This window comes from Nonlabens sp., from assembly GCF_051251825.1.
In the GTDB taxonomy this organism is placed as follows: domain Bacteria; phylum Bacteroidota; class Bacteroidia; order Flavobacteriales; family Flavobacteriaceae; genus Nonlabens.
Map to the genome: position 1 here is coordinate 1 of NZ_JBPOGG010000012.1, position 57,671 is coordinate 57,671.

Annotated in this window: 54 protein-coding genes and 1 other RNA gene (1 of these 55 running past the window's edge); 25 read left to right on the forward strand and 30 right to left on the reverse strand. The window is 36.2% G+C overall.

All coding sequences use genetic code 11. From position 1 onward, the window contains the following. Positions 1 to 79: 79 nt before the first annotated feature. The 4 genes from ACSHWW_RS12125 to ACSHWW_RS12140 all read right to left on the reverse strand — a co-directional run bounded on the left by ACSHWW_RS12125 (position 80) and on the right by ACSHWW_RS12140 (position 5,626). A complete protein-coding gene (locus tag ACSHWW_RS12125; protein ID WP_435682725.1) occupies positions 80 to 2,644 on the reverse strand; it encodes a M14 family metallopeptidase in 2,565 nt (854 codons plus the stop codon). Between the two features lie 75 nt (positions 2,645 to 2,719). Beyond that, complete coding sequence (locus ACSHWW_RS12130; protein ID WP_435682726.1) at positions 2,720 to 3,109, reverse strand: PUR family DNA/RNA-binding protein; 390 nt, start codon at positions 3,107 to 3,109, stop codon at positions 2,720 to 2,722. 98 nt (positions 3,110 to 3,207) lie between these two features. Beyond that, positions 3,208 to 3,846: a Uma2 family endonuclease gene (locus ACSHWW_RS12135; RefSeq protein ID WP_435682727.1), complete on the reverse strand. Its 639-nt coding sequence runs from the start codon at positions 3,844 to 3,846 to the stop codon at positions 3,208 to 3,210. Between the two features lie 22 nt (positions 3,847 to 3,868). Beyond that, on the reverse strand, positions 3,869 to 5,626 hold the full coding sequence (locus tag ACSHWW_RS12140; RefSeq protein WP_435682728.1) for an ABC transporter ATP-binding protein: 1,758 nt from the start codon (positions 5,624 to 5,626) through the stop codon (positions 3,869 to 3,871). 142 nt (positions 5,627 to 5,768) lie between these two features. On the opposite strand from ACSHWW_RS12140, the gene ACSHWW_RS12145 reads away from it, so the two are divergent. The 4 genes from ACSHWW_RS12145 to yajC all read left to right on the forward strand — a co-directional run bounded on the left by ACSHWW_RS12145 (position 5,769) and on the right by yajC (position 8,845). After that, positions 5,769 to 6,869 (forward strand): Glu/Leu/Phe/Val family dehydrogenase, encoded by a 1,101-nt coding sequence (locus tag ACSHWW_RS12145; RefSeq protein WP_435682729.1) that lies wholly within the window; start codon positions 5,769 to 5,771, stop codon positions 6,867 to 6,869. Between the two features lie 104 nt (positions 6,870 to 6,973). Then, positions 6,974 to 7,912, forward strand: a complete 939-nt coding sequence (locus ACSHWW_RS12150; RefSeq protein WP_435682730.1) for a transcription antitermination protein NusB — start codon at positions 6,974 to 6,976, stop codon at positions 7,910 to 7,912. A 162-nt stretch (positions 7,913 to 8,074) separates the two neighbouring features. Then, a complete protein-coding gene (locus tag ACSHWW_RS12155; RefSeq protein WP_435682731.1) occupies positions 8,075 to 8,545 on the forward strand; it encodes a DUF1573 domain-containing protein in 471 nt (156 codons plus the stop codon). Positions 8,546 to 8,548: 3 nt separating this feature from the next. Next, positions 8,549 to 8,845, forward strand: a complete 297-nt coding sequence (gene yajC, locus ACSHWW_RS12160; RefSeq protein ID WP_435682732.1) for a preprotein translocase subunit YajC — start codon at positions 8,549 to 8,551, stop codon at positions 8,843 to 8,845. 61 nt (positions 8,846 to 8,906) lie between these two features. Here the strand turns inward: yajC and ACSHWW_RS12165 are convergent, their stop codons facing one another. Then, entirely contained in the window at positions 8,907 to 9,398 is a 492-nt protein-coding gene (locus tag ACSHWW_RS12165) for an SRPBCC family protein (protein ID WP_435682733.1), read from the reverse strand. Positions 9,399 to 9,585: 187 nt separating this feature from the next. Between ACSHWW_RS12165 and ACSHWW_RS12170 the strand changes: the two genes are divergently transcribed. The 5 genes from ACSHWW_RS12170 to ACSHWW_RS12190 all read left to right on the forward strand — a co-directional run bounded on the left by ACSHWW_RS12170 (position 9,586) and on the right by ACSHWW_RS12190 (position 18,122). Continuing rightward, positions 9,586 to 10,995 (forward strand): glycogen synthase, encoded by a 1,410-nt coding sequence (locus ACSHWW_RS12170; RefSeq protein ID WP_435682734.1) that lies wholly within the window; start codon positions 9,586 to 9,588, stop codon positions 10,993 to 10,995. 2 nt (positions 10,996 to 10,997) lie between these two features. Continuing rightward, positions 10,998 to 12,263, forward strand: coding sequence for a glucose-1-phosphate adenylyltransferase (locus tag ACSHWW_RS12175; RefSeq protein ID WP_435682735.1), 1,266 nt, complete (start codon positions 10,998 to 11,000; stop codon positions 12,261 to 12,263). Continuing rightward, a complete protein-coding gene (gene glgB, locus ACSHWW_RS12180; RefSeq protein WP_435682736.1) occupies positions 12,264 to 14,168 on the forward strand; it encodes a 1,4-alpha-glucan branching protein GlgB in 1,905 nt (634 codons plus the stop codon). A 172-nt stretch (positions 14,169 to 14,340) separates the two neighbouring features. Continuing rightward, positions 14,341 to 16,743 carry a glycoside hydrolase family 31 protein gene (locus ACSHWW_RS12185; RefSeq protein ID WP_435682737.1) on the forward strand — a complete coding sequence of 801 codons (2,403 nt, stop codon included), beginning with the start codon at positions 14,341 to 14,343 and terminating at the stop codon, positions 16,741 to 16,743. A 203-nt stretch (positions 16,744 to 16,946) separates the two neighbouring features. Beyond that, a complete protein-coding gene (locus ACSHWW_RS12190; protein WP_435682738.1) occupies positions 16,947 to 18,122 on the forward strand; it encodes a BamA/TamA family outer membrane protein in 1,176 nt (391 codons plus the stop codon). 13 nt (positions 18,123 to 18,135) lie between these two features. Here ACSHWW_RS12190 and ACSHWW_RS12195 read toward each other — a convergent pair whose 3' ends face one another. Continuing rightward, positions 18,136 to 18,495, reverse strand: a complete 360-nt coding sequence (locus ACSHWW_RS12195) for a DUF1801 domain-containing protein (protein ID WP_435682739.1) — start codon at positions 18,493 to 18,495, stop codon at positions 18,136 to 18,138. 86 nt (positions 18,496 to 18,581) lie between these two features. Between ACSHWW_RS12195 and ACSHWW_RS12200 the strand changes: the two genes are divergently transcribed. Continuing rightward, complete coding sequence (locus ACSHWW_RS12200) at positions 18,582 to 19,646, forward strand: mechanosensitive ion channel family protein (RefSeq protein ID WP_435682740.1); 1,065 nt, start codon at positions 18,582 to 18,584, stop codon at positions 19,644 to 19,646. Positions 19,647 to 19,718: 72 nt separating this feature from the next. Here ACSHWW_RS12200 and ACSHWW_RS12205 read toward each other — a convergent pair whose 3' ends face one another. From ACSHWW_RS12205 to ACSHWW_RS12220, 4 genes are all read right to left on the reverse strand, one after another. Continuing rightward, positions 19,719 to 20,318 (reverse strand): hypothetical protein, encoded by a 600-nt coding sequence (locus ACSHWW_RS12205; RefSeq protein ID WP_435682741.1) that lies wholly within the window; start codon positions 20,316 to 20,318, stop codon positions 19,719 to 19,721. Between the two features lie 160 nt (positions 20,319 to 20,478). After that, positions 20,479 to 21,714 (reverse strand): peptidase T, encoded by a 1,236-nt coding sequence (gene pepT, locus ACSHWW_RS12210; protein ID WP_435682742.1) that lies wholly within the window; start codon positions 21,712 to 21,714, stop codon positions 20,479 to 20,481. After that, a complete protein-coding gene (locus ACSHWW_RS12215; RefSeq protein ID WP_435682743.1) occupies positions 21,715 to 22,155 on the reverse strand; it encodes a hypothetical protein in 441 nt (146 codons plus the stop codon). A 186-nt stretch (positions 22,156 to 22,341) separates the two neighbouring features. Beyond that, positions 22,342 to 25,020 (reverse strand): T9SS type A sorting domain-containing protein, encoded by a 2,679-nt coding sequence (locus ACSHWW_RS12220; RefSeq protein ID WP_435682744.1) that lies wholly within the window; start codon positions 25,018 to 25,020, stop codon positions 22,342 to 22,344. A gap of 261 nt (positions 25,021 to 25,281) precedes the next feature. Here ACSHWW_RS12220 and ACSHWW_RS12225 point away from each other — a divergent pair, with 261 nt between their 5' ends. Then, the gene (locus ACSHWW_RS12225; RefSeq protein ID WP_435682745.1) at positions 25,282 to 25,650 is read left to right on the forward strand and encodes a four helix bundle protein; all 369 of its coding nucleotides are present in this window, start codon (positions 25,282 to 25,284) and stop codon (positions 25,648 to 25,650) included. A 110-nt stretch (positions 25,651 to 25,760) separates the two neighbouring features. Here ACSHWW_RS12225 and ACSHWW_RS12230 read toward each other — a convergent pair whose 3' ends face one another. From ACSHWW_RS12230 to ACSHWW_RS12255, 6 genes are all read right to left on the reverse strand, one after another. Beyond that, positions 25,761 to 26,513, reverse strand: a complete 753-nt coding sequence (locus ACSHWW_RS12230; protein ID WP_435682746.1) for a LytR/AlgR family response regulator transcription factor — start codon at positions 26,511 to 26,513, stop codon at positions 25,761 to 25,763. A 5-nt stretch (positions 26,514 to 26,518) separates the two neighbouring features. After that, positions 26,519 to 29,440 carry a histidine kinase gene (locus ACSHWW_RS12235; RefSeq protein ID WP_435682747.1) on the reverse strand — a complete coding sequence of 974 codons (2,922 nt, stop codon included), beginning with the start codon at positions 29,438 to 29,440 and terminating at the stop codon, positions 26,519 to 26,521. Between the two features lie 137 nt (positions 29,441 to 29,577). Further along, positions 29,578 to 30,003, reverse strand: coding sequence for a hypothetical protein (locus tag ACSHWW_RS12240; protein ID WP_435682748.1), 426 nt, complete (start codon positions 30,001 to 30,003; stop codon positions 29,578 to 29,580). Between the two features lie 61 nt (positions 30,004 to 30,064). After that, a complete protein-coding gene (locus tag ACSHWW_RS12245; protein WP_435682749.1) occupies positions 30,065 to 31,495 on the reverse strand; it encodes a CCA tRNA nucleotidyltransferase in 1,431 nt (476 codons plus the stop codon). 4 nt (positions 31,496 to 31,499) lie between these two features. Then, on the reverse strand, positions 31,500 to 32,138 hold the full coding sequence (locus ACSHWW_RS12250) for an L-threonylcarbamoyladenylate synthase (RefSeq protein ID WP_435682750.1): 639 nt from the start codon (positions 32,136 to 32,138) through the stop codon (positions 31,500 to 31,502). A gap of 11 nt (positions 32,139 to 32,149) precedes the next feature. After that, the gene (locus ACSHWW_RS12255; RefSeq protein WP_435682751.1) at positions 32,150 to 33,040 is read right to left on the reverse strand and encodes a hypothetical protein; all 891 of its coding nucleotides are present in this window, start codon (positions 33,038 to 33,040) and stop codon (positions 32,150 to 32,152) included. Between the two features lie 88 nt (positions 33,041 to 33,128). Between ACSHWW_RS12255 and ACSHWW_RS12260 the strand changes: the two genes are divergently transcribed. Both ACSHWW_RS12260 and ACSHWW_RS12265 read left to right on the forward strand, forming a co-directional pair. Then, positions 33,129 to 33,890: a lipopolysaccharide kinase InaA family protein gene (locus ACSHWW_RS12260; protein ID WP_435682752.1), complete on the forward strand. Its 762-nt coding sequence runs from the start codon at positions 33,129 to 33,131 to the stop codon at positions 33,888 to 33,890. 5 nt (positions 33,891 to 33,895) lie between these two features. Beyond that, positions 33,896 to 34,735 (forward strand): glycosyl transferase, encoded by an 840-nt coding sequence (locus tag ACSHWW_RS12265; RefSeq protein ID WP_435682753.1) that lies wholly within the window; start codon positions 33,896 to 33,898, stop codon positions 34,733 to 34,735. Between the two features lies 1 nt (position 34,736). Here the strand turns inward: ACSHWW_RS12265 and ACSHWW_RS12270 are convergent, their stop codons facing one another. Further along, entirely contained in the window at positions 34,737 to 35,573 is an 837-nt protein-coding gene (locus ACSHWW_RS12270) for a glycosyltransferase family 2 protein (RefSeq protein WP_435682754.1), read from the reverse strand. 37 nt (positions 35,574 to 35,610) lie between these two features. Here ACSHWW_RS12270 and ACSHWW_RS12275 point away from each other — a divergent pair, with 37 nt between their 5' ends. After that, the gene (locus ACSHWW_RS12275; RefSeq protein ID WP_435682755.1) at positions 35,611 to 36,438 is read left to right on the forward strand and encodes a glycosyltransferase family 2 protein; all 828 of its coding nucleotides are present in this window, start codon (positions 35,611 to 35,613) and stop codon (positions 36,436 to 36,438) included. 14 nt (positions 36,439 to 36,452) lie between these two features. Here ACSHWW_RS12275 and ACSHWW_RS12280 read toward each other — a convergent pair whose 3' ends face one another. Both ACSHWW_RS12280 and ACSHWW_RS12285 read right to left on the reverse strand, forming a co-directional pair. After that, complete coding sequence (locus ACSHWW_RS12280) at positions 36,453 to 37,517, reverse strand: glycosyltransferase family 9 protein (protein ID WP_435682756.1); 1,065 nt, start codon at positions 37,515 to 37,517, stop codon at positions 36,453 to 36,455. Beyond that, positions 37,517 to 38,332, reverse strand: coding sequence for a 2,3,4,5-tetrahydropyridine-2,6-dicarboxylate N-succinyltransferase (locus tag ACSHWW_RS12285; RefSeq protein WP_435682757.1), 816 nt, complete (start codon positions 38,330 to 38,332; stop codon positions 37,517 to 37,519). Before ACSHWW_RS12285 ends, ACSHWW_RS12280 begins: the two co-directional genes overlap by 1 nt. 103 nt (positions 38,333 to 38,435) lie before the next feature. Here ACSHWW_RS12285 and ruvX point away from each other — a divergent pair, with 103 nt between their 5' ends. The 3 genes from ruvX to ACSHWW_RS12300 are packed head-to-tail and all read left to right on the forward strand — an operon-like array spanning position 38,436 to position 39,946. Continuing rightward, positions 38,436 to 38,855, forward strand: a complete 420-nt coding sequence (gene ruvX / locus ACSHWW_RS12290; RefSeq protein ID WP_435682758.1) for a Holliday junction resolvase RuvX — start codon at positions 38,436 to 38,438, stop codon at positions 38,853 to 38,855. Positions 38,856 to 38,898: 43 nt separating this feature from the next. Next, entirely contained in the window at positions 38,899 to 39,489 is a 591-nt protein-coding gene (gene def / locus ACSHWW_RS12295) for a peptide deformylase (RefSeq protein WP_435682759.1), read from the forward strand. Positions 39,490 to 39,544: 55 nt separating this feature from the next. Further along, positions 39,545 to 39,946, forward strand: coding sequence for a DUF5606 family protein (locus tag ACSHWW_RS12300; protein WP_435682760.1), 402 nt, complete (start codon positions 39,545 to 39,547; stop codon positions 39,944 to 39,946). A 72-nt stretch (positions 39,947 to 40,018) separates the two neighbouring features. On the opposite strand, the gene ACSHWW_RS12305 is transcribed toward ACSHWW_RS12300, so the two are convergent. Genes ACSHWW_RS12305 through rlmD form a run of 4 tightly spaced genes read right to left on the reverse strand, consistent with a single transcriptional unit; the run spans position 40,019 to position 44,059 of the window. Beyond that, positions 40,019 to 40,711: a DUF6048 family protein gene (locus tag ACSHWW_RS12305; protein WP_435682761.1), complete on the reverse strand. Its 693-nt coding sequence runs from the start codon at positions 40,709 to 40,711 to the stop codon at positions 40,019 to 40,021. Then, entirely contained in the window at positions 40,695 to 41,213 is a 519-nt protein-coding gene (locus ACSHWW_RS12310; RefSeq protein WP_435682762.1) for a DUF6452 family protein, read from the reverse strand. The genes ACSHWW_RS12305 and ACSHWW_RS12310 overlap by 17 nt, the downstream gene beginning before the upstream one ends. Continuing rightward, a complete protein-coding gene (locus ACSHWW_RS12315; protein ID WP_435682763.1) occupies positions 41,200 to 42,633 on the reverse strand; it encodes a TlpA family protein disulfide reductase in 1,434 nt (477 codons plus the stop codon). Before ACSHWW_RS12315 ends, ACSHWW_RS12310 begins: the two co-directional genes overlap by 14 nt. Positions 42,634 to 42,640: 7 nt before the next feature. Continuing rightward, a complete protein-coding gene (rlmD, locus tag ACSHWW_RS12320) occupies positions 42,641 to 44,059 on the reverse strand; it encodes a 23S rRNA (uracil(1939)-C(5))-methyltransferase RlmD (RefSeq protein ID WP_435682764.1) in 1,419 nt (472 codons plus the stop codon). Between the two features lie 154 nt (positions 44,060 to 44,213). Between rlmD and rocD the strand changes: the two genes are divergently transcribed. Continuing rightward, entirely contained in the window at positions 44,214 to 45,491 is a 1,278-nt protein-coding gene (rocD, locus tag ACSHWW_RS12325; RefSeq protein ID WP_435682765.1) for an ornithine--oxo-acid transaminase, read from the forward strand. Between the two features lie 95 nt (positions 45,492 to 45,586). Here rocD and ACSHWW_RS12330 read toward each other — a convergent pair whose 3' ends face one another. From ACSHWW_RS12330 to ACSHWW_RS12345, 4 genes are all read right to left on the reverse strand, one after another. Beyond that, positions 45,587 to 45,949: a CCC motif membrane protein gene (locus ACSHWW_RS12330; RefSeq protein ID WP_435682766.1), complete on the reverse strand. Its 363-nt coding sequence runs from the start codon at positions 45,947 to 45,949 to the stop codon at positions 45,587 to 45,589. An 88-nt stretch (positions 45,950 to 46,037) separates the two neighbouring features. Next, positions 46,038 to 46,370 (reverse strand): CCC motif membrane protein, encoded by a 333-nt coding sequence (locus ACSHWW_RS12335; RefSeq protein WP_435682767.1) that lies wholly within the window; start codon positions 46,368 to 46,370, stop codon positions 46,038 to 46,040. Between the two features lie 17 nt (positions 46,371 to 46,387). Continuing rightward, positions 46,388 to 46,678, reverse strand: coding sequence for a DUF2752 domain-containing protein (locus ACSHWW_RS12340; RefSeq protein ID WP_435682768.1), 291 nt, complete (start codon positions 46,676 to 46,678; stop codon positions 46,388 to 46,390). A gap of 1 nt (position 46,679) precedes the next feature. Continuing rightward, positions 46,680 to 48,665, reverse strand: coding sequence for a T9SS type A sorting domain-containing protein (locus ACSHWW_RS12345; protein ID WP_435682769.1), 1,986 nt, complete (start codon positions 48,663 to 48,665; stop codon positions 46,680 to 46,682). Between the two features lie 117 nt (positions 48,666 to 48,782). Between ACSHWW_RS12345 and ACSHWW_RS12350 the strand changes: the two genes are divergently transcribed. Both ACSHWW_RS12350 and ACSHWW_RS12355 read left to right on the forward strand, forming a co-directional pair. Next, entirely contained in the window at positions 48,783 to 48,974 is a 192-nt protein-coding gene (locus ACSHWW_RS12350) for a hypothetical protein (protein ID WP_435682770.1), read from the forward strand. Continuing rightward, positions 48,961 to 49,497, forward strand: coding sequence for a DNA mismatch repair protein MutS (locus tag ACSHWW_RS12355; RefSeq protein WP_435682771.1), 537 nt, complete (start codon positions 48,961 to 48,963; stop codon positions 49,495 to 49,497). Before ACSHWW_RS12350 ends, ACSHWW_RS12355 begins: the two co-directional genes overlap by 14 nt. On the opposite strand, the gene ACSHWW_RS12360 is transcribed toward ACSHWW_RS12355, so the two are convergent. Continuing rightward, positions 49,487 to 50,434 (reverse strand): hypothetical protein, encoded by a 948-nt coding sequence (locus ACSHWW_RS12360; protein ID WP_435682772.1) that lies wholly within the window; start codon positions 50,432 to 50,434, stop codon positions 49,487 to 49,489. The genes ACSHWW_RS12355 and ACSHWW_RS12360 overlap by 11 nt on opposite strands. Before the next feature lie 19 nt (positions 50,435 to 50,453). Between ACSHWW_RS12360 and ACSHWW_RS12365 the strand changes: the two genes are divergently transcribed. Then, positions 50,454 to 51,617, forward strand: a complete 1,164-nt coding sequence (locus ACSHWW_RS12365) for a cysteine desulfurase family protein (protein ID WP_435682773.1) — start codon at positions 50,454 to 50,456, stop codon at positions 51,615 to 51,617. Positions 51,618 to 51,619: 2 nt separating this feature from the next. Here ACSHWW_RS12365 and ACSHWW_RS12370 read toward each other — a convergent pair whose 3' ends face one another. Further along, positions 51,620 to 54,109: a carboxypeptidase-like regulatory domain-containing protein gene (locus ACSHWW_RS12370; RefSeq protein ID WP_435682774.1), complete on the reverse strand. Its 2,490-nt coding sequence runs from the start codon at positions 54,107 to 54,109 to the stop codon at positions 51,620 to 51,622. Positions 54,110 to 54,118: 9 nt separating this feature from the next. Then, positions 54,119 to 55,828, reverse strand: coding sequence for a M23 family metallopeptidase (locus tag ACSHWW_RS12375; RefSeq protein WP_435682775.1), 1,710 nt, complete (start codon positions 55,826 to 55,828; stop codon positions 54,119 to 54,121). A gap of 131 nt (positions 55,829 to 55,959) precedes the next feature. On the opposite strand from ACSHWW_RS12375, the gene ACSHWW_RS12380 reads away from it, so the two are divergent. The 4 genes from ACSHWW_RS12380 to rny all read left to right on the forward strand — a co-directional run. After that, positions 55,960 to 56,250 (forward strand): hypothetical protein, encoded by a 291-nt coding sequence (locus ACSHWW_RS12380; RefSeq protein WP_435682776.1) that lies wholly within the window; start codon positions 55,960 to 55,962, stop codon positions 56,248 to 56,250. Beyond that, positions 56,250 to 56,540 carry a cell division protein ZapA gene (locus ACSHWW_RS12385; RefSeq protein WP_435682777.1) on the forward strand — a complete coding sequence of 97 codons (291 nt, stop codon included), beginning with the start codon at positions 56,250 to 56,252 and terminating at the stop codon, positions 56,538 to 56,540. The genes ACSHWW_RS12380 and ACSHWW_RS12385 overlap by 1 nt, the downstream gene beginning before the upstream one ends. Before the next feature lie 53 nt (positions 56,541 to 56,593). Further along, a non-coding RNA gene (ssrS, locus tag ACSHWW_RS12390) (6S RNA) lies at positions 56,594 to 56,705 on the forward strand. A gap of 46 nt (positions 56,706 to 56,751) precedes the next feature. Beyond that, positions 56,752 to 57,671, forward strand: partial view of a ribonuclease Y gene (gene rny, locus ACSHWW_RS12395; protein WP_435682778.1) — the 5' portion only. It continues 655 nt past the right edge of the window; only the first 920 of its 1,575 coding nucleotides appear in the window; the start codon lies at positions 56,752 to 56,754; the stop codon falls past the right edge of the window.

Genomic DNA, 57,671 nt, shown 5'->3' on the forward strand with positions numbered 1-57,671 from the left:
TTAAACCTTAAACCTTAAACCTTAAACCTTAAACCTTAAACCTTAAACCTTAAACCTTAAACCTTAAACCTTAAACTATTTACATCTCCTCAGCAAAGAAAATAGCGTTCATTAACAGCTTATTTGTTCCATACCAGAATGCTCTAAACTGAGTATTATCTGTAAAACCTATCACGTCTCCACGACCATAATTATTATGCTGGAATGGCACCGTGTTTTTCAACGCCTCAAGATTCTTGTCAGAAATATAACCGCTCATTAACGGACTATCCGTATATCTAATCGGATTACGGAATGAATCTTTGTGTGGTTCTACAAAGAGTCTAGTATTTCTAAACAGAGGCAACTGATCGTCCTTGAGACCGAATGCGATAGGATGCGATAAATCGAGCCTTGTTTCAAAAATAGCTCCACCTAAGTTTTGTGCTCCATAAAAATCAGAGCGTTGTTCAAACGAGATGTTATTTGCAGGGTTCTCTATGCTCTTAAATTTAAGAGGTAAAAGTTTTGCTGTGCTCATCCATCGTAAGGCACTGCGATAACCTATTAAAGTACCGCCAGCACGCGTCCATTCTTTGAGTTGGTCTATGACTTCATTTTCAGGACTTCCATAAGTGTTAGGAACGATGATTGTATTGTAACGCGATAAATCCTTACGGTTGATGTCGTTAACGTCTATTTTAGTCACCATAATATCATAGCGCTGATCCAATAAATGCCAGATCTCACCAGCATCATAAGGATTAATTCCGTCACCTATCAATAAAGCGATTTTAGGTTGTTTCAATGCTCTGAATTGTCGCGAGCCTAAATCAATTCCTGTGGTGAGTCCTGATTGAACTGACGTGATTTTTATACGATTCTCAGATTGTAGTTTACTTAGAAAAACGCCTAACGCTTGCTGATCAAATTTTTGGTTCTGTACAGGAATAAGGATTGTTCCATATTCATAATCATTTCCATCTATGTTGAATTGCTCCATCGCTACTTTAGCACGTATTCCTTTGGATAGAAGCGTATGGAGTACTTTAGGAGTTAAGTATTCATTCCACGGCATTAAATAAGCGTAGTCAGACACTACAAATACATCGTAAGGATTTACATTATTATTACCTTGGTTTTTGATCAACTTAGTGGATTCAGCATCACTCAAACTCGCATTTTCATCATAATCCATATCAAATGCTAATGGAAACGTCCATGCGCTGATGTCATAAAACAAGCTATCCTGAAACGTGGTACGTTTTTCAAACATCGCTTTGATTAATCGCGAATTCTTTTGGTTTTTTGGTACGATGTAAGCGTAATCTTTTTTGTAAGTCTTACCATTCTTAGTCACATCATTTTTTAAAGAACGTACTTCTATTTTATGTCTCATTAAAATCTCAGCAAGCGCATCTGTTCTTCCAGCATCTGTATGATCACCAAAAATGATAGCTCCAGTTCCAGCTTCTTTACGAGCATCGGTATAGAATTTTTTGTGGTAATCTAGAATTTCTTGTCGCATGCTTACGGCAGCTTTTAAGGTGCTTATTCCAGCTGTAAATTGATTTCTTATCGTAAATGGAAAAGTAAGCACTCCATTATCTGAATTTTGCGCATGACCACGAGAACTCGCTTGTTCAAATAAGATTCCTATAGAACCATTCACATCTGGAAAAGTAGATCCTTTTCCATAGTAGAAATCATCATAGCTTTCCTCAGTATAATAAAGAGATCCTATTTTGTTTAATTCGGCAGCGTGGAAATCTCCTATTTTACGAGTCAGTTGTTGATTCATCGCTGGAGTTAATGGATGCGTGCGTGAAGGAATTCCAGGCTGGAAAAAGAACGTCGCATTGGTTCCCATCTCGTGATGATCTGTTAGGATATTAGGCATCCAGCTGTGGAACGTTTCTATACGTGCTTGAGATTCTGGTAATTGAACAGGCAACCAGTCTCGGTTCATATCAAACCAGTAGTGATTGGTACGTCCGCCAGGCCAAGCTTCATCATATTCACGATCGTAGGAATCTGGATTTATATTTTTACTTTTATGCTGGTTCACCCAACCGGCAAAACGTTGCAATCCATCGGGATTAAAACTTGGGTCAAAAAGTATGACCGTATTATTCAATAATTCATCCATTTCAGCTCCTTGTCCAGCGGCGAGGTGATAGGCGAGCAGTAGAGCGGCATTTGAACCACTAGGCTCATTTCCATGAATAGAAAATCCTTGATAGACGACTATTGGCATGTTTGCTGTTACCGCATTACTGCCGTTAGATAGTGCCACATGATCTGCTTGTATTTTATCTAGATTGCTATGATTTGCAGGAGAAGTAATGGTGAGTAATAATAGCGGTCTGCCTTCATAAGTAGTACCGCGATTTACTAAGGTAATGCGATCAGATTCTCGAGCGAGTACGCGCATATATTCTGTAAGCTTATCATGAGTGACGTGCCATTCTCCTGGCATATATCCTAGCACTTCTTGCGGTGTTGAGATATCACTATTGTAAGTGACGTTATTCGGTAAATAATAACTTAAAGTAGGTGTTTCTCCTGTCTGTGCGTTGTTTGTTTGAATGCTGTATTGTTGCGCTTTCGCGAAAGCGGAACCACAAAAAACATAAACTAAAACCATCAATAATGCTCTATTCATAATATGTGCTTAAAGTCTAAAAATAAAAAAAGCCTTTCAGATAGAAAGGCTTTAAGTAATAATTATGTGTGTTTCCTAGATGTCGTCAAAGCTTACATCTGTAAAACTCTTTTTAGGTTCTTCGATATCAGTCGTTAACGGAGTTTCCTTTGCTGCGTGAACCGCTGGGTCATAATCTGCTTGATGTCTGTCTGAAATGACCTCGCCACCTTTTTCTTTAATGATGAATTGAGTCATCTCTGCAAGTGTACCTTCAAACTCTGCAAAATCTTCTTTATAAAGGTAGATTTTGTGTTTTTTAAAGTGGAAACTTCCATCATCGTTAGTGAACTTTTTGCTCTCTGTGATGGTTAGGTAGTAATCGTCTGCTTTTGTGGATCTCACGTCAAAGAAATAAGTGCGTCTTCCTGCACGAACTACTTTTGAAAAAATATCTTCCTGATCTTTGTAATCTCTATCGGCCATTATTCTGTTTCAAGGTTATGAAGGCACCAAAAATATAAAAAAATGTTAAATAGCAAAGCGATACTTGAAATATTATAGGAAATAAAAGGTAGCAGAGTTTAATTGGACTCTTTCACCTGATATTCTGGTTCTGGTTCACCGAGTCGATCAGGTACTCCTTTAAATATATCATTCACGGCGCAGCTCAACTCTGGAAATAGCACTGAGGTTACTGTGTCACCTTCAGTTAACATGCGGTGTGCTTGATATTTTCCAGTTGAATCTAAATGATGTAAGCTTACCGTGCGTCTCAGATAATCAACAATCCAGTATTCTTGCACTCCAGCTTCTTCATAAAGGTCAAATTTATCCTTGATTTCTTTTTTTGAGTTGCCTTTAGATAATACTTCAACAACTAAATCTGGAGCACCATGACAACCACGTTCATCAAGTTTACTCGCATCACATACTACGCAAACATCTGGTTGTAAGGTCGTGGCTTGCTTAGTTTGAGGAAATAATTCAACATCAAATGGAGCGATGAACGTAGAACAACCGTTATCGTTTTTATGTTTATCTATGATTTTTGCGATTTCAAAAACCACTTTTTGATGCGACATACTAGGTGCAGGACTCATCTTGTAGATTTTGCCTTTGAAAAGTTCTACACGTTCTTTAAATCTCCACAATAGATAGTCGGCATAACTGTAAGTTTTGTCGAGGTCTAAATCGTTGATGTCATAAATATACTGTGGCATACTCAAATTTAAACAAAATGATTTAAACCGATTCCTCTTCTAGCATTTGGTTTGCATACAATTCTGCATAGTAACCGTTACCGTTTACTAAGGATTGATGGTTTCCACGTTCTACCACACGACCTTCATCGAGTACGATGATTTGATCGGCATTTTTTGCACTACTCACACGGTGACTTACGATTACGGTCGTAGTGTTTTTAGTGATTTTCTTAAGATTGTTGAGGATTTTTTCTTCGGTCTCTGTATCAACAGCGCTTAAACAATCGTCAAATAATAGAATTTGTGGTTTCTTGATAATCGCACGAGCAATAGAAACACGTTGCTTTTGTCCACCACTTAATGTGATTCCGCGTTCACCTAGAATGGTATCATAATCTTTTGTAAAGTCTATAATGTTTTTATGAACCACGGCATTTTTTGCAGCGGTGATAATTTCTTCTTTACTAGCATCTTTTTTACCGAAGGCGATATTGTTACCAATCGTGTCTGAGAATAAAAATGCATCTTGAGGAACATAACCTATTGCTTGACGTAAACTGTCTAGGTTTAATTCTCTTATAGGTGTTCCATCCACAGTAATGACACCATTTTCTACATCATAAAGTCGGCCTATTAATTCTAGAACTGTTGATTTTCCACTTCCTGTTTTTCCTAAAATAGCTAGTGTTTTTCCTGCTTCAATGGAGAAACTTACATCTTTTAATGCGTGAATGTTTGTGTCTTCATATATAAAATTCACATTGTCAAATTCGATAGTTCCATTTACAGGAGTTTCTTTTGCAACTAAATTTTGTATCGCTGGATTAATGTCTAGAAACTCGTTGATACGTTTTTGAGATACTGCTGCTTGCTGTACCATATTAGTTACCCAGCCTACTACAGCAACTGGCCAAGTCAACATGTTTACATAAATTAAAAACTCAGGAATAGTTCCTACGTCTATAATTCCTTCGGCAGCTTGTTTTCCTCCTATATAAAGAACTAAAACGTTACTAAGACCTATTAAAAGCACCATCAAAGGGAAAAATAAGGCTTGCACTCTAGCAAGGTCAATGTTTTTATCCTTACTATCATTTGCAACTACCGCAAACTGATCGTTCATTTGCTGTGATAGATTGTATGCTTTAATTACTGAAATACCACTAAACGATTCTTGTGCAATTGTGTTTAAACTAGATAATTGTTCTTGAACTAGTTTAGATCGTTTTTGAATCTCACGACTTACTAAATAAATAGCTACCGATAGAAATGGCAGTGGAATAATCGTGTAAATCGCTAGAGTAGGAGCTGTATAAATCATCGCAGGAATTACGACGACAAATAGTGTAATCATGTTCACACTATACATTAACGCTGGTCCCATATACATGCGTACCTTAGAAACATCTTCACTGATGCGGTTCATTAAATCTCCCGTACGGTTTTGTTTATAGAATCCTAAGGAAAGCCTCTGGTACTGATTGTAAATGATATTCTTTAAATCATATTCAAGATGTCTTGACACGACTATAATTAACTGTCGCATCACAAAGGTCAATCCAGCAGATAATAACGTGGCGCCTAGAATAATGGCGATGTATTCTATTAAACGATCATTAAGTAACGCCTTATCTGTAAGCGTGCCGTTGCCGTAATCATTTAAAAGATTGATGATCTTACCTATATATTTAGGTAAGAATATAGAGAGGTAACGTGCAATTACGGTAACTATAAAGCCACCTATAAGTTGCCACTTATACTTGGCAAAAAGTTTATTGAGTTTAAAAAGTTCTTTCATATCAATTGAAAATTCTTCAATAGAATTTTCTTTTTTATTTCAATGCACGAATTTAGGACAGCGATATTGTTAAGTTGCTAAAATGAAGTTATTTTTGCGCGCTTTTTAATTTGAGTTAGAGAGCGTTCAAAAAATAAATTTCATGTCTCAATTTACCACTTTGGATAAAATTATAAATCAAGATCCAGTATTCGGTCAGTTATCATTTGATGATCACGAGCAAGTCGTTTTCTGTAACGACAAAGATACAGGATTAAAGGCCATCATAGGAATCCATAATACGGTTTTAGGGCCAGCACTAGGTGGAACTCGCATGTGGCAATATGATAATGAATGGGCAGCATTAAATGATGCACTTCGTTTATCTAGAGGTATGACATTTAAAAGTGCGATTACTGGATTAAATCTAGGTGGAGGAAAAGCCGTAATTATAGGTGATGCCAAAACTCAAAAAACCCCAGAAATGATGCGTCGTTTCGGTGAGTTTGTACATTCTCTAAGTGGAAAATATATTACTGCTGAGGACGTAGGTATGAAAACTGAAGATATGGATACGGTACGTGAGGTAACACCATACGTAACAGGAATATCTGAAGATAAAGGTGGTGCTGGAAATCCGTCTCCTATTACAGCTTATGGTGTTTTTATGGGAATGAAAGCCGCTGCAAAATATAAATATGGAAGCGATGTTCTTGAGGATAGAGTCGTTTATGTAGAAGGAATAGGGAACGTAGGAGAAACTCTTGTGGAATATCTTACTCAAGAAGGTGCTCAGGTTCATATCGCAGACATCAACCAGGATCGTCTGGAAGAGGTGAGTTCTAAGTATGGCGCAAAAATCTATACAGGTGGAGATTTACATGCTGAGAAGATGGATATTTATGCTCCATGTGCTCTGGGAGCAACCATTAATGATAATACCATCCAGAAATTACAAGCTTCTATAGTTGCCGGAGCCGCAAACAATCAACTGGCAGACGAAGGAAAACACGGAATGTTATTGCAACAACGCGGAATCGTTTATGCTCCAGATTTCTTGATAAACGCTGGTGGAATCATAAATGTTTATGCAGAACTAGAAGGTTATGACCGCACAGAGATTATGCGCAAAACCGAGAATATATATACCACGACTATTGAAATCTTGAATAAAGCTCAAGAAAGTGGTGTGACTACACATACTGCAGCTATGCAAATTGCACAGGCTCGTATAGATGCACGTCGTCAGGAGAATCGTGGATAAGTTATACTTATTGTATTAACTTTGCCCATTCAAAATAGGTCGTTGAGGCCGCAATAATATTTTAATTACGCTTTCGCGAAAGCGTAAACTTAAAAATCGTTCTTATGCTTACCCGTCGCCAACTACGTATCAAAGTGATGCAAGCTGTTTTTTCTTTTCAGAAACAACAAAATCCTGAAATTAAAGATTTTGAAAAGTTCTTGAATCAAAGCATGACTCAAACTTTTGTACTTTTTTTATACATGGTGCAACTGCTTGTTGAAATCCATAAACTGGCAGAAGATCGCGTGGTAAAAGGACAACAGCGCCATCTAGCGACAGACTCTGACTTGAATCCTACCCGTAATTTTATCGATAATAAAATATTGATGAAGCTGCGTGAAAGTCAAGTTCTCATGGACGCTCTTAAAAAGCGTAATTTAAAACCATGGCATCTAAACGTGCGTTATGTGGAGAATCTCTATAATCAGATTATTGAAAGTAAAACTTATGTGATTTACATGAGTGAACCTAATCAATCCTTAAAGGCTGATTTAAAATTCCTTACTCAAATTTATACAGACATCATCGCGCCTAATGATGAGATTCTAGATTTTCTGGAAGATGAAAACATCACTTGGACAGACGATTATCCTCTAGTGAACTCCTCAGTTATCATGTTTCTACGTAAAGTGAAACCTGGGAAAGATGTAGTTCTTCCAGAGCTCATCAAGGATGAAGATGATGTGAAATTTACTATGGATTTGTTTAGAAAAACGCTGTTTAATCGTGAAGATTTTCTGGAACGTATAGAAGGTAAAACGCCCAACTGGGAACAAGATCGTATTGCTCAAATTGACCTCGTTTTAATTATGATGGCGCAATGTGAGTTTCTTAAATTTAACAGCATTCCTGTAAAAGTAAGTTTGAATGAGTATTTGGAAATTTCCAAAGATTATTCTACTCCTAAGAGTAGTTTCTTTATTAACGGTATTCTTGATAATCTAGCAAAAGAATTTGAAGCCGAAGGAATTCTGAATAAATCAGGACGTGGCTTGATGTAGAACCGTTATTTATCACATTATTCTTTTAATATAAGGCGAATACTTACAAAGTGAGTACTAAGTACATAACAATCTGTTAATATATACAGTAGACACTTGAAGTAAATCTATCTTTTAGTTACATTTGCTTCACTCTTAAAAAATACATTTAATAAGTACACTATGAAAAAATTAGTTTTAATGGTAGCTGCAATAGCTACAATGGCAATTACAGGTTGTAACGAGAAAGCTGCTGCAACTATTGATGAAGCAAACTTAACTGCTGCTGCTGCACGTGAGTCTGTTGCTGGAGATTTTCCTGCGATGACTTTTGAGCAAGTAGAGTATGATTTTGGTACTGTTGATGAAGGTACAGTTGTAGAGCATGAGTACAAGTTTACAAATACAGGTTCTGCACCACTTATCGTAGTGAATGCAAAAGGATCTTGTGGTTGTACAGTTCCTACTTGGTCTAAAGAGCCTATCGCTCCAGGAGAAACAGGTTCTATGCTTGTAAAATTCAACACAAACGGAAAGCCTAATAACCAAACTAAGACAGTTACAATTAAGGCAAACACTGAATCTGGTACTGAGTCTATCCGTATCAAAGGATTTGTTACTCCTAAGGCTAAGCCTGCTGCTCCAAACGCATAATTAATGAATCAAGAATTATTGATGCAATGGGGACCTATTGTATTGATGGCGGCGATATTTTATTTCCTCATCATAAGACCACAGGCCCAACGCAGAAAAGAAGAAAAAGAGTTTGCAGAAACTCTTAAAGTAGGTGATAAAGTGATTATGTCCAGTGGAATTCACGGGAAAGTAACACAAATCAGTGCAGATAAAGGTACCGTTCAAGTTGAAACTGGTGCTGGAAAAATAACTTTTGAGAGATCAGCGATTTCTACTGAGTTATCTAAAAAGCTCACTGCTACACCTAAAGAAAATTAAGAAGCACTGCTTCGCAAATAGAAAAACCCTTGAGAAATCAAGGGTTTTTTGTGCTTTAAAGTTATAGATGCTTTTCCATTCCAGGTAACTTTTTCCACCTGCCATCTTCGGCGACTTGTTTTAAAGTGAGATTACGTTGTTCTAGCAATCGAGTCATATAATTGGCAAGAAATAATGTATCGGCTAGTTTTCCTAGAATACCTAATGGTGAGGTATAACTAAAAATATCTCTCATAAAAGTCTGACCATTTTCTAGTGTTTCAAAATGATGCTCATGGCGGAATGATTTAAAAGCGCCTTTCTCCATCTCGTCTGCAAAAAAATGATGTGGTTCTACATCAGTTATTTTGCTGGTGAGTTGTTGTGTGACACCTAGATGTTTTGCTTCCCAAGTCACAGTTTCACCTTTTTCAACCAGTCCAGTCATTCTTCCAGCAATCGCTTTCTCATTAGTATGTGCCAGTGATAACATGTGTAGATCTATACTGCGTGCAAGGTCATAAACGATTTCAATAGGTGCGTTTATAGAGGTTTCTAGATGTAAATCGGGCATGAGTTGAGTTTACACAAAGATAACATCCACATCGTCATAAATGGTTCAATGATAAACTTCATATTACATTTCCATAGAGACAATTGCTATATTTGAGTGTCGATAATGATGTATAGAAGAAATAAGAGGTGTTGAATTCCGCTTTCGCGAAAGCGTACTTATTATCACTCAACTAATAAAAAGAAGAATGAGAATTTTACATATAAGTGCCGAGTGTTATCCCATTGCCAAAGTAGGCGGACTGGCTGATGTGGTAGGTGCGTTACCTAAATATTTAAACGAATCTGGACAAGAAGCCAGTGTAATCATGCCGTTTTATAATGTGCGTTTTACACAGCAGCATAAATTTGAAACCGTTTATGAAGATGCTTTTTTTGTAGGTCAAGATAATTTTGAGTTTAGAATTTTGAAGCTCAAAGGGAAATCAGTGGATTTTGATTTGTTCTTAGTAGATGTACCTGAACTGTTATTTAAGGAATATGTCTATTCATTTGACGATTCACAGCGTTTTACAGCGTTTCAAATCGCTGCTTTAAAATGGATTCAAACTCATACACATAAACCCGATGTAATCCATTGTCATGACCATCATACAGGACTGGTTCCTTTTATGATGCAGTATTGTTATCGTTTTGAGAATTTGAAAAGCATTCCCACGGTGCTGACTATTCATAATGCCCAATATCAAGGCTGGTTTTCTCACGATCGTGTAGATATGATTCCTGATTTTGACAAGAAACATATCGGTTTACTGGATTGGGGCGATTCTATAAATCCGCTGGCGGCGGCTATAAAGTGCGCCTGGCGTGTGAATACGGTTTCTCCTAGTTATATGGAAGAGCTGAAGCAAAATGCCAATGGACTGGAATCTCTATTAAGTCATGAGGCTGCAAAATGCTCTGGTATTCTCAACGGTATTGATACCAAAGTATGGAATACAGAAACAGATTCATTTATTAAAAAACAATACACGGTAAGCTCTAATGTGAGCGGTAAAAAAGCCAATAAAAAATGGTTGTGTGATAATTACGGATTAGATATTAATAAACCACTTTTTGTGTTTATAGGAAGATTAGTTCATGAGAAAGGATCTGATTTATTTCCAGCTGTCTTTAATGCGGTACTTCAAGAAAATGATATTTCCATACTTCTTTTAGGAAGTGGAAATAAAGAAACAGAACAAGAGCTTATTGCTTTAAAAGATAAGCATAATGGTCATTTCAATGCATTTATAGGTTATGATGAGGAGTTGTCTCACATCATTTATGCTGGTGGAGATTTCCTTTTAATGCCATCGCGAGTAGAACCATGTGGTTTAAATCAAATGTATTCCTTAAATTACGGTACCATTCCTATTGTGCGTAGTATAGGTGGATTAAAAGACACTATAGTGGATGTGGAAGATGGTGGTTTTGGTTTTACACATAAAGACACGAGCATAGAAGACATGAAAAAAGCGATAGAACGTGCAGCAGCTTTTTATGAAAACCCAACCGAGTTTAGAAAAACGAGAAAACGTATCATGAAGATTGATCACTCTTGGGATAACTCAGCACAGCAGTACATTAACTTATACAACTCACTAAAAAACAAGTAAATATGAACGATAAAGTATTAAGTATCATCTTAGGTGGTGGACAAGGTTCCAGATTATATCCATTAACAGAAAGTCGTTCTAAACCTGCGGTTCCCATCGCTGGTAAATATCGTTTAGTAGATATTCCTATTTCTAACTGTATCAATTCTGGTTTGAAGAGAATGTACGTGTTGACACAGTTCAACTCGGCATCGTTAAATAGACATATTAAGAATACGTATCAGTTTAGTTTTTTTAGTTCTGCATTTGTAGATGTACTAGCTGCTGAGCAAACTCCAGATAACAAAGGCTGGTTCCAAGGAACTGCTGATGCGGTACGCCAGAGCATGCACCATGCCCTAACTCACGAATTTGAGTATGTATTGATTTTATCTGGTGACCAGTTATATCAAATGGATTTTAATGAAATGTTGCAAGCTCATATCGAGGCAGATGCTAAAATCTCAATCGCAACCATTCCAGTAACAGTAAAAGATGCAACGAGTTTTGGAATTTTAAAGACCGATAAAAACAATGTCATTACCTCATTTATAGAAAAACCAGACGCTAAGCTATTACCAGACTGGACGAGTCCAACGAGTGACGCAATGAAAAAACAAAATAAAAATCACCTAGCGAGTATGGGGATTTATATTTTTAATAGAGATTTATTAGTAGAGTTGTTGAAAGATGAAAGTGCGATTGATTTTGGGAAAGAGATTATTCCTCAATCCATCGATAACCATAAAACGCTGAGTTATCAGTTTGAAGGTTACTGGACTGACATAGGAAACATAGATTCGTTCTTTGATGCTAACTTAGGACTCACAGATGATATTCCTGAATTCAATCTTTATGATGATAAACAACGCGTGTATACAAATGCTCGTTTACTGCCTACTTCTAAGATTTCAGGAACTTTATTAGAAAAAGCCGTTATTGCCGAAGGCTGTATCATTCACGCTGCAAAAATCGAACGTTCTGTCATAGGGATACGTTCTAGAATAGGAAAGGAAAGTACAGTGATCAATACTTACATGATGGGTAATGATACCTACGAAACGCTTGATGAAATCTCAAAATCCAAAATTGAAATTCTTACAGGAATAGGCGACCGCTGTTTTATTAAAAACACCATTATAGATAAGAATGTACGCATAGGAGATGATGTGAGAATCAATGGAGGAAAACATCTTGAAGATCAAGAAACAGAACACTTTGTAGTAAAAGATGGAATCGTAGTCATCAAGAAAAATGCTGTGATTCCTAAGGGTTTCTCACTTAAATAAATGAGCAGCGTTCAAACACACAGCCTTTTTACTGATTTTGACATCAGTTTATTTAAGAGCGGTAAACATTATCGGCTTTATGAAAAAATGGGTTCGCATGTCATTGAAGTAAATGGTGTAAAAGGAACCTATTTTTCGGTTTGGGCACCTAGTGCACAGTCTGTTGCCGTGATAGGAGATTTTAATTATTGGGATGATTCCACACATTTATTGAATGTAAGATGGGACAGCAGCGGTATTTGGGAAGGATTTATTCCACATGTAGAACATGGGACTACTTATAAATATAAAATCCATTCTTCAAATAATGGTGTTATTACTGAAAAGGCAGATCCTTATGCGAGGCGCTGTGAACATCCACCTAAAACGGCTAGTATCGTTTATGATTATAAACCTAACTGGAGTGATCAAAAATGGATGGAAACCAGAGCAAAACATAATGCTCTCGATGCTCCATATTCTGTTTATGAAGTGCACTTGGGCAGTTGGAAACGTAAGATAGAAGAAGATAGAAGTTTGAGTTACCATGAACTTTCGTTGGACTTGGTAGCTTACGCGAAAAAGATGCAATTCACTCACATTGAGTTCATGCCTATCATGGAATATCCTTATGATCCTTCATGGGGTTATCAGTTAACAGGTTACTTTGCCCCAACGTCTCGATTCGGTTATCCCGAAGAATTCCAAGAACTCGTTAATGCTTGTCACGAGGCAGGAATAGGAGTCATACTCGATTGGGTACCATCACATTTTCCTGAAGATGCACATGGACTCGGTAATTTTGACGGAACACATTTATATGAACATCCAGATCGTAAAAGAGGTTATCATCCCGACTGGAAATCATTGATATTCAATTACGGGCGTAATGAAGTAAAGAGTTTTTTAATTTCCAATTCGTTGTTCTGGCTGGATCAGTATCATATCGATGGATTGAGAGTAGATGCGGTAGCCAGTATGTTATTCTTAGATTATTCACGTGATGAAGGAGAATGGGAACCTAATATCAATGGTGGAAGAGAAAATCTAGAAGCTATTGCATTCATGCGCGAAATGAATGAAGCGGTGTACCTCAATTATCCTGACACACAAACGATTGCTGAAGAAAGCACCAGTTTCCCTATGGTGAGTAAACCTACTTCTATGGGTGGTTTAGGTTTTGGTATGAAATGGATGATGGGATGGATGCACGATACACTGGAATACTTTAAAAAGGAATCGATTTATAGAGGTTATCATCAAAACGATTTGACCTTTTCCATGACTTATGCTTTTACAGAAAACTTCATGTTGCCACTATCACACGATGAGGTCGTTTATGGTAAGAGTTCTATTCTAGGTAGAATGCCAGGAGACGACTGGCAAAAATTTGCTAACCTACGATTGATGTACAGTTATATGTTTACACATCCAGGAGGCAATCTGTTGATGATGGGATCAGAATTTGGACAACATGCAGAATGGAATTTTGAAGGAAGTCTCGATTGGCACTTGACCGAGTTTGCACCACATCAAGGAATTCAACAAACCATTACAGACCTCAATAAATTATACAGATCTCAAAAAGCACTTCACGAGAAACAATTTGATGCCGATGGATTTGAATGGATTTCTCATGATGATGCTGCAAATTGTGTCATTTCTTATGTGCGTAAAGGTCATGATAGCGAACTCATCATCGTTTGCAATCTCACACCAGTACCACGAGAAAACTACCGTATAGGATTACCACAATCAGGAGATTATAAATTGTTGTACAATAGTGATGATGCTAAATATGACGGATCAGGATTTAACGTAAAAGAGTCATTTTCAGCACAAGACAAAGAATGGCAACACCGCGCGCAGAGTGTGGAATTGGATTTGCCTCCTTTGGGAGTTTTGGTTTATGGGTTGGATATATAATTTCTCATGCTGAATTGAGCTCAGAATCACAGGATTGATTAACTACAATTTACCGACAACGTTCTCGTAACAAATCTCATTTTTAAGTCTCATTTTCGCTGTTTTTTCATAATTTCAGCTGTCCGATTAGTGTAGGCTAATCTGTTATTAAAATATTGAATATCATCATTTTATGATTACAAATACAGAATTGCATAGCCAGGGAAATGTCTTCCCTAGCAAGCTCAACAGTTTTAACCAAGTAGTAGATACACTTACTTTTCACACAGAGAATGGTGTAATCTTGCGTTTACAGGTTTTCCGCGACAGCGTGATACGTTTTAAGTATGGAACTGGTGGGAAACTTGAAGAAGATTTCTCTTACGCGATTGATGAAGATGGGAATCGTGGTTATAACAAACTGGAAGTAAAAGAAAAAGATACGCATTATGAGATTACTACTTCTAAGGTAGTTTGTCATATCGCCAAAGCAGATTTGCGTTCTCGTATTTTTGACCTTAATGGTAAAATCATCTGTGAAGACGAGCTAGGATTTCACTACGAGGAAAGCTATGAATACGGTGGTGAGATTGTAAAAATGTCTAAGAAAGCACAACCTGGAGAAAGCTACTACGGCCTAGGTGATAAACCAGCCGATAATAACATGCGTGCTAAGCGTTTTGAATTATGGGGAACAGATCAGTACGCTTTTGGAAAACAAACAGATCCTTTATATAAAAACGTTCCTTTCTATGTAGGCTTACAGAATAAAATCGCCTACGGGATTTTCTTTGATAACACCTTTAGATCTTATTTTGACTTTGCACTAGAGCGTCACCACGTGACTAGCTTCTGGGCACAAGGTGGCGCTATGGATTATTACTTTATTTATGGTCCAGATGTCAATAGCGTAGTAAGTGGCTATACCGAGTTAACTGGTAAACCTGAGTTACCACCATTGTGGGCACTAGGTTATCACCAGTGTAAATGGAGTTATTATCCAGAAAGTAACGTAAGAGAAATTGCGGCAAAATTCCGCGAACTTCAAATTCCATGTGATGCGATATATCTAGATATTGACTACATGGATGGATTCCGTTGTTTTACTTGGGATAACGAGAAGTTTCCAGATCCTACTAAAATGATCAGTGACTTAAAAGAAGATGGATTTAAAACCATCGCTATCATAGATCCAGGAATTAAAGTAGATCCAGAATACAGTGTCTATCAAGAAGCTATGGAAAAAGACTATTTCTGTAAACGAGCAGATGGTCCTTATATGAAAGGTAAAGTATGGCCTGGACAGTGTTATTTCCCAGATTATACAAATCCCAAAGTAAGAACCTGGTGGGCAGATTTATTCAAAGGACTCATTGCAGATAATGGACTTGCCGGAATATGGAACGATATGAACGAGCCTGCTGTTATGGAAGTGCCTAATAAAACCTTCCCAAATGACGTGCGCCACGATTATGATGGTCATCCTTGTTCTCATAGAAAAGCACACAACATTTATGGAGCTCAAATGGCACGTGCAACTTATGAAGGTGTGAAGAAATTCATTTACCCTAAACGACCATTTGTTATTACAAGATCAGCTTATTCTGGAACGCAACGTTACACGAGCAGTTGGTTTGGTGATAATGTAGCTACTTGGGAACATTTAAGTATTGCAAATATTCAGGCGCAACGTATGGCGCTGTCTGGAATGTCATTTGCAGGATCAGACATAGGAGGATTTGCAGATCAGCCTACGGGAGAACTATTTGCTCGATGGATTGCACTTGGTGTTTTTCACCCGTTTTGTAGAGTACACTCGAGTGGTGATCATGGAGATCAAGAACCATGGACATTTGATGAAAACGTAACAAACATCACAAGGAAGTTTGTGGAATTGCGTTATAAATTACTTCCTTATCTATACACCACATTCTGGCAATATGCAGAGGAAGGAACGCCTATGTTAAAGTCGCTCGTGGTTTATGATCAAGAAGACGCGCAAACACATTATCGCAACGATGAGTTTATGTACGGAGATAAATTTTTGGTTTGTCCGGTTCTAGAGCCTAATGCCAAAGGTCGCAGAATGTACATTCCGCGTGGTGAGTGGTACAATTTCTGGACCAGAGAAACCATTAGTGGTGGAAAAGAAGCTTGGGTAGATGCAGACATTGATGAGATACCGCTATTTGTAAAAGCTGGTGCGATTATACCGCGCTATCCTGTGATGCAATATGTAGGTGAGAAGAAGATTGAATTCTTAACGCTGGATGTATTCTATACTCAAGGAAAAGAAAAGTCTGTGGTTTATGAAGATGCAAACGATGGCTACGATTACAAGAAAGGCCGTTTCAGTCTTAGAAACTTAACTTTTAAAGGTTCTGAAAACGAAATGGTGATCTCTCAATATAAAGACGGGAAATTCATTACTGAATATGAAACGCTACGTTTCAACTTTATAGGTTTACCATTTGAAATTGACTTTGTTGAGGTGGATAATAAGAAGTTGACTTTTGAGGAATTGAAGTATGATCTTAAAACTCAAACTATGTACATCGATAAGAATTTTGTGGAGCTACACATTGTAGGGAAGTAAAATTTTCATTTGAATATTTTATAAAGAGAAGTCGAGAGGCTTCTCTTTTTTTATGCAGCTATTTTAGGTAAAGATTGCTTGTCGTAAACTCGCTTTCGCGAAAGCGTAATTATAAAAATTAAATGTAAAAATTATCCCAATTGTTAAAATGCCAACATTTTTCTTTTAAATCAAGGTTAATATTGTAAACTAAATAAATTTCATTGAAAAACGATTACGCTTTACAACCAGCTTTTAGAATATTTGCGATAAGTTTATTTCTTGTGCTTTTTACTATGAATGCAAAGGCACAGAAATTAGAAAAACTAAAAGAGTTTTTTACTTTCTATCCTAACGCAGTTGCTGCAGAAAGAGACACGACACTCTATTTGCAAAAATTTATTGCCGCGCCAGTAGTAAGTTATTCTCCAGAGACAAACTTTGCATTTGGTACTGGAGCAAAGTACCTTTTTAAATTTGCAGGTAGTGGTGAAGAAACACGAGTTTCTAATATGCCCATGACATTACAGTATACCTTAAATAGTCAGTTTTTCTTGTACTCGGGTTTTGAGGTATTTACAAATCAAGAAAAATGGGTAATAGAAGGAAATTTACTTTTTCAAAATTATCCAAGAATCTATTACGGAATGGGGAACAATACTCCAGTTACAGCAGAGGAGCAATATGATTACAATCAGTTTTTATTTGAGCCTATTTTCTTAAAAAGAATGTTTCATAGATATTTATTTATAGGAGCTGGCGTGAGGTATAATCATATTTATAACACAAAGATTGAGGACGACGGACTTATAGCTCAAAATAGACCTGACGGTTTTGACGGTTCCACTTCTATGGGTGTTGAAGTAGCGTTATTATATGATAGTCGTAGTAATATTTTAAATTCTCAAGATGGCTGGTATTTTGAATTTACTCATGGTAAGTATGATAAAGTTTTAGGAGGAACAAACATTTTTAATCTCACGAGATTTGATTTAAGGCATTATGTAGAAATCTCTAAGAAATCTAAAGATGTGCTAGCATTTCAGTTTGCAGGCCGCTTTACCAGGGAAAATATTCCTTTTTCTGAGTTTTCGTTTTTCGGTAGTAGTGAATTGATGCGTGGTTATCAAGAAGGGAGATTTGTAGATCGCGACATGCTCGCTACGCAAGTGGAATACCGTAAGCGATTTAAAGATAGTAGAATAGGAGCTGTTGCTTTTGTGGGAACTGGAGATGTTTATAATAATGTTACTGACTTTCAATTTAATAATTTAAAGCCTAATTATGGCGCTGGTTTGAGATACATGCTCGATAAATCTGAGAATCTGAATATAAGATTGGATTGGGGATTTGGTCGTGGGACAAATAGTTTCTATCTAGGAATTGCAGAGGCTTTTTAACTAACTCTATCAATTATTTTTTTTCAAGAGCTATCGCTTCATTAATATAGTTTTTAAGTAAAATGGTATTCACATTATCGTCTTCACTATATCGTAGTTGTCTCAATAATTGTGTTTTGCCTGGTTGAGCATTAATTAAAACTTCCTGCTTGTCTTCTAGTAAAGCACCTTTATGAAACCAAACGGCGCAATGATTCTTAAATCCAACCATTCCTATGAGATTTTTACCATTTAAGGTATAGCACGGTGCGCCCCATTTTATAGTTTCTACAAGTTCTGTTTCTTTCAGAACTTTGGTTATTGCGTTAAAATGCGTCTTCCATTTAGAATGCAATGAGATGTATTCTTCTGTATTCTCAGCTTTTTTGTTCATGAGATAAAGTTAAAGAATTGTTTATTGAAAAACAATTAACATTTAACAGACTGTTTAGGTTTAATTTTAACATAAATAATCAACCTATGTTATCATTTTTACAAGACCCAATACAAAATAATCCTAATGATGTAAGAGGAGAAATCGATTTAAATACCCAAAGTTTGTGGCAAAAAATTGATTCCTGGCTCGATGGTTTTATAAAAAACTTGCCCAACATCGTTATTGGAATTGTATTATTCATTTTGCTTATTTTCATAGCGAGATGGTTAGGTAGTTTTATAAAGAGAAAATTAAAGCAAAGAAATCGCTCTAATTTTGGCGAAATTCTAGGAAGTTTTACCAAGTGGATTATTATCCTTTTGGGCTTCTTCTTTTGCTTAACTATCGTTGCACCTTCATTAAGTTTTGGTGATTTAATAGCTGGAATGGGTGTGAGTAGTGTGGCAATAGGTTTTGCATTTCAAGATATTTTACAAAACTGGCTAGCAGGTATTTTAATATTAACTAGACAACCCTTCAGAATAGGAGATGAGATTGAAATCAATGGTATGAAAGGTCGTGTAGATCGTATAGAAACGCGTGCTACTATCATCACTACGTATGATGGAATAGATATAGTTGTTCCTAACAATGATATCTATACAAATGCTGTTAAAGTAATTACTGCACATGACCATATACGTTCTCAATATGATATAGGATTAGGATATGATCAACCCTATGATGAGGCTGTAAAAGTGCTAAGAGAAACGCTGGAAAGTATAGAAGGAATTGCTCAAGATAAACCTATCGATATTTTAAACTGGGATCAAGCAGATAGCTGGTTGACTATTAGAGTACGATGGTGGACTGATTCTAAACGTGGTAACGTTGTGAAAACTTTTAGCGAGGTAATCGCAAAAACACAACACGCTATGGATGATGCAGGAATAGATTTACCATTCCCAACTCAAGTTCAAGTACGTGATGCGCATGATGTAAAAGAAGCTCAAAAGCGTAAAGATCGTAAAGAGGCTCAAATCATTAAGGATCATGAAAAGAATGAAAACGAAAAGCCTAAACAAGATAAGGCTAAAGATGAATACACTACCAAATCAGTGGATAAGGTGAGTACTAACCAAGCTCTTGACAAAGAAGATAGAGAATAATCTTTACAGAGATTTTGAAAATAAAAAACGAGCCGCTAGGCTCGTTTTTTGTATTTATATAAACTGGTTAAGTTAGAATCTCCATCCAAAATTAACACCAGCACGGCCAGTAACTGCTGGCAATTCATAGTCTTGTGGATCACTTGCAATTCCTAGATTACGTCCTACTCCTACACCTAAGTCTATTAGGAAACCACTATCGCTTACCCATTTCCATCCTATACCTACACCGATTGCCGCTTCAGTATAAGACTCAGTATTGTAGTTCTCGTTTCCAAACATGCCACCTACGTAATAACTATCTTCAAATGAGAACACTTTTACAAATCCTTCTCCATAAAAACCCTTTGCTCCATAATCTTCTTTAGAGAAGAAGTACTGTCTGTAATAAGGTGTGATGCTAAATTTTTCATAGTAATCAAATTGATCATCATTATCTAAAATACCTATGTTAAGATCTACTCCTACACCAGAGTATCTTCCTAGCACATATTCATATCTAGGATTGATACCTAGACCAGCAATTGCTGCTACCACATCAAGACTGACTTCATGTTTTTTAACAGCGTTAAACTCATTAAGGCGCTCTTGACTATCTGTAAGATTGTCATCTTGTGCTAGTGCTGTAGCTGAAATTAATACAACTACTAAACTTAAAAGGATTTTTTTCATAGTTTGATTTTGTTTTTATTTAGATGCACTATATATAAATTGGTTGCGTGAATCTGAATCATAAATTAATAAATCGATTCAAATAATTATCGATGGAATAAATGGTATCAAATTACGTGCCGTACAACACAGTTTTGTGATTAAAACGAGTTGGATGAAATTATTTTTCTTCAGCGACTAATTCTGCAATTTTTACAATCACTTCAGTAGCTTTAATCATGCTTTCTACAGGAACATATTCATAAGGACCGTGGAAGTTGTGTCCACCAGCAAAGATATTAGGACATGGCAATCCCATATAGCTCAATTGAGAACCATCAGTTCCACCACGTATAGGTTTGATAAGTGGTTCTATGCCTAGTTCACGCATCGCTTTTTCTGCAACATCTACGATGTGCATTACTGGTTCCACTTTCTCTCGCATATTGAAATACTGATCTTTTATTTCAATGGTAATTGCTTCACGATCGTATTGAGCGTTTATATCTGCAACGAGTTTTTTCATAACTTCTTTACGAGCCTCAAAATGTCCCATATCGTGATCTCTAATAATGTAATGAAGTTCTGTTTTTTCAACAGCACCTTTCATATTATGAAGATGAAAAAATCCTTGATAACCTTCAGTATGTTCAGGTGTTTCCATTCTAGGTAAGGACTCGATAAACTCTTGAGCGATATACATGGAGTTGATCATCTTGCCTTTTGCATATCCAGGATGCACTATTTTACCGTGAACGGTTACTACTGCGCCGGCAGCATTAAAGTTCTCGTATTCTAATTCTCCTATTTGACTTCCATCCATTGTGTAAGCCCAATCTGCACCAAATTTCTCTACATCAAATTTATGTGCACCACGACCTATTTCTTCGTCTGGAGTAAATCCTACTTTAATCGTTCCGTGTTTAATGGATGGATTATCGATCATAACTTTCATTGCGGTCATGATTTCTGTAATTCCAGCTTTATCGTCGGCAGCGAGTAGGGTAGTACCGTCAGTGGTAATGATGGTCTGACCTTTATATTGTGTTAAGGACTCAAAATATTCAGGAGTAAGTACGAGGTCACTTCCTTTTAAAGGAATATCGCCTCCATCATAATCGTGAATAATTTGCGGCTTGATATCCTTACCCGTAAAATCTGGTGTACTGTCGAAATGTGAAATAAATCCTATTACAGGAACGTCATGATCCACGTTTGATGGTAAAGTTGCCATCACATAAGCGTTTTCATCGATACTTACATTGCTCATTCCCATGTCTATGAGTTCTTGATGCAGCTTGCGAGCAAGATCCCATTGCTTCATAGTACTAGGAGTAGTGTCGCTGGACGCGTCAGACTCTGTATCAATGGTGATGTAACTTATGAATCGATCTGTAATTTCTTGTTTATTAATCATTTAATATCTGTAAATAGGTGTGTATAGTTGACTGAAGTAACTGCGGCGTCTTAATTGTTGCCACGCTAGGTTTGAATTACTGTAGTAAGGATTCTGTATGGTAATACTTGCCGGTACTGCGAGAGCGTCTTGCTGCTGCCTCTGTAATTCTCTTTTTCTTTCAAAATGAGCTACTATATGAGGCGTATATTCTTTGTGTTCTAGTTCTTGAGAATCTCTATAAATACCCATCATATCTATAGCCTCACGATCTCGTGTTACAGAAAATGCTCGAGGATCATTACGCATGTAACGACTATTAAAACTGAGTTTGACATTAATTTCTGGTTGTGGTAATACATAAATATTGAACTGCTCGAGCTCATTCTCAAAGTTGATTTGAGCTTGAGAATAAACACCGCATAATGCTATCGAAATTAATAAAAGCAGTTTCCCTTTCATAGGTTATAAAGATAAGAAATGTGTTGCGCTTTCGCGAAAGCGGAATTCTTAAACTTTACTGCACAAAAAACGAGCCGTTTCCCTAAAAACGTCTCGTTTATAAAATGTCCATAATTCATTCAGGACTTCATTCCTTCTACAACCGCTCTAAATTCCCGTAAAAAGCGATTGAGTTCATCTACAGCTTTACTTTTTTATAAATTGTTTTGAAGCTACCGCTCCATTAGTTGTTGTGATTTGAAGTATATACATTCCTGCGCTTAAGTCAGCAACATTAATTGTTGATTCTTGAGATGCTGCGATTAGTTGACCTTGTAGGTTGTAGATATCCGCTTTCGCGAAAGCGTGATTCTCAACAGCCACAGTAATTACATCACTTGCTGGATTAGGATATAGCTTTACTTGCGGTAAGTCTGCATCATTATTGCTAGCTGTGGAGAGCGAGCTATAAGCACCTACATCAAAGCCATTGTTATTTCTTGCTAGGCCAAAATAATCAACGGTAGGCACATCGTCCGTATAAACTTGATTTGAATTTCCAGCTGCATTTGAGGAGTTTGTGATACGGTAATCACTGGCTGCGGCATTTATAAATCCTGGAAGACCTGACTGCGTATTAAAGGCAGATGATGATAAATTTGAGAAATCATCTTCATCATAATTATTCTGAATCAAAAGATTTCTATTTCCACCTGCAAAACTAACGACAGGCGTAGATACAGCGCTATTAGAAGCAGTTTGTAAATTATCATAGAAAATTGAATTAGTTACTTGGAATTCAGTATTTCCACTTTGTTTAGATACATGCAAATGCGCGTATCTACCCGTTCCAGCATGGACTCCATTATTACCTGCGATGGTGCAATTTTTCAAAGTAAAATCTGATTGTACTGGAGTTCCCGTGGCTTGATTACGTATCCATACTATTCCTGCTGGATTGTTATTAGTGTCTGTTCTTCCAGTGATGTTGTTTTCAAAACTACATCCTAGTAATTCTACCTTATGAGTTCTTCTTGAAGTATCTGAATAAAATCCGCCAGCAAACCAGGACCTGTTATTTCTAAAAATGCAGTTAGAAATTACATTAGTTCCATTATCTATTCCTGTGATATCATAAACTCTTATTCCAGCTCCAGCACGTTGTGCCGTGTTATTTTCTATAATACAATTTCTTACTTTAGTGTCTAATGCTATGATAAGTCCGGCTCCTTCTTGAAGTCCTTGTGCGCTATCAAACGCGTGACCACCAGAGATAGTAAATCCATCAATTTCTACTCCAGGGCCTCTTGCAATTAATACTCGTTTTGCGTTATCTGTTTTGGTAGCTGCGGTCGCGCTGAATTCTAAAAGGTTATTGTCATCATCATTTCTGTCACCACTTAAGGTTGTTGTGTTTAAGAGATAATCTCTTTCATCAAGGAAATTCTCTGTTGTGTCAAACCCACCGTACATTTTTGTATTTGTGAATATTTGATAGGATGGTGTAGTTGCTGGAATGGTATAATCACCTTGTGCAACCCATATAAAGTTTCCAGAACCTAGATTGAGAGCAGTATCAAGGTCTGTATATGCATCTTGCCAACTAGTACCATCATTATTTCCCGATGCATTAATGTCAACAAATACGCCTATAGAAAGATTAACTTGTGTTGCATCACTTTCTACAGCACCTCTATCGATCACAGCTGCTTTAATTCTATCTTCACCACTTCTTGTTTTTAAAGGAAATGAGGATGCATAAAGTCCGTTTTCACCAGTATTTACTGCTGGAGAACTATTTAATGGTTTATAGTCGCCTGTAATATTATTTGTGAATAATGGATCAGTAGTTATAGTGTTGTTGACAGTAGTAGTGGCATTAGGATTGATATTTGAAAAGTCATCTTCGTCTATATTGTTATTAACATCTATAGAAGCAGATCCACCACTTTGAATATGGAATACTTTATATCCAGCACCATTATTCCAGAAAATGTTATTATCAAATCTAAATACACCGGTAGCAGATGTTGCAGCAAGCTGAACTAAGGCTAAGGTTCCAGAATTGTTATTAAAAGTATTATCGGCCATTGTGCTGTTCACAATTCGTATGTTGTTAGTTCCAGTTGTAGGTCTTAACCATATTAAACCACCAAAGCCTGAGACACCACTAAAATTTGTGTTCTCGTTATTTGTTACCTGAACATTCACCATTAATAACGAGACATCATCTCTGGTGGAATAAAATGTATTTGCAAAAGATGCTAGGTTATTACGGAAGATGGTATTTTCGATGATTGCGGTTGCACCACTTTGAGGTCCACCTATATTTACAGTTCCTCCACGAGCGGCTATGTTTTCTTCAAAAATACAATTACGAATTTGTGTGTCTTTTTGCATAATAAAGGCTGATCCTTCTCGATCACTATTTGATGATCCTATTGCAGTGCCGCCTTTAAATGTTAATCCATCTACTATAACACCAGATCCGCCTACTTGAGCAATTTTATAGGCATTATCAATTTTAGTTGCATTAGAATAATCTAGAGTTCCAGCGTCGTTGTTCAATAAGTCACCACTCAAGGTTGTAACGTTCACATTGAAATCTCGCTGACTGAGAGATGACTCAGTGCCATTAAATCCACCATAAAGTTGTGTGTTTGCGTTTAGGATAAATCTGGATGTTACTGAAGACCCTGGAATATAATCTCCAGCTGCAATCCAGAAAGTACTACCTGAATGGTTAGTGAGCGCTACATTTAAATCAGTATATGCATTTGTCCAGCTAGTACCGTCATTTGCTCCTGTAGCGCTAGCATCTACAAAGATTTGTGCACTTGAAAACAAGCTAAAGAGGAATGTGATAATGAGTAATAATTTTTTCATGATTGATTAAGTTTAATTAATATTTACAAGAACAAATTTGTAGTATTAATTGCCTCAAAATCAATTTGCTTTCTGAATCGCAGTTTGGGTTGCTGAAATGTCTTTTAGTCTGTTAGTCTGTTAGTTTGTTAGTTGCGGATTGCATCCGTTTAGTCTGTTAGTTGCGGATTACATCCTCTTAGTAGGTTAGTTTTTTGGTAGCGTAGCGTTGAACTTTGATTATTCTTTTTTATTTTAGAAACGTATAATAAAATATTGCCCATGTTTGACAGTCAATTTCATTTCAAGTTTGAAGATTTAAAAGTGTACCAGCGTGCCTTTCATTTTGGAGAGCATGTTAATTTACTTTCTCAAAAGTTTCCAAAGCACGAGATGTATAAATTGTCTTCGCAATATTGTAGAGCTGCAGATTCTATGTCTGCAAATATTTCTGAAGGCTATAGCAGTACCGATGCAAATTTTAATAGATATCTAAAAATGGCATTTGACAGCAGTCAGGAGTGTGTCACTTGGAATTCTAAAGCTTATTTTAGAAAATACATCTCAAAAGAAGTGTTTGAAGAAAACCGAAAAGAACTCAGCGAGATAGGAAGAATGATTTCAGGATTAAGAAAAAGTTTGAAACTGTAATCAGCTATTTCTATTAACTAAATAATTACTATTCGACTCATAAACTAAGCGGATGCAATCCGCAACTAAGAGACTAATAAACTAACCAACTAAGCTGAGCGAAGCCGAAGCTAGAACAACTCCTTAATCATCCCAAAAAACTCTTCACGTTTATCCCTAGAGATAGGAACGATAGCATTATTATCCATAAGTAAATGTCCACCTTCTTTTTTATTAAACTCTTTAATAGAATTAATATTGATTAAGTAGGAACGATGAGGTTTGTAGAAAAGAGCGCTTTCTTGAAGCTGGTCTGTAAAGTGTTTTAAAGGTTTGCAAATCAACTCTTTACTTTTATCTTTCATGTAAACAGTGGTGTACATACCATCTGCCTCCATATAGAGAATGTCATCATGATTGATGAATAGCATACCTCGCGGTACATCCAGAGCTATTTTGCTTGCAGCTAGTTTTTTGAAGGATTTTTTTAAGTCCTTTAAGTTGGTCGTTATATTATTCTGATTTTTAAGTTCTATTGCTTTTTGCACGGCTTTTTTAAGTTCTTCATGATCTACCGGTTTGAGTAGATAATCCACAGCGCTTAGTTTAAAAGCATCAATAGCATACTGATTGTAAGCAGTAGTGAAAATGATTTGAAAATCAATCATTTGTCCTTCAAAAAACTCGAGGATTTGCAGTCCAGAATAACGCGGCATTTCTATGTCTAGAAATACAATGTCTGGACGTTCTTGCTTTATGATTTCAACACCTTTTTCTAACTCGTCTGCCTGCAGGAATGTGGTGATTTCTGGGCAGTGTTCTTCTAGCATGGATTGTAGTAATTTCCTCGCTTTGTTTTCATCATCTATTAATATAACTTTCATATTCACTAGTGTTGCGGTATAGAAATACAGACGCAAGTGCCGCAGGCTGTTCCTTTATCTGCTTGTAAATCTTGTATTTCTACACTTATTTTTTCTTTTCTTTTTCTATTGAGCAATTCCACTCGTTCATTATTTGCATATGTGGCAAAACTCTTATGGTAATTCACACGTTCTGCTTTAATAACGGCTGCTTGTTCTCGACCTATACCATTATCTTTTACGCATATGGTGAGCGTATTGTTTAAAACATCTCTATCAAAATTTACTTCAAGCCTTCGGTCTGTTTTTTTATGGAGTAATCCATGTTTTATAGCATTTTCTACATAAGGTTGTATAAATAGCGGTGGCACTTTTACATTTTCAAGATGTAAAGATGAATCTACATTGATTTCATAATTCAATTTATCTTCAAACCGTACTTTTTCAAGTTCGAGATAAAGTTGCATCGCATGAATTTCTTCTTTTAACGATATTTGATTTTCGCGAGACTGTTCTAGATACATACGTATTAATCTGGAGAATTTTACGAGATAAGAACTCGCTAGATTTTTCTCATTACTCACTATATATTCTTGAATAGAATTCAAGGCATTGAATATAAAATGAGGATTCATCTGTGATCGTAGGTTCTCTAAACGCAAAGAAACGAGTTCATTATCTAGTACTAGTTTGCGCAGTTGTTTGTTTTTCTCGCTTTCGCGAAAGCGTAACAAACTTCTATAATACAGGATAATACCAGCTATAAGAGTTGAAACAACTATAGTCCAAAACCATAAGGTTTTATAAAAGACCTGTTTCACTTCAAAAGATAATTCTTTTATGATGTCGCTCTCTGATTGCTTGAGTTGAAAAGTAACATCACCTACAGGTAAAGAAGCAAATTGAACGCTATTATTTCCTTGTTGTAATTGAGTCCAGTCTGTATGATCTTTAATGCGATATTTATAAGTGCTACTGGAAAGACCGCGTAATCCATTTGCATTAAAGCCTATAGTTGTGCTGGTCTCTGGATTAGGTATAACGTAAATATCTTGTTCTGGTTGTTTCTTTCCATCTACTATAACTTTAGTAAAATAATACTCAGGAATTACGGCTGGTTTAAAAACCATTTTCTTGTCTATTTTGAACACTTCTTGAGACGTGTTTATATAAATATGATCTCCTACTACGATTATGTCTATTATAGAAAATGAAGGAATACCATCTTGTGCCTTGAGTGACTTAAAGTTATGGTCATTAATATCATATCGCTGCAGGCCATTTTCAGTAGCAATCCATAAGTGATTATCATCTACAGTTAAAGCATTTATAACATTTGAGGTAAGACCGTTTTGAGTGTTTAAATGTTGTGTTACTTTATTATTTTCTATTTTAAAAATTCCGTTTTTAAATGTTGCGGCCCATATATTTCCATTTATATCTTGAGCTAACTTTTTCACTAACAATGGTGATTCTTGATAGGTGACTAGTTTTAAATCAGTATTGTTTTTAGTGTAATACAATCCGTCCACTGCGGCAAAATACTTAGTTCTAGTAGTTAAATCATATAGTACAGAATAGCCTCGTTGCTTTTTGTCAAATAGATGTTTCTTAAGACTACTAGACTGGTTATTTTTTACTGTGGTTACGATTAACGAACCAGATGAGGCTGCTATGATAGTGTCTTTATTTACAACAGCAGCATCCTTAACACTAGTCAGTTTGTTCTCATTTTTACTAATTGATAAGTCGTTATGGTATAAGGTGTAATTATGAATTTTTTGAAAAACAAAAGTTTGATTTGTAATTTCATTATGAGTCATAGCAGTGATAGCCGATGAGGTAGCGAATTCAACAATAGTCTGTGTATTTGTAGTTACATCAAATAGTATGGCATTCCCAGATTCCAGCCCGATCAGTAATTGATTTTCTCCTATTTTTTCAAGTCTTTTGGGTAATTCGTTATTGATATTAATTTTCTCTACATAAATATTAGGTAATACAATCAATCCTTTACGTAAAGTGCTTACCCAAATATTATGATCTGTGTCTTTAAACAAATCTGTTGTATAGAAATTTTCTAGATACTTAGCATTTAGAACTAATTTGTTTTCAATGATTGCAAAAACTAGAATGCCTTTATTTGTTGGGCACCACAACCTATTATCTATAAATCTAGGCATTGTGATGTTTGCATTTTTAAAAACTGCAGGCACTTCTAACTCTATCCATTGGTTGTCAACTCGTTTGAAGACCTTGGGCTTAGTGTTTTTAACTTGTTGTAAGATAAATAAATGAGATTCCTCATCTTGTAGAAGTTGAATAGGACTAGGTCTTAATTCTACAGACGAAATGTTTTCTGGTAATTTGAACACTTTGTAAAAACTACCATCTTTAAATTGTCTTACATGATGATCGAGTGTTTGATACAATCCATCATTATGCTTTTTATTAAGACCGTAGTCTGTTGAAATATCATAATTGTCAGAACGGAATAATTCAATCTGTTTCTCTTTTGATTTTAAATCGATTATGATATTCCTCAGATACATAGAAACGATTAGGTAATCGTCATTTGCTACGATAGATGCTAGAGATCCATTTAAATCATCTTTCAAATCTGCAAAAAGGATTAATTCATCTTTCTGAGCATAAAAAATTTGCCCAGAAATATTCATGCACCACACTCTATCCTCATCATCTATAAAAGGTTCAAACATGGATAAACCACGCTGTTCAGGATGCTTATAACTTTTAAATGTGGTGCCGTCATAACGCTGGAGTCCTTTATTTGTGGCGAGCCATATAAAGCCTTTACTATCTTCTTCTATAGCATAAATTTCGTTAGACGGTAAACCTACTTTTTCATCTATAATAATGCGCACTGGTTCTTGTGCATTTAGAAAGGCCACGTAGAAAAAGAGAAAAATGTATAAAAATCGCCTCAAAAGTTCATTTAATAGTTCCCTAAAAATAAAACTTAAGTAGCTATGATAGATGAATTAGTTGCTCAATCGCAGGAATCCTTTCTGAATATACTATGGAAGAGGTTCGTTATAATTACGCTTTCGCGAAAGCGGAACCTTTAAAACTGTCTATTCCTGCTAAAAGGATTTTCTATTTGAGAGAAAATAGTATTTCTTCCTGCTTCATATAGTGCAGGATTATTTCCTTTATATTTGAGCATGTAATTATCTATTTCAAGATTGTTAATCGCTGAATTTTGATACACTTCATAGATATCGAAATTAGAAATACCATTATCCTTCAGCGACATTAAATTATTACGGTCTGCATGAATAGCGGCGTTGTTAAAAGTTGTAGCGGCTGGATCAAGTGCTTTAATTCCTTGAGATACTTGCATGCTAAACATCGCTTTAATATGATGACTTGAAAAAGATGGGTGAAACTGAATTGTACTATCAAAAAGTGATGACTGTTGCTGCGTCTGGGCAAATACACTTGTGCATGTTCCAAAAACGAAAAGGGCTGTAAGAATAAATAATCTCATAATCGTTAGTTTTAATATTACTTAAAGTTACAAAAAAAGAAATTCTTAGAACTTTAAAATGTTATTTTTTAGCAAGGACTAGACCTAGTTTTTGACCTTTCTCAATCATAAAAGCTTTTGCTGCTTCATATTCATTAGGAATCACACCATCGAGTATAGAATCCTTGATTGCAGTCTTGATCATTCCTATTTCGCGGCAAGGTTTGAGATTAAACGTAGCCATGATTTCTTCACCACTCACAGGTGGCTGAAAATTACGCACGTGGTCGCGTTCCTCAACTTCTACAATCTTCTCTCGTACCTTCTGGAAATTATTATGATATTTCTTAAAACGATGCGGATTCTTAGTCGTAATGTCTGCCTCGCAGAGTGTCATTAAATCTTCTATATGTTCACCAGCATCGTGCACCAATCTACGTACAGCGCTATCTGTAGCGCTTTCATCAATTACGGCTATAGGTCGTGATGACATGCGCACCATGAGTTGTACAAATTTCAACTTATCATTTAATGGCATTTTCAATCTTTTAAAAAGATGATAAACCATTTTTGAACCCTTAAATTCATGACCATGGAAAGTCCAGCCTACTTTTTTACTGAATCTTTTAGTAGGTGCTTTTCCTATGTCATGCAACATCGCCGCCCAGCGCAACCACAGGTTATCTGTATTGCGTGAGATATTATCAACTACTTCTAGTGTGTGGTAAAAGTTGTCTTTATGTTTTTGTCCTTCAACTTCTTCTATTCCTTTAAGAGCGGTAAGTTCTGGAAGGAAATAGGGAAGAAGTCCAGTTTTTTCTAGTAATAAAAATCCGTGTGATGGTTCATCACACATCATGATTTTATGGAGTTCTGTGACGATACGCTCGTTTGTAATAATCTTGATGCGACTCGCATTGCGTTTAATACTTTGGAAGGAATCGTTTTCAATTTTAAAATTAAGTTGCGCTGCAAATCGTATCGCGCGCATCATGCGTAGTGGATCATCGCTATAAGTCACATCTGGTTCCAGTGGTGTTTTAATAACCTTGTTTTCAAGATCTTCCATTCCGTTGAAAGGGTCTACTAGTTCACCAAAGGTTGCTGGATTTAATGAAAAAGCCATCGCATTAATGGTAAAATCTCGACGGTTTTGATCATCTTCTAGCGTTCCATCTTCTACTATAGGATTGCGACTATCACGAGTGTAACTTTCTTTGCGTGCGCCTACAAATTCTAGTTCAAACTCGTCGGTTTTAACCATGGCAGTTCCATAGGTTTTAAAGACTGATACTTTAGTGCTTTGTGGTAATAGCTGCGCTACCTTTTGAGCAAGTTCAATACCGCTACCTACTGCAACGATGTCTATATCTTGCTTTGCGCCACGTTTTAAAAAATAATCTCTTACAAAACCACCTATCACATAAGCCTCTAGACCTAGTTCTTGTGCAGCTTCACTAATAGTTTTAAAAACTGGATGTGCGATTGCATCATTAAATTGCAGTTGCTCCATGATTTTACTTTCTCAATATTTTCATAGTACCATCATTTGATATTTTAATGATAGATGAAGGTGGAACTTTTGTTTTGGCAAGTGGTAAATCGAGGATATAATCCACACGATTTTTTAACTTCTCACTGATGTCTATAAAGCCTACAGGAGTTTTCTCACCGCTCAAGTTTGCACTGGTAGAAACTATAGGCTTTCTCAGTCCTTTTATGATAGCTCTACAAACTGGATCGTTAGTCACTCTTATACCTAGTGTGTTATCACTTCCTACCAGATTTTCTGCGATTGCTTTGGGTCTATCGTAGATAATGGTAAGTGGTTTTTTATTAAGTTTTAATACTTGCCAGGCCATTTCTGGAACCTCTTCTATATAGCGATCCAGCATATCAAAACTATCTACAAGAATGATTAAAGGTTTAGAGGAATCTCTTTCTTTAATGTTGTAAATCTCTTCAACGGCATCATAGTTAGTTGCGTCACAGCCTATTCCATAGATAGTATCTGTAGGATAAAGAATAGTTTTGCCTTTTTTTAAAGCGCTTACTGCTTCTCTAACGTCTTCCATAGGTAAATCAACTACGACTTCCTTTTTCTTGCGTCCTCTTACTTGATCTCTTCTGTTTTTATCGCGATCGCTACGTGGCATATCTTGGGGTATTATTGAACTTCGAGATATTCAAAAGCTCTTTTTGCAAAATTACGATTTAGCTCACGACATTCCTCTAACAATCCATCCTTTATCGTAGCATTCTTTACTTGTGATATAGCATTGTCAAAATCTGTAAATACCGGATCGTATTTAAAATCATAGAACTTTGAAGAATTTGGAATCACAGCTACTTTTTTGCCTAATAGCATGGACCAGTACATAGCATGGTAACTATCAGTAACTATATGTTCACTGCTACCTATAAAATTAATAAGTCCTTCAAGGTCCACGGTATTTGAAGTACTCGGGTAGTCTTTGAATTTTGAGGTAATATGTGGTTGCTGAATGGTTTTCTTATGAAAAATAACACCTATATCTTGAGTGTTCTCATATGATTTATCAAATAGATCATGCAAGCAACTCACACAAGGCAACCACTCGCCAGGCATGTTATAATCTCTAGTTCCAGCCATTCCAAATTGGTCAATATCTACGTCATAAGAAGTGATTTTACCATAAAGATTAGATCGTTTTTCATTGTGACCTACGCCCCAAAGGATGGTTTTTTTTCCTTTTTGAGCGAGTTCTTGATAGAATTTCATCTGGTTTGTAAAACTGCCACGATTTAATAAACCACCACCACCTATAATAAGTGAGTTGTTAGTCATGTCATTAACCAGCTTTTCTCTACTTTCTTTATCAGTTCGCTTATATAAAAATATATCTGAATAATTGTTATTTAATTCTTTAAAATACTGATGTGGAGCACAGTACAAATCTCCTACATTTGAAACGTCATATCTGTGAACATTAATTACAGCGTCATTTTTTTGATCCATTTTAAGGATTTTATTGAATGTTGCTTTTTTATAATAGGAAGATTTTAATTTCTTAATCATGCAGTTAGTTCTTACTCGATTTACTGAAAAGGTAAAGATAAATGAAAACAAAGGATGTCTATTTATGAACTTCTCGTAGTTTTGACACATGAAAAGCGTTTATCAAGATTCTTACTTTTATTTAAAAGAACCTATTCAGGCGGCTATCGAGCGGTTTGATTCCATAGGTAGATCATTACATGATGGTCGCAATGCGGTAAAAGTCATAGAAGTAAGTGGTGAATCACTCAACTTTAAACGCTTTAAGAAACCTAATGCGATTAATAAAATTGTGTATCGATTTTTTAGAAAATCAAAAGCACAGCGCTCTTATGAATATGCGACTATACTTAAAGAAAAAGGAATAGGAACACCAGATCCCATCGCTTATCTGGAAGAAAAAGGAACGTTGAGTTTTAAAACCAGTTTTTACATTTCTAAACAGCTGGATTGTGATTTTACGTATCGAGAGCTTATAAATGACGACTCGATTCCTGATAAGGAACAAATTTTAAAAGAGTACGCACAGTTTATGTTTCAAATGCATGAGGCTGGAGTTTATTTTTTAGATAATTCACCTGGGAACACCTTAATTACTAAGGTGGACGACCATTATGAGTTTGCTTTGGTTGATTTAAACCGCATGAAATTTTACGATATTCCATGGGATGATCGACTCAAGAATTTTGAAAGATTGTCTCCACAAAAATGGATGTATGAGGTTATGGGAGAAGAATATGCTACGCTTTCGCGAAAGCGTCCTCAGGAAACCATCTCGCAAATGTGGAAATATACTCAGGATTTTCAAGAGGCATTCCATCGCAAGAAACGTATGAAAAAGAAGTTCAAATCAATAATTAAAGGAAAATAGCAGGTATGAAATTGAGCGAAATTCCAGGTTCTGTATATCATAGCGCAAAAATGTTATTGATACCCGTGAAAAAGTTGGGTAAAAATCCTGTCAAGCGCATTCCAGTTGTGGTTTCTCTAACTTCTATTCCTACTCGATTAAAGACGCTTGCCATCACCATACGCAGTATGATGCAACAGGAATACCTGCCTGAGAAGATTATATTGTGGCTTAAAGAAGACTTGAAAGGTCAAATTCCGGCATCGTTGAGCAAACTGGAAGGTGATTTGTTTGAAATAAGATTCTCTCCTTATGGATTTTCACACCGCAAGTTGATTCATAGTCTTGAGGCTTTTCCAGATACTATTATTATTACCTGTGATGATGATGTGATTTATCATCCTTCTACACTTAGAATTACTTATGAGGAACATTTAAAGCACCCCAAAAATGTAATAGGAAACCGATGTAGAAATATCACTTATAAAAATGGAGAACTTTTATCCTATGGTAAGTGGCCGTTTATAAATGAAACGCCTCAAGAACCATCGCTGGTAATGCCGGTAGGTGCATTTTGTGTATTATATCCAGCAGGTAGTTTGAATTCTCAAGTTCAAGACGTGGATTTATTTATGAAACTCGCTCCTAAAGCTGATGATCTTTGGTTCAAAATGATGGCTGTTTTAAACGATACGGTTTCACTTAAAAACAGTCAGCAAATTATAGAACCAGTTCCTATTATGGGAACTCAGTTTGTCGCTCTTAAAACCGTTAATAAAGGACAGGATCTAAATCGTGTGCAATGGAATGATTTAATGAATCATTTTAATCTCACTCCACAAAAAATTAAAGAAAAGCTAGGCTAGTTTAATCTAGGTTACGACGATACAGCCATAACTTTACGTAACGCATAAATATCCCGTAGCTTCTTAAATAGGCGATTGTAAATCCTACAAATCCATCTAGAAAACCTAGCTGTACAAAGTAGTGTTTGATAAAACCCCACATAGGTTTTATCACCATATGAAACGCGGTTATTTTACCAACTTTTTTATCAAAATCGCGAGCTTGCAAACCAGCATATCGTTGCAGCTTATCTACGTGATGATCTATACTTATATATTTGTAATGTAATAATTTGTTCTCTAGCCATCCTACTGGTCCATCTGCTTCAATCTCAGAATGTACGTGTTTATCTACATATTTACAGGCAGATTTTTTAAAGAGACGTATCACGCGGTCATTTTTCCATCCACTATGACGGATTTGTTTTCCCATGAAAAAGTTACGCCTTTTCATCCAGTAACCTACTTCTTCACGATCATCTATAGTTTTTAAGAGTTCAAGGATTTCCTCTTTAAGTGCTGGAGTCACGCGCTCGTCTGCATCTACTAATAAAATCCACTCGTGTTTTGCTTGAGGAATTGCCCAGTTCTTTTGAGAAGCACTGTGCTCATAAGCTCTGGTAAGTAATTTTGTAAAGTAAGGTTGAGCAAGTTCGATAGTGTTATCAGTACTATTACTATCTACTAGAATCACTTCGTCGCAGAATTGAACACTTTTTAAAACTTCTACAATATTGTGTGCCTCATTGTATGCAGGGACTATAGCAGATAATGAAACTTTGGACATAGGTAACTTGGGTTGTGGATGTTTAACAGAGCAAAAATAAACTTGTAATTCATATAACCGCTTATGAATCATTAAATTTGTCGAAATTTACAGTAATTATATATTATTTATGCTAGAAAATCCATCTATATCTGTTGTCATAAGCACTTATAACTCTGTAGAATGGTTAGAAAAGACCTTGTGGAGTTATGAACATCAAATTTTTAGAGAATTTGAAATCGTAATTGCAGACGATGGTAGCGGTCCAGAAACGCGTGAATTTATAGAAGCTTATAAAGAGAAGTCTTCAAAAACCATCATCCACGTTTGGCATGAGGATAATGGTTTTCAAAAAAGTGCTATTCTTAATAAAGCGCTTACCGCATGTAATGCAACATATGTAGTAATGACTGATGGTGACTGTATTGCTCGAGAAGATTTTTTACAAATTCACTATGAACGTAGATCTCCTGGGTTTTTCTTATCTGGTGGTTATTACAAATTGCCTCTAGATTTATCTGAAGCTATTACTGCCGACGATATTGCAACTCAAAAATGTTTTAATCTTAAATGGCTTAGAGAAAATGGGTTGCCTGCATCTTATAAGAATCAAAAATTAACATCTGGATTTGTGCAAGCTGGTGTTATGGAGCGATTAACACCTACCAATGCAAGCTGGAATGGCCACAATTCAAGTGGTTGGCTGTCAGATTTAAAGGCTGTAAACGGTTTTGACGAGCGAATGCAATATGGTGGACAGGATCGTGAACTAGGTGAGCGGTTATTCAATCATGGAGTGAAATCTAAACAGATCCGTTATAGTGCGATTTGCTTACACTTAGATCACGCTCGCGGTTATAAAAACCAAGAATCTATAGATAAAAATCTTGCTATAAGAAAAGCGACTCGCACAGAAAAGAAGGACTTTACTCCTTTTGGGATTGTGAAAGAGTCTTAAATTTTAAGCTTTCTTCAATAATTCTCACGCACAAAATTCTTCAAATCCCCAAACATCAACTCAGGCTTAAATGCTGTATATAATTCTTGAGCTTGTTTTTTAAAATCACTCGCTTTTTGAGAACCATAAAGCTGCGGTTTTAAGTCTTTGAGATGTACTGAAATATGTTTCTTTCCATCTTCTCCGGCATTCCAGGATCTCTTATTAATCCACGGACTAAAGATTGCAAAGCTGGGAATATCAAGTGCTTTCCCCATATTAATAGCGCCACCTTCATTTCCTATTACCGTAGTGCAATGATGGAGTACTTTTAAATAATCACGCAGGCTAGGAGTAATAGCATCTATGAAAATATGTTGCTGAGTTGCTGGTAAACATGAATTGTAGATCTCTAAAGCTTGAGCTTTTTGAGAAGGTAAGTAGTTGAAAAGGACTTGACTATTAGTCAGTTTTACAGTTTCATCAACCACTTGTGCCATGTATTCTAGTGGTAAAGTCTTATCCATGCTGGATCCCAATGCACTCACCATTGTTATCGATTTATTTAAATCTAGGCCTTTTTCAATAAGCCAGTTTTTACCTTCTTCTTTCTCTTTTAAAGTAAGATAAATTTTAGGTAATAAATCCCATTGAACCTCATTTGTAAAAGGCGTGGTTAATAACATACGGCTACCTAGAGATAGACCAGTTTTATAAATCTCAGGATCTGGATTGTTTTTTATGGATTGTGTGTAAGCTAGGCTAGAAAACCACTTTTTATAGCCTATTCTTTTGGTTGCACCTACTAATCTAGATAGTAGAGCGCTGTTATTCTTACCATAAATGTCTATGGAAATGGAGTAGTTGTTTGTTTTGAGTTTTCGCGCAAGCGAGATGATTCCACTCCAGTTTTCAAACTCATTATTTTCTACACATAAACATGTATCTATCGCAGGATTTCCATCGACTACAGCTCGTGCAGATTTGGAAATCAAGTAATGAATCTCAGATTGCGGATAAATAATCTTTAACTGCTCAGCAATGATGGTACTGGTCAGTACATCACCTATCATTTTATATTGAATGAGCAGTATATTCACTATACGGCTACATTATACTCACGCAATGCGTCGTTTAAAGAAGTCTTTTTATTAGTGCTTTCTTTGCGTTTACCTATAATTAATGCGCATGGAACGTTATAAGATCCCGACGGGAACTCTTTTGCATAACTACCAGGAATCACTACAGATCTTGCAGGAACTCTACCTTTAAATTCTACAGGTTCGTCACCAGTTACGTCTATAATCTTTGTGCTCATGGTTAATACCACGTTTGCACCTAGAACAGCTTCTTTCTCGATATGAACACCTTCTACAACTATGCAACGTGAACCTATAAATGCACCATCTTCAATGATTACCGGTGCGGCTTGTAAAGGTTCAAGAACACCGCCTATTCCCACACCACCACTCAGGTGTACATTTTTACCTATTTGAGCACAACTACCTACCGTTGCCCATGTGTCTACCATAGTTCCTTCCTCAACATGAGCGCCTATATTCACATAACTAGGCATTAAAATCACACCTTTTGAAATGTACGCACCATGTCTAGCTACGGCATGAGGTACGACGCGTATTCCTTTGGCAGCATAACCAGTTTTAAGCGGAATTTTATCATGGAATTCTAATGGTCCACACTCGATGGTTTCCATTTTCTGAATCGGGAAATAGAGTACTACTGCTTTTTTGATCCATTCATTAACTTTCCAACCGTTATCAGTAGGCTCTGCGACACGTAAGGTACCGCGATCTAGCATGTCTACGACTTCTCTAATAGCATCTTGAGTAACTGAATTTTCTAGCAGGGAACGATCTTCCCATGCGTTTTCTATGACGTTTTGTAATTGATCCAAGGCTTGTGATTTTTTACAAATATAAAAGGAAAGCTTTGAGGTTTTAAGCTCTTGGCGTGATTTTAGCAACTAGTTCACAAATAACCTTATTTTTGCAAATCTTATGAATAGAATTCTGGCGATCGATTATGGTAAAAAGCGCACTGGTATTGCGGTTACAGATCCTATGCAAATCATTGCATCTGGACTTACTACGGTAAACACCTATGAGCTCCATACGTTCCTAGAAAACTATTTAAAGACAGAGAAGGTAGAAACCATCGTGATAGGTGAACCTAAACAGATGGATTATACAGACAGTGAGTTGGGTGGCGTTATTACCGCTTTCGCGAAAGCATTACAAGAAAAATATCCTGCCATAACTATAGAAAGAGTGGATGAACGATTCACTTCTAAGATGGCTTTTCAAACCATGATAGATAGCGGATTGAGTAAGTCAAAACGTAGAAATAAAGCACTAGTGGACGAGATCGCTGCTACAATTATTTTACAAACGTATATGGACAGAAAAAGTCCGTTTTAGTAAGAATTAAAAATTAGACATTAAAAATTAATCATTTAAAAACATGATTTACCCTATAGTCGCTTATGGCGATCCAGTATTAAGAAAAGTTGCAAAGGACATCACTCCAGATTATCCTAACCTGGATAAAGTGCTAGAAAACATGTGGGAAACCATGTATGGAGCAAGTGGAGTAGGACTTGCAGCACCACAAATAGGTATGCCTATTCGTATATTTTTAGTAGACACATCACCATTTGCAGACGATCCAGATTATACAGAGGAAGAGCAAAAACAACTTAGTACTTTTAAAAAAGCATTTATTAATGCTCATATTATAGAGGAAAATGGAGAAGAATGGTCTTTTAATGAAGGCTGTTTGAGTATTCCTAATGTGCGAGAAGACGTTTTCAGACCTGAAGAGGTGACGATTAGATATTGTGACGAGAACTTTAAAGAAGTCACAGAAACATACTCAGGACTCATGGCACGTGTGATCCAGCATGAATATGATCATATTGAGGGAATTTTATTTACTGATAAAATATCTAGCCTGAAAAAACGATTAATAAAAGGAAAGCTTACTAATATTTCCAAAGGAAAAACAAGTGTAGATTATCGCATGCGTTTTCCAGATGTGAAAGGAAGAAAATAATCATTAATTTAAGGTTGAGGTTTAATATATTTGCCATCCTCAGAAAAAGAGTACTATGAGTTTAGAAAACATTTTATCAGTGACAGGAAAACCAGGTTTATATCAATTAAAGACTAAAACTCGTAGTGGTTTTGTAGTGGAGTCTTTATTAGATAAAAAAACCTCTATTATAGGTATTAATCATAATGTGAGTGTTCTTAAAGATATCTCTATTTATACTTATGAAACTGAGGTGCCACTTAAAGAAGTATTTCAAAAAATAGCCGAAAAAGAAAACCAAGGTCCAGCAATTAATCATAAGGTCAGCAAGAATGAATTGCAATCTTATTTTAGTGATGTTCTACCAGGTTATGATGAGGAACGAGTTTATGCTAGTGACATCAAGAAGGTAGTACAATGGTATAATTTATTGCAGACTAACGATATGTTGAGCTCCTTCAGTAATGAAGAAGAATAAATGAATAGCTATTGAATATAAAAAAATGCCTTTCTCAACGAGAAAGGCATTTTTTTATGTCTTAAGTGAAATTTATTTCTTGAAAAACGGTATGCGATACATTATACCATAAGTGTAACCTACACCTATTTCTCCAGTATCATAAGTTCTACCAAAACCAGGAACATAAAGGTTGTCAAAGTTGTCTGGTGTTTTTTCAGTGAGCATTCTTTTAACCTGCATGTTTGCTATCATGTAAAGATTAGGAAGTACTTCTACTTTAATACCTAGTTGAATTTCTAGCCATAAAGCGGTTAATCCAGAAAATTCTCTATCAACTATATTTGTAACTACTGGGAAATAAGCATTATCCTGCGCAATATCATAGCGTTGTAATGTCTGTGAAAAATTTGCAGCACCTAAACGTGCTCCAAAATAGATCATGTTATCCATATCTAACCAGTTCTGATAAAGATTGTAATCTATCCCAGCTTTAAAATAAGAACCACTTGTTTTAAAGTCAATACGATCTGAGTTGCGATTGATGTTTTCATTACCTAATTCTCCAGCTATATATAAACGATCTTTAATTCTATAATCACCCAGTAATTGGAATCCATTATATTCTGGATCGATAACGGTACGTATAAGACTTGCTGCATCTATACCTACTCGTAATCCATAAGTGCGTTTATAATTAACACTATCAACAGCAACTGGTTCTGCTTGTTGAGCAAGTGCAATTGTTCCTATTAAAAGGAAAAGTAAATTAATGACGTATTTCAATGTGTATGTCGTTGTTTGATGTTACGTTTTCTGTAAGCACTCTTACATTATTGATCCACTCGTCATTGGTGATTTCTGGCAGCCTTATTGCTCCTAGATTATCATAAGTTACCTTAAAACCACAGGCTCTATTGATATAAGTTTCTGATAGTGAATAATTAAATTCGACTAGATCAGCATTAGTTCCAGTACCATCTGTTTTAATAAACGAGTACGTGGTTGTTACATCATCAGTTCTTAACGGAATTGCTATAGAATCCACGTCTATAAGCAATTGAGCGCCACTACTATTCAATGGTGCAAATTCTGAAGATCCAATGGCTTGTAGTTGTAATTCATCAACCGTTTTACGGTCTTCGGGATCTGCAATGTCCACAAAGGTGATAATTAAACGTGGTGTCACACTTAAGGATGGATCGCATAAGTCATCCTTCTCGCAACTGGAAATTCCAATTATGAGAAGGATGAAAATTGCAATGAGTATAGAATTATATTTCTTCATTAATTAATCCAGTTAGGATGTCGGTAGTTTTTGCATAACTAGGTCTGTGGATATAGTCAGATAATACTATTTCCCCTTTTTTATTAATGATGGTATACGTAGGGAATCCTTCTAAATCTATTTGCTTGAAAATAGGTCTTGATTGCTCATTAGTTAAAAAGTAGTGTTTTCCTGCAATCTGATATTTTGCGATAGATGGAAGGTAATTCTTCTCTTTACTATTATGACATAAATAAACAAACTCTACATCATCTTTAAACTTCTCATGTAATTCAGGAGATGCTTTTTTAAATTCACTTTTACAAGGTCCACACCAGGTTGCCCAATTGTCTATGTAGATTACTTTTCCATTTGCGTTTGCAATAATTTCATCAATAAATTGAGCAGAATCTTCAGACTTGAAAGTTAGTAATTCTGCATCTTCAGGAACCTCTGGATTATCGAGTAGTTTTTTAACTTCATCATACTTAGAAGAAAATGTAGATCCCATCACAGTTCCATCAAACATCTCACTGATTTGCTCTTTGTTATTCTCATAAAAAGAAATGTTATTATCCTCAAATTGATTCATAACTTTACTCTGCATGATTTTCTTTTTCAAATAAGGATTATTTTCTAAAGAGTTCCAACGTTTCATATACGCTTCTTCTCTAGCAAGATCATTGTCTTCAATGGCGTCTCTTTCCCATATGTAACCTATGTAGTTTAAAGTCGTTGTAGGATTGCTGTTATTGATATCATAAAGTTCTTTGTACTCAGGTAAGTTGTTCAATGACTCTAGAAATGTAGAATCTTGAAAAGCGGCAGGTCCTTGAGGATTAAAAAGTGCATATGTTATTTTTTTAGAAGGAATAAAAAACTCTTCTTCAGAGTTGACATAAGCTTTTACTACAGGAAAATCATTTTTTGCAAGGAAATCTGCGTTGTATGACTTGATAGCGCTTAAAGCACTTTCCAGACTCGCTGCATATTCTTGTGGAGATAATGCATCTTTTCCTTCTAGCAACTCCGCAGCCGGATTATTTTTAGTGTATTGTTCCATGGCCTTATTTGCCGCTCCAGCGTTACCACCATAGGTTGTGTTTTTGAAACGAGCATCAGTCATTATGGTAATAGAATCTCCTGGACTAGCAACCAGTTGTGTCCCAAAGTCTCCATATAAAGCAAAACTTCTCGTTTTTTCCAAAGGAATAGTAGTTGAGAAACTTCCGTCTGCATCTACAGCAACTTCAATCTCATCATAATCTGCTTTTAGGTCATTATAGACATAAGCTTTCAATTGTTCTGGAATAGCGATAGAATCTACGGCTGTAATTTTCCCAGATACATAAACTTCTTTTTGAACCGCGTTTTCGGTTTTTTTATCGTCGCAAGCTATAAGTGCAACGATTGCAAGGACTAAGAGTACAATTTTCTTCATGATTAACTTATTTTAATTTTTCTAATAACACCACACTTTCTACGTGATGTGTTTGTGGAAACATATCCACGGGTTGGTATTTAATAATTTGATATACTTCTTTTAATAACGCAAGATCACGTGCTTGTGTTGCACTATTGCAACTTACGTAAACTATACGTGGTGCAGCAAGTGCAAGTAACTGTGCTACTACGTCTTTATGCATTCCGTCACGTGGAGGATCTGTGATAACAACATCTGGTGCTCCATGTTCTGCGATAAAATCTGCTGTAAAAACATCACGCATGTCGCCTGCAAAAAACGTAGTGTTATCGATTCCGTTATGAGCAGCGTTTGCCTTAGCATCTTCAATCGCTACGGGAACAGATTCAATTCCTACGACGTGTTTTGCCTTTTTTGCAACAAACTGAGCGATCGTACCAGTTCCAGTATATAAATCATAAACTAGTTCTTCTCCAGTTAAACCAGCAAAGTCACGAGTGATTTTATATAATTCATGCGCTTGAGCAGAGTTGGTCTGATAAAAAGATTTTGCGTTAATCTTGAATTGCAAACCTTCCATTTCTTCAAAAATATGATCACGTCCATGATAACATATCACGTCTTGATCATAAATCGTGTCGTTTGCTTTTTCATTAATAATGTATTGCAACGACGTGATTTGTGGAAATTCAGATTTTAAATGTTCCAGCAATGCTATACGTGCTTTTTCGTCTTCTTTAAAGAACTGGATTACCACCATATTCTCACCAGTGGACGACATACGCAGCATTAAAGTTCTTAGAATTCCAGATTTTTCTCTAGGGTTAAAATATTCTATGTTTTCCGCTTCCGCGAAAGCGTGAACACTCAATCTAATTTGCTCACCAATGGCAGGATGTAAATGACATTCATCCAGGTGTAATATCTTATCCCACATTCCAGGAATGTGAAAACCAAGTGCTTTTTTATCTTCAATTTGTACATCACTTTGAATCTCCTCAAGAGTCAACCAGCGACTTGCAGAAAAGCTGAACTCCATTTTATTACGGTAATAAAACTGCTCTGCAGATCCTGCGATAGGAGTGACCTCAGGTAATTCTAGATGACCTATTCTGGTGAGGTTTTCAACCACTTCTTTTTGCTTAAAATACAGCTGACTTTCATAGCCCATGTGTTGCCATTTACAGCCACCACAAGTGCCAAAGTGTTTACATAAAGGCTCTGTACGCCTGTCTGATAATTTATGAAAAACGGTCGCTTCACCTTCATAAAAAGATTTTCTCTTCTTGAAAGTTTTAATATCTACGACATCTCCAGGCACTGCATTTTTAAGAAAAATGACAGCTCCATCTTCAGTTTTTGCAACACTTTTTCCTTTTGCTCCAGCATCTACTACTGGTACGTTTTCAAAAGTTTTGTGGGCACGATTTCTTCTTTTTGACATAAGTATCAAAATTAATCTAATTATGCCTTTTTAGAGAATCTTTGAGCTGTTAAGTTGTGCCTCTTTCAGTTAACATTATAAAATTCTTAAAGCTTATAATTTTAATGCTGTAATCTTAATGATTAAATTGCGGCAAAAGATAAAAACTCATCTTATGAAAGTAGAAACTGAAAGCAAAGCACAACATTATATAGATCTAGAAGATAAACACGGAGCTCATAACTATCATCCACTGCCAGTGGTGCTAGAAAAAGGAGATGGCGTTTATGTATGGGATGTAGATGGTAAAAGGTACTTTGATTTTTTAAGTGCATACTCTGCAGTTAATCAAGGACACTGTCATCCAGCGATTGTAAATGCAATGAATGAGCAGGCACAAACGCTTACATTAACATCACGTGCATTTCATAATGATAAGTTAGGCGTTTATGAGAAGTATATGACAGAATATTTTGGGTTTGATAAAGTCTTACCTATGAATACTGGTGCTGAGGCTGTTGAAACGGCTATCAAGTTAGCACGTAAATGGGCTTATGAAAAGAAAGGCGTGGCTGAGCACGAAGCCAAAATTATAGTGGCAGAGAATAATTTCCACGGTCGCACCACAACTATTATTTCGTTTTCAAATGATGAAGGCGCTCGCAAGAACTTCGGACCATATACTCCTGGTTTTATAAAAATCCCTTACGATGACACCGCAGCTTTAGAAGAAGCATTGCAGCAAGATAACATCGCAGGATTCTTAGTAGAACCTATTCAAGGTGAAGCTGGTGTTTACACGCCAGATGATGAATACATGAGAAAATCACAGGAGCTTTGTAAAAAATACAATGCACTTTTCATAGCAGATGAGATTCAGACAGGAATCGCTCGTACAGGTGCATTACTTGCTGTATGTGGTAAATGTGATTGTGCTGGTCACTGTGAAAAGCAAGCTGCCACTTATGCGCAGCCTGATGTGTTGATATTAGGTAAAGCATTATCTGGTGGAGCTTATCCAGTAAGTGCTGTTCTTGCAAATGATGATATCATGAATGTCATTAAACCAGGACAGCACGGTAGTACTTTTGGTGGGAATCCTGTTGCAGCAGCAGTAGGAATGGCAGCATTAAATGTGGTGAAAGATGAAAAGCTCGCACAGAACGCTCGTGACCTAGGAAATCACTTTAGAAATCGCATTAATGAGTATATTAAAACTACAGACATCGTAACACTAGTTCGTGGTCGCGGTTTATTAAATGCGATTGTTATTAATGATACCGAAGAAGGTGATACGGCATGGAACATTTGTTTGAAATTACGTGATAATGGATTGCTTGCAAAGCCTACTCATGGAAACATCATACGTTTTGCGCCACCACTTGTAATGACTCGTGAGCAACTTGATGATTGTATTGATATTATTATAAAGACACTCAAAAATTTTGAGTAATAAGTATTTATTTACCTAAGAATTATTTAGGATCTAAAAGGTTAAAAAAAAAGGCTCGCAACGCGAGCCTTTTTTGTGAGTATATCATTGGATGATTATCTACAACCAGCTTCTTCTGCTGCTTTGTAAATTTGATCCATAGACTCTGCAGGAACATTAGGGTTTCCTTCAAATAATCCTATGTACCAGTCAAAGAAAGCACATGGATTAACAAGTGACCATATTACAAACGCTAGACCTATAAATGAAATTAGTAAGGAAATAATACTAACTGTTTTAGCAGTTTTCATTGCTTTACCATTGCTGTATAAATCTGGGTTTTCGTCATATTTTTTAAGCTCTTTTGTAGCGATTACAATTGCTATAATTGCGGCTACGGTTCCTAGTCCATATACACAACAACATAATATTCCTACTATTGATAATATGTAAACTGCGGTGGTGTTTAATTTTTGCATGAAAAAATAATTTTATGATTGATAAAGTAAAAATAATAAAAAAGGGAACGCAATGCGCTCCCTTTTTAGGTATTACTTAGAAGTTAGACTACCATGGTAATTCTATTCCCATTTCTTCTAGTTGTTCTCTTTGCTCTAATTCTTGTTGAGCTCTTTCTTCTTCGGTCGTTGTTGCATAAGTATAAAGTGTATATGCAGCAACTAAGGCAGCAAGGATAGTTACTACTAGAGAAACTGTTTTAGCAGTTTTCATAGCAGGTCCATTAGAATATCCATCTGGGTTTGCTTCATATTCTTTTACTCCTTTGTTAGCTAGGTAAAAACCTATTGCAGCTGGAATAACTCCTATTCCTGAGCAGCAACAAAGTACAAAACCTACTACAGATAGGATGTAAACTAAAGTTGTGTTTAATTTTTGCATAATGATTGATTGGTTGGTTAAATTAATTTGATTATAAAATTAGTAACAACGGTTCCTAGTGTGAGGACAGCAAGCACAAGCTTGATAGTTTCTCCATGTTTTATTTTAAAGAACCAGTCAAATGTAAGAAAAACTAAAAGAAATATGAGTGGATAAATTCCAGGATACATAAAGAATGCCTCACTGAATTCTCCTTTTAGCAAAAAAGCAATAGATCGCTGGATACCACATCCAGGACAATCTGCACCAGTTAACTTTTTACTCATGCACGGCAGCATCCAGCTGTCATCGGCACTTAGTGAAATCATACTAGTTGTTAATGCTCACCTTTACAGCAACTTCTTGCTGGTTTGAAGTAAGAACTCTTACGATGTAAATACCAGAGCTTATGTTCCCAGTTTCAAAAGTATAAGCACTGTTAGAAGTACCTTCTTTACTAGCGATAACTTGTTTTCCTGCAAGATCATACAAAGTAATATCACTTACTTCAAGACCATTAGGATTGTGAACCGTTAATAGTTGACGGTTGTTATTTTGAACAATGTCAAATTGATCATCGGTACTTACAGAATCGTTAGATAGAGTAGTAGGATTTTCAAATACAATTTCAAAACGATCATCTATTTGACCAGCATTTAAGATAGTTGTAAAAGAACCATTTTTTACGTCGTGATACGTGTTATTATATTTATCATGGATTAGAACATTTTGTGTGTCAAAATTTTCAAATCCGCCTACATGGAATTCCAATGTGGTGTTGTTTGCTGCAATATCTACACCTAAATCTACTGTTTTAGTAACCGCAAATGGTATTGTTTTAATTACATATTCATTACCAAACTGAGGCATATATACATCAGTGTCTTGTCTGTTTGCATTTATTTTCCCTTCAAGTCCCCAATCTAAGTTGTCTGTAGAGTCGTCACCAAATGCAAGAAGTAATTGTCTTACATATGTATCATTCACTTTGATGTTTAATTTAAGTTTAGGTCTGATATAAATCGGGTTGCCACTTAAAGGATTGTTATTTCCACTTCCTGGAGCTGCTTTGAAATAAGAATCAGCATCTTCCTTGTAAAAAGCTCTTTGTCTATTTGTAAATAATGCGGTTCCAGAAGTACCCAAGGCAAATGTAGGTTCCGTTACTGAAGGAGTGCTAACATCATCAATAGATTCAGCTCTACTAATCATAAAACCTTGCCCTATTGCTGCATATCTTCTAGATACCGTTGCGCCAGAAGGAGAAACAGGTCCGCTTGCAACGTTTCCACTTGTAATGTTACCTGCACTGTCAAATCTTGTATAAGTAGGATAGGAATACATTCCATTATCTACTCCAGTGTATTTTCCGTTTGCGTCTAATGTAGCGTTAGTTACGCCACCTGGGACATATGTTCCATATCCACCTTCATAATCAGTTAATTGATGAGAGGTCGAATACTGTTCCCAGAATAAAACGGCGTTGTCAATTTCAGAATTTGCAAGTTCATCGCCAGCTGGCGCAGTACGATCATAATTTGCATCTATTAAAAATTGTTTTAAATCCAAAGCACTTGGGTAAGGATTACCTACAAGCGTATTATCATCTGTCTCTACAGTTACAGTAATATTTCCATTATTAGGTCTTCCTCTAAAATCATAACGCTGTCCACCTGTAAATTTGTTAGGTCCAGCTCCAGTAGTTCCTTTCATAGAGAAACCATATCCAGCATCTAGTGAAGTTGTTGCGCCATTAAAAGCAGCCCATCCTGAGTATCCTCCACCATTTCTATAAGAATACAACCATCTTCCTGCAATTCTTAAAGGTTGTACAACACCTGAAGAGGTTTGGTCGTCAGTAATTCCATCTCTTATACTTGTATTAAGAATGGTAGATTGTTGTGAGTTTATTACATAATTAGTTCTCAAATCAGCTTCTACAGCAGTATTATCAAATCCAGTTTCAGTAAAACCAGCTTGAAGCGTAGGGAAATGAATTTGACTATTTAAAAAGCCTTGGTTACCAGTTGCAGTAGGTTCTCCTACCGGTGCAGACCAGTAATTATAATCGTAGTTTGTAGCAGTTCCCTCTTGAAAAACAGAAAGCACTCCAGGTCCTTCATTAGGAGTATCATCACCTTGAATCAATTGAGCTTCACCTCTTAAATAGATCTTCCCGTTAGTAGTTAGGTTGATTTTTCCTTTTGCGTATAGATCTGTTCCCTTAGAATATATAAATCCATCTCCAACATACACCTGAGCAGAAACACTTGCGACAAAAAGAAACGCTATAAAACTTAAAATAAAATTTTTCATATTATTGACTATTATATAGTACATACAAAATAACAGCTTTTAGTGGCTTTTAAGTAAAACTTTGTCGTAAAAATTAATTAACGATACTTATATTAGATGTATGGTAAAAATTACACGATGAATAAAACATTTAAGAAACAATATAACGGAATTGTACTTGCGCTGGGAATCGTATTTTTCTTAGCTTCTTTATATTTTGAAGAATATAAATTGTTTTTCCAAATCATGGGAATCATTTTGCTTATGGCAGCTGCTTATCTTTATAGCCGCAAAAGAATCACTGATGAAAATGATGATGAGCAAGTTTAAAGTAGGAGACCACGTTCTTGTTTTGGACGACGAGTTTGGTGGTGTGGTAGCTTTCGCGAAAGCGGAACAAATAACTATTATCACAGATGACGATATCGAGATCACTTACCATGAGTCAGAACTTATTTTAAACCAAAAATTTAAAGTAGAACACGTTGTTGTGAAGGAGGAAACTAATATTCAAAAAGGTAAAAAGCGACAAGTTTCTCGTAAGAAAGCTAAAGAAATTCCTGCTGTAGAAATAGATTTACACATACATCAACTTGTTAAAAATGAGCGTGGTATGGATTCTTATGATAAGCTGAATGTTCAAATGGATACCGCTCGACATAAACTAGAATGGGCGAAGAGAGAACGCATTCCTAAACTAGTTTTTATTCATGGAGTAGGAGAAGGCGTCCTTAAAAAAGAACTTGAATTTCTATTCAATAGATATGATGATATCACCTATTATGATGCCGATTTCCAAAAATACGGTCGTGGAGCAACAGAGATTTATATCTTACAGAACCCTAAAAGGTAGGTGTCTCAGAAATGATAATGGTCCTTACATAAGTTCCAAAATTATAACTCGCAATTATAATTTCTCTGGAATTACTAACTGCCGTTAAATCTTCAATAGTGATATTTAAAGTGGCTGTATTAGTATAACGGTGAGGTCTATACTCTGTGATAGCTGGACTTGCAGTGGTAGTCGCTTGATCATTTAAATAATTTGCAACAGAACCTATTATATCATTTGCTGGAACAAGGTCACCATTTAAATCTTCTTGAATTGTAAGTATTCCATCTCCATCATCATCATTATCAAGATAATTAGGGATTCCATCACCATCTGTATCCACTACTATGCTTGAATCCGTGCTGTTGAGTTCATCTTCAGTAAATACATTATCACCATCATCATCCATGTCCTTATAGTTAGGGATTCCGTCACCATCTGTATCTAGACTTAAACTTAAATCATTCAAATCTATCCCTTCGTCAAGGGCATCTATTCCATCATTATCATCTTCAATGATAATAGATTCTATAGTGACACTTCCAGCTTCTCCTGTGAAAATTTGAACTGTGGTAGGTGATGAAGGTGGTACATCATTACAGTAATAAGTCGTTCCTGCAGAGCCGTTAAGTTTACGGTATTCAAAATTATTTGTCGTTAATGAAAACGGTCCATAAGTTCCAGACTCTGTGATTATAGGGTTAGTAGTGTTGATGGCAAGTGAGGTGGTTTCATTATCACTATCATCTACAATATAAAAGAGGTAATCTGAAATTACTTCATCCACGGGAATATCACAAGCTTGCACCGCAGCGCCATCAAAATCCAAATCTTCAACAATCAGATCTCCATCATCACAGCCTATTAAAGCGATAGGAATTATAAGGTATAGCAGTTTTTTCATGTTCACAAAAATAGGGATTACTATTTGAGCGTTAAAACGAATTTTTAAGGTCATTTATTTTACTTTTGCGATTATGAGACAAGTTTATTTAGATAGTGCCGCAACAACACAAATGAGAACTGAAGTTATAGAGGAAATGACTCGTGTTATGACTGAGGTTTATGGTAACCCAAGTAGTACTCATAGCTATGGTCGCAGTGCAAAATCACTTATTGAAAATGCTCGCAAAAGCATAGCAGCTCAATTAAATGTAACTGCTGCTGAGATTATTTTTACCGCTGGTGGAACTGAGGCAGATAATCTTGCTATTCATAGCTGTGTGCGCGATTTAAAAGTGGAACGTATCATCACTACTAGAATAGAGCACCACGCGGTTCTTTATATAGTGGATCATTGTAAAGAAAAATATGGTACTCAAGTGGAGTACCTTGATTTACAGGATTGTGGAACTCCTAGTTATGAGCATCTTGAAGATTTATTAAAAGATGAATCTAAGAAGACTCTTGTGAGTCTCATGCACATTAACAATGAAATAGGGAACAAGCTTGATATAGATCGAGTAGGAACCATGTGTAAAAAATACAATACTCTTTTTCATAGTGATTGTGTTCAATCCATAGGTCATTACGAAATGGATTTTTCAAAGTTACCGGTTGATTTTACAGCAGTTAGTGCCCATAAATTTCATGGTCCTAAAGGAGTAGGATTTGCATTTATAAGAAAAGGAACTGGTTTAAAGCCACTCATTTTAGGTGGTTCTCAAGAACGCGGCTATCGTGCGGGAACAGAAAGTGTACATAATATTGTAGGTATGGATAAGTCTTTATCTATGGCTTATGAAAACCTCGTTAAAGAACGCGATTATGTAAAAGGACTGAAAAGTTATTTTAAAGAACAATTACTGGAGAAAATTCCAGGAGTAAAATTTAATGGTAATTGTGGTGATCATGAGAACAGCACGTTTACATTATTAAATGTGTGCCTACCATGCCCAGCAGACAAAGCTGCAATGCTACTATTTACCATGGATTTAAAAGGAATCGCTTGTTCTAAAGGCAGTGCTTGCCAGAGCGGTTCTCAAAAAGGTTCTCATGTATTAACAAACGTATTGCCAGGCGAGGATTTAAATAAGCCTAGTCTTCGTTTCAGCTTTTCTATTTTTAACACAAAAGAAGAACTGGATTACGTAGTGAATGTGTTAGAAGAATATTTAGAGTCTATCAAAGTTGTGGCTTAGTCTTACAACTTAGCAACCAACCTCACATTAAATACACGCGGTGTCAATTCATTAGGTATGGCAAACTGCTGCTGACTAGAAACATCCCGTACCCATATATTTGTAATCGAGTTACTTTCATCAAAGATGTTATAGATTTCTGCACCTATAGTAACTTCTTTAAACTTGCTGAATAATTTGCTCGATTTCTTATCATCTTTAAGAACTAGATTGATTCCTAAATCTGCTCTACGGTAATCTTGTAAACGGAACTGGAAATCATAAGGATCTGCATAGTTAGGTGATCCACCAGGTAATCCTGTGTTATACACTAGATTCAAATACATCTTTAAATGCGGCATGTTAGGAATGTAATCTTGGAACAGTACACCAAATTTCAATCGCTGATCTGTTGGTCTAGCTATGTAGCCACGATCATTCAAATTTTCTTCAGTTTTTAAATACCCTAAGGAGAACCAGCTTTCAGTTCCAGGAACAAACTCTCCATTGATACGCATATCTACTCCATAAGCATAAGCCACAGCATCATTATTTGCGCGGTAACGTATTCTTACATTTTCTAGCGTGTAGCTATTCACATCTGTAAGGTCTTTATAATAAACTTCAGTTGTTAATTTAAAAGGTCGCTTTTTTCCATCACTTGAGATCCAGTTAAAACTCCAGTCATTCCCTACTACGGCATGAATAGATTTTTGAGCTTTTACATTAGGGTTGACCACTCCTTGTTGATCACGTAGTTCTCTATAAAATGGTGGCTGGTAATATAATCCTCCAGACACACGGAATAGCATATCAGTCTTACTCCAGGCTGGTTTAATTGCAAACTGTCCACGTGGAGAAACTACGGTTTGTGTCGTGCTCTGGATTCCAGCGCCACTTACATTCCATGTATGAGAACGTATTCCTGCATTCCAAAATACCTCAGTGTCTTTTATATATCCACGACTGCTATACTGACCAAAAACCTGGTAACGAGTAACCTGTACATCATTATCTGCACTGGTAGCTTCAAACGGAACTAATGGACCTGTGAAAGGTTCATAAGGTTGATCATTTGCAAGATCTGGAAATGGTGGTCTTATATTAAAACCAGCACTGTCTATAACATTATATTCACGTACACGATCTCTTATATCTTCTTTAGAAAACTTAATTCCCCAATCCAGGCGGTCATCATCTTTTTTATCGCTTGGAAATTCTAGTGTTCCACGATGCTCGGCAGTCATGATTAGTGCGTCTAGATCATTACGACCATGCTCCAGTTCAGAACCTATGGCAGTAGTGAAATCAACTGTTCCTAGGTCGCCGCTACCTATGTCTGTATTTGGTCTTCCTAAACCGTAGTTGGCCAGAATATCATAATGTTCTTGCTCTTGAGTGTGATAAATACTAGAGATAAAGCGCAAACTTAAATCTTCAGTCACGTCATAACTAGCTTTTAAAGCTCCAAAATAAGTTTCATACTGATCATCCTCACGACCTTGATAACGTATCACGATGGCTTGTGGATCTTGCAGTGTACCAAAATTTGTTTGTCTAAATCGTGGCTCAAACTCGTAACTATTGATTGCTATGTTTCCTAAAAAGCCCAACTCAAATTTCGGACTTACCTTATAAGTAAGATAGGTTTGTGCATCAAAGAATCTTGGAACAGTTATCGCACCAGTTTCTCTGGAGTTGATGAATAAACTGTTGTCTCTGTAGCGCACACCTAGTATTCCTGTAAACGCTTTCGCGAAAGCGTCTCCTTCAACAAACGCATTCACTCCTAACAAGCTCGCGTCTATTCCAGCGCCAAACGTGGTAGGGCGACGGTAATCAATATCTAATACAGAGCTTAATTTATCTCCATATTTAGATTGAAAACCACCTGCGCTGAATTCCACACTGCGCACCATATCAGAATTCACAAAACTTAATCCTTCCTGCTGACCGCTACGTATTAAAAATGGTCTGTAAACTTCAATTTCATTTATATAAACCAAATTTTCATCAAAGTTTCCACCACGAGCGCGGTATTGCGTGCTCAATTCATTACTACCGCTTACTCCTGGTAATGATTTTAATAAATTCTCCACACCAGGTTGAGCACCAGGAATTTTACGTATGACAGTAGGAGAGATGGTTGTGATTCCTTCCAGATCTTTACGAGTTGTCGTGTTGAGAACAACCGTCGTGATTTGTTCAATACTGGTATTCATCACTGGATTTAATTCATAAACCTCTTGTGGTTCAAGGACTAAATTTTTAATGGTAATATTTTTAAGACCTATTGCGGTAAAAACTATGGTTAACGGTTCGCTTGCTGGAATTTCAAGTTTATAAAATCCAGTATCATTAGAAATGGTTCCTAGAGTTGTTCCAGTGACAGAGATGTTGATATCTGTAAGTGGTTCATTATTCTCATCTAGGATAACTCCTTGAATCGTGGCTTGTTGCGCCACAGCGATAAGGCTTAATAGAAATGCAGCGAGGAAAAGGTAAGTCTTCAAATGTCTTTATTAATTCTTGCGGAAAAACGTAGCTTCAAATGTAGTGCTATTTCCAGCATTGTCAGTTACGATTACTTTAAGTTGGTTTTCACCATCAGTAACGGCTTTATCTGAGAAATCGTGTTTAAGAACGCCAGTTTTATAATCATATTCCATGAGTATAAACTTGCCGTTCACTGTGGCACGATAGCCATCTATACCGCTATCCTTATCTGCAATAGATAATTTGAGTGTTTTATTATTGCTTATCCATTGTTTGTTTTTAAAGTTTACGGCTTTAATGGTAGGCTTTATATCATCTTTGGTAATGGCATAAGTTCCCATATACTTGCTATAAGCGGTCAGTTTATTTCCATTTCTTTTAGTAGAAACATGATATGCTGCGCCCCAATCTGTAATGCGAGCAATGTAATATTTGTCCAGATCATCGCCAGCTTTTGCACTTATGTCATATTCCAGAATAAAGTTTTTGTGTAACGGTACGATGTCTCTATGAATGGTGATGGTGTCTAGGTGTTCTTTTATTTCCAGCAATTCGTCTTCATAAAGTGCGCCTTTAGGAATAGTCAAATTATAATGCCCTAGTTGACGTGTAAATGTCTCATTACTACTTACAAATTCAAGTCCATCATTATTAGGAGCAATTAACTCCTCAGGACCTTCTTCATTTGTGATATCTACAGTAATCGTACTGGTATTGCCTTTAAAATCTTTAATATCAATTTTATAATTACTCTTTGTTCCAGGATCATATAAAGAAAGCATACCGTCATTAATAGTGTTGCCATAAAGACTCAATGGACTTCCCGGTGGAATAAACAGTTTTGAAATCCTGCTTTTCTTTTCCTTGAAAAATTTATAATCAATCATTTGATTGAGATAACGAGTCTCGCCAAAGGAATAAGTATCAAAATTCACTTCAAAATTTTGAGATCCGTTGAAACTAGTTGTTATTCTAAAAACACCATTTTGATTATTGGCACCATTCTGTCGATCGCTGGTGTTTACACCTATTCCTATGAGTCCGTAAGCATTCAGTTTTTCAGTTTTGAAGTTGCCGTTTTTAAGCGGTATTAATCTCAATAAAGCAGGTTCGTTTTTACCGTTAATGGTTGCGTTTTCATCAAGTGGATAAGCCATTACTTGTTTAACAAGTGGTCTTTTAGTGTCTGGGATTTCTATTCCCATCATCATAGGATTAATAGGTTTTGCAGCGCTATCCCTTATTTCAAAATGCAAGTGCGGTCCACCGCTACCACCACTATTACCGCTATAAGCAACTACTTCACCTTGATCTACACGCAGTTCTAGATCTGTAGGAAAGAGTTGGATTTCATATGATTCTTTTGCATATTGTTTTTTCTTTACATATTCCTCTATGCGTGGCGAGAACTTGCTTAAATGTGCATAAACGCTGGTGTAACCATTAGGATGCGTGATGTAAATTGCTTTTCCATATCCGTAGCGTTCTATTTTAATACGGCTCACATAACCAGCCGCAGTCGCATGAACTGATAAGCCAGTGCGTTGATTTGTTTTAATATCTAGACCACTGTGGAAATGGTTGGTTCTCAATTCTCCAAAGGTTCCAGACAGTTTCAATTCAATATCCAGCGGATTTTGAAAATAGCCTGCAGGAATATTTTTTTGGGTTTGGCTTGCGCTAAAAGAGAACGCGACAAGCAGTAAGGAAAAGAAAATTATTTTTTTATGTAACATAGGCTAAATATAATAGGCTCTAGACAACTTGCAAAGAGAATTCTTCAATGTCTTTCAAACTTTGTTCCAATAATGTTTGATAAGTCTAGCGGTAATCCTAATTTTGTAGGAACAGTATAAAATTTGTTGTAGTGGCTACATTATCTTCTCAGATCGAAAGTATAGAGCTTAAAGTCAAAGCTTTAATTGAAGAAAATGCACGATTGAAAACGCAAAATAGCCAGTTAGAGGCCGCAATGTCGCAACTGGAACTCGATAATAAAGACCATATCGAGACGTTACAAATGAGTGAAGAGAGAAATGTAGCACTCAAAACAGCAAATGCTATGCTAGGTAGTGACGATTATAAAACAAAAACCAAGCTCAAAATTAATGCACTTGTGAGAGAAATCGATCAGTGTATAAATCAACTAGCTTCATAATGGCAGATAAACTCAAAATAAAGATTTCTATTGCAGATCGGGTTTATCCATTAACCATAGATCCTTCTCGTGAAGAAGGTTTGCGTAAAGCAGCAAAAAATATTGAAGTAATGATTAAACAGCTGGAAAGCAGTTATGCTGTAAGAGATAAGCAAGACGTTCTCGCAATGTGTGCTTTACAATTTGCAGCAAAATCTGAACAAATAAATATAGATAGTAGTGAAGATGTAACTAGTGCTCAAGAACAGTTAGAAGTCTTGAATCAGTTATTATCACAGCAATTATCTTAGCCGTTCTTTAAATAAAAACAGTTACTACCTGCACTTGTTTCATTTTTTGGTGAACTCAACACGTATTTCTTTAAAAAAGGTGAGTCGTGGTTGTAAAAGCAAGCCGAACGTATGAGTCGGATCCTTGATCAGCCAGTTAACCTTAAACTTATATTTAAGGAGTTCATACAAAACCCAAACTTGTGCAGGTTTTTTTATATACAACAACCAAATGGAAACACAAACAATTATATATGCCATCGTGGCATTAGTCATAGGACTAGCAATAGGTTATTTAATAGCAAAATCAATAGTTGAAAAGGGAAAAGCCTCTCAACTCATCGCCGATGCTCAGAAAGATGCCAAAGCACTAATCAAAGACGCCGAAGTAGAAGGTGAGAAGATTAAAAATGAAAAGACTTATAAAGCCAAAGAAAAATTTATAGAGCTCAAATCACAGCATGAAAAGGAAATCATGAACCGTGAAAAGAAAATGAGCGATGCAGAGAAACGTACTAGAGATAAAGAATCAAAAGCCTCTAGCGAGCTTGCCAAAGCTAAACAACTGGAGCAAAAGTTAACTAGTAAATTAGAAGATGTAGATTCAAAAAGAGAATCCATTCTTAAAAAACAGGCCGAAGTTGAAAAAATGCACGCTTCTCAAATCAAGCAACTTGAGGTGATTAGTGGAATGTCTGGTGAAGATGCTAAAAAGCAACTGGTAGAATCTCTTAAAGACAGTGCAAAGACTGAGGCAATGAGTATCATCCAGCATACGATTGAAGAAGCTAAGCTTACCGCTACTCAAGAAGCTCGTAAAGTAATTATCAACACCATTCAGCGCATAGGAACTGAAGAAGCTGTAGAAAACTGTGTATCAGTTTTTAACCTTGAGTCTGACGATGTGAAAGGTCGTATTATAGGTCGTGAAGGTCGTAACATTAGAGCTATAGAAGCTGCAACAGGTGTAGAAATTATCGTAGATGACACTCCAGATGCGATTATTCTTTCATGCTTTGACTCTGTACGTAGAGAAGTAGCACGTTTATCCTTACACAAGTTAGTGACTGATGGGCGTATTCACCCAGCACGTATTGAAGAAGTAGTTGCAAAAACTAGAAAACAAATCGATCAAGAAATCGCTGAGGTTGG

What these genes read in the sequence shown, in the direction of transcription:
- ACSHWW_RS12125 (WP_435682725.1), bottom strand. Translation starts at nt 2,644, where the DNA reads ATGAATAGAGCATTATTGATGGTTTTAGTTTATGTTTTTTGTGGTTCC.
- ACSHWW_RS12130 (WP_435682726.1), bottom strand. Translation starts at nt 3,109, where the DNA reads ATGGCCGATAGAGATTACAAAGATCAGGAAGATATTTTTTCAAAAGTA.
- ACSHWW_RS12135 (WP_435682727.1), bottom strand. Translation starts at nt 3,846, where the DNA reads ATGCCACAGTATATTTATGACATCAACGATTTAGACCTCGACAAAACT.
- ACSHWW_RS12140 (WP_435682728.1), bottom strand. Translation starts at nt 5,626, where the DNA reads ATGAAAGAACTTTTTAAACTCAATAAACTTTTTGCCAAGTATAAGTGG.
- ACSHWW_RS12145 (WP_435682729.1), top strand. Translation starts at nt 5,769, where the DNA reads ATGTCTCAATTTACCACTTTGGATAAAATTATAAATCAAGATCCAGTA.
- ACSHWW_RS12150 (WP_435682730.1), top strand. Translation starts at nt 6,974, where the DNA reads ATGCTTACCCGTCGCCAACTACGTATCAAAGTGATGCAAGCTGTTTTT.
- ACSHWW_RS12155 (WP_435682731.1), top strand. Translation starts at nt 8,075, where the DNA reads ATGAAAAAATTAGTTTTAATGGTAGCTGCAATAGCTACAATGGCAATT.
- yajC (WP_435682732.1), top strand. Translation starts at nt 8,549, where the DNA reads ATGAATCAAGAATTATTGATGCAATGGGGACCTATTGTATTGATGGCG.
- ACSHWW_RS12165 (WP_435682733.1), bottom strand. Translation starts at nt 9,398, where the DNA reads ATGCCCGATTTACATCTAGAAACCTCTATAAACGCACCTATTGAAATC.
- ACSHWW_RS12170 (WP_435682734.1), top strand. Translation starts at nt 9,586, where the DNA reads ATGAGAATTTTACATATAAGTGCCGAGTGTTATCCCATTGCCAAAGTA.
- ACSHWW_RS12175 (WP_435682735.1), top strand. Translation starts at nt 10,998, where the DNA reads ATGAACGATAAAGTATTAAGTATCATCTTAGGTGGTGGACAAGGTTCC.
- glgB (WP_435682736.1), top strand. Translation starts at nt 12,264, where the DNA reads ATGAGCAGCGTTCAAACACACAGCCTTTTTACTGATTTTGACATCAGT.
- ACSHWW_RS12185 (WP_435682737.1), top strand. Translation starts at nt 14,341, where the DNA reads ATGATTACAAATACAGAATTGCATAGCCAGGGAAATGTCTTCCCTAGC.
- ACSHWW_RS12195 (WP_435682739.1), bottom strand. Translation starts at nt 18,495, where the DNA reads ATGAACAAAAAAGCTGAGAATACAGAAGAATACATCTCATTGCATTCT.
- ACSHWW_RS12200 (WP_435682740.1), top strand. Translation starts at nt 18,582, where the DNA reads ATGTTATCATTTTTACAAGACCCAATACAAAATAATCCTAATGATGTA.
- ACSHWW_RS12205 (WP_435682741.1), bottom strand. Translation starts at nt 20,318, where the DNA reads ATGAAAAAAATCCTTTTAAGTTTAGTAGTTGTATTAATTTCAGCTACA.
- pepT (WP_435682742.1), bottom strand. Translation starts at nt 21,714, where the DNA reads ATGATTAATAAACAAGAAATTACAGATCGATTCATAAGTTACATCACC.
- ACSHWW_RS12215 (WP_435682743.1), bottom strand. Translation starts at nt 22,155, where the DNA reads ATGAAAGGGAAACTGCTTTTATTAATTTCGATAGCATTATGCGGTGTT.
- ACSHWW_RS12220 (WP_435682744.1), bottom strand. Translation starts at nt 25,020, where the DNA reads ATGAAAAAATTATTACTCATTATCACATTCCTCTTTAGCTTGTTTTCA.
- ACSHWW_RS12225 (WP_435682745.1), top strand. Translation starts at nt 25,282, where the DNA reads ATGTTTGACAGTCAATTTCATTTCAAGTTTGAAGATTTAAAAGTGTAC.
- ACSHWW_RS12230 (WP_435682746.1), bottom strand. Translation starts at nt 26,513, where the DNA reads ATGAAAGTTATATTAATAGATGATGAAAACAAAGCGAGGAAATTACTA.
- ACSHWW_RS12240 (WP_435682748.1), bottom strand. Translation starts at nt 30,003, where the DNA reads ATGAGATTATTTATTCTTACAGCCCTTTTCGTTTTTGGAACATGCACA.
- ACSHWW_RS12245 (WP_435682749.1), bottom strand. Translation starts at nt 31,495, where the DNA reads ATGGAGCAACTGCAATTTAATGATGCAATCGCACATCCAGTTTTTAAA.
- ACSHWW_RS12250 (WP_435682750.1), bottom strand. Translation starts at nt 32,138, where the DNA reads ATGCCACGTAGCGATCGCGATAAAAACAGAAGAGATCAAGTAAGAGGA.
- ACSHWW_RS12255 (WP_435682751.1), bottom strand. Translation starts at nt 33,040, where the DNA reads ATGATTAAGAAATTAAAATCTTCCTATTATAAAAAAGCAACATTCAAT.
- ACSHWW_RS12260 (WP_435682752.1), top strand. Translation starts at nt 33,129, where the DNA reads ATGAAAAGCGTTTATCAAGATTCTTACTTTTATTTAAAAGAACCTATT.
- ACSHWW_RS12265 (WP_435682753.1), top strand. Translation starts at nt 33,896, where the DNA reads ATGAAATTGAGCGAAATTCCAGGTTCTGTATATCATAGCGCAAAAATG.
- ACSHWW_RS12270 (WP_435682754.1), bottom strand. Translation starts at nt 35,573, where the DNA reads ATGATTCATAAGCGGTTATATGAATTACAAGTTTATTTTTGCTCTGTT.
- ACSHWW_RS12275 (WP_435682755.1), top strand. Translation starts at nt 35,611, where the DNA reads ATGCTAGAAAATCCATCTATATCTGTTGTCATAAGCACTTATAACTCT.
- ruvX (WP_435682758.1), top strand. Translation starts at nt 38,436, where the DNA reads ATGAATAGAATTCTGGCGATCGATTATGGTAAAAAGCGCACTGGTATT.
- def (WP_435682759.1), top strand. Translation starts at nt 38,899, where the DNA reads ATGATTTACCCTATAGTCGCTTATGGCGATCCAGTATTAAGAAAAGTT.
- ACSHWW_RS12300 (WP_435682760.1), top strand. Translation starts at nt 39,545, where the DNA reads ATGAGTTTAGAAAACATTTTATCAGTGACAGGAAAACCAGGTTTATAT.
- ACSHWW_RS12310 (WP_435682762.1), bottom strand. Translation starts at nt 41,213, where the DNA reads ATGAAGAAATATAATTCTATACTCATTGCAATTTTCATCCTTCTCATA.
- ACSHWW_RS12315 (WP_435682763.1), bottom strand. Translation starts at nt 42,633, where the DNA reads ATGAAGAAAATTGTACTCTTAGTCCTTGCAATCGTTGCACTTATAGCT.
- rlmD (WP_435682764.1), bottom strand. Translation starts at nt 44,059, where the DNA reads ATGTCAAAAAGAAGAAATCGTGCCCACAAAACTTTTGAAAACGTACCA.
- rocD (WP_435682765.1), top strand. Translation starts at nt 44,214, where the DNA reads ATGAAAGTAGAAACTGAAAGCAAAGCACAACATTATATAGATCTAGAA.
- ACSHWW_RS12330 (WP_435682766.1), bottom strand. Translation starts at nt 45,949, where the DNA reads ATGCAAAAATTAAACACCACCGCAGTTTACATATTATCAATAGTAGGA.
- ACSHWW_RS12335 (WP_435682767.1), bottom strand. Translation starts at nt 46,370, where the DNA reads ATGCAAAAATTAAACACAACTTTAGTTTACATCCTATCTGTAGTAGGT.
- ACSHWW_RS12340 (WP_435682768.1), bottom strand. Translation starts at nt 46,678, where the DNA reads ATGATTTCACTAAGTGCCGATGACAGCTGGATGCTGCCGTGCATGAGT.
- ACSHWW_RS12345 (WP_435682769.1), bottom strand. Translation starts at nt 48,665, where the DNA reads ATGAAAAATTTTATTTTAAGTTTTATAGCGTTTCTTTTTGTCGCAAGT.
- ACSHWW_RS12350 (WP_435682770.1), top strand. Translation starts at nt 48,783, where the DNA reads ATGAATAAAACATTTAAGAAACAATATAACGGAATTGTACTTGCGCTG.
- ACSHWW_RS12355 (WP_435682771.1), top strand. Translation starts at nt 48,961, where the DNA reads ATGAGCAAGTTTAAAGTAGGAGACCACGTTCTTGTTTTGGACGACGAG.
- ACSHWW_RS12360 (WP_435682772.1), bottom strand. Translation starts at nt 50,434, where the DNA reads ATGACCTTAAAAATTCGTTTTAACGCTCAAATAGTAATCCCTATTTTT.
- ACSHWW_RS12365 (WP_435682773.1), top strand. Translation starts at nt 50,454, where the DNA reads ATGAGACAAGTTTATTTAGATAGTGCCGCAACAACACAAATGAGAACT.
- ACSHWW_RS12375 (WP_435682775.1), bottom strand. Translation starts at nt 55,828, where the DNA reads ATGTTACATAAAAAAATAATTTTCTTTTCCTTACTGCTTGTCGCGTTC.
- ACSHWW_RS12385 (WP_435682777.1), top strand. Translation starts at nt 56,250, where the DNA reads ATGGCAGATAAACTCAAAATAAAGATTTCTATTGCAGATCGGGTTTAT.